Source organism: Burkholderia reimsis (assembly GCF_003294055.1).
Classification (GTDB): Bacteria; Pseudomonadota; Gammaproteobacteria; order Burkholderiales; family Burkholderiaceae; genus Burkholderia; species Burkholderia cepacia.
In genome coordinates, this window is sequence record NZ_QMFZ01000040.1 from 1 (window position 1) to 56212 (window position 56212).

Annotated in this window: 51 protein-coding genes and 1 other RNA gene (1 of these 52 cut by a window edge); 33 read left to right on the plus strand and 19 right to left on the minus strand. The window is 67.2% G+C overall.

The features are described 5' to 3' along the window. Positions 1 to 127 precede the first annotated feature (127 nt). The 3 genes from DPV79_RS33220 to DPV79_RS33230 all read left to right on the plus strand — a co-directional run bounded on the left by DPV79_RS33220 (position 128) and on the right by DPV79_RS33230 (position 3103). Complete coding sequence (locus DPV79_RS33220; protein ID WP_060157109.1) at positions 128 to 1450, plus strand: C4-dicarboxylate transporter DctA; 1323 nt, start codon at positions 128 to 130, stop codon at positions 1448 to 1450. Positions 1451 to 1556: 106 nt separating this feature from the next. Beyond that, entirely contained in the window at positions 1557 to 2564 is a 1008-nt protein-coding gene (gene alc / locus DPV79_RS33225; RefSeq protein ID WP_113047437.1) for an allantoicase, read from the plus strand. Between the two features lie 14 nt (positions 2565 to 2578). Beyond that, complete coding sequence (locus tag DPV79_RS33230) at positions 2579 to 3103, plus strand: ureidoglycolate lyase (RefSeq protein WP_021159284.1); 525 nt, start codon at positions 2579 to 2581, stop codon at positions 3101 to 3103. A gap of 220 nt (positions 3104 to 3323) precedes the next feature. On the opposite strand, the gene fur is transcribed toward DPV79_RS33230, so the two are convergent. Continuing rightward, complete coding sequence (gene fur, locus DPV79_RS33235) at positions 3324 to 3752, minus strand: ferric iron uptake transcriptional regulator (RefSeq protein WP_006400349.1); 429 nt, start codon at positions 3750 to 3752, stop codon at positions 3324 to 3326. A 142-nt stretch (positions 3753 to 3894) separates the two neighbouring features. Between fur and DPV79_RS33240 the strand changes: the two genes are divergently transcribed. The 9 genes from DPV79_RS33240 (at position 3895) to DPV79_RS33280 (ending at position 13182) form a co-directional block, all read left to right on the plus strand. Then, positions 3895 to 4710 (plus strand): outer membrane protein assembly factor BamE, encoded by an 816-nt coding sequence (locus DPV79_RS33240; RefSeq protein WP_027788389.1) that lies wholly within the window; start codon positions 3895 to 3897, stop codon positions 4708 to 4710. Between the two features lie 62 nt (positions 4711 to 4772). Further along, on the plus strand, positions 4773 to 5570 hold the full coding sequence (gene dapB / locus DPV79_RS33245; RefSeq protein ID WP_021159286.1) for a 4-hydroxy-tetrahydrodipicolinate reductase: 798 nt from the start codon (positions 4773 to 4775) through the stop codon (positions 5568 to 5570). A gap of 18 nt (positions 5571 to 5588) precedes the next feature. Beyond that, positions 5589 to 6257 carry a MotA/TolQ/ExbB proton channel family protein gene (locus DPV79_RS33250; protein ID WP_111941391.1) on the plus strand — a complete coding sequence of 223 codons (669 nt, stop codon included), beginning with the start codon at positions 5589 to 5591 and terminating at the stop codon, positions 6255 to 6257. Between the two features lie 24 nt (positions 6258 to 6281). Next, on the plus strand, positions 6282 to 6743 hold the full coding sequence (locus tag DPV79_RS33255; protein WP_059484611.1) for an ExbD/TolR family protein: 462 nt from the start codon (positions 6282 to 6284) through the stop codon (positions 6741 to 6743). A 289-nt stretch (positions 6744 to 7032) separates the two neighbouring features. Further along, complete coding sequence (leuS, locus tag DPV79_RS33260; protein ID WP_113047438.1) at positions 7033 to 9627, plus strand: leucine--tRNA ligase; 2595 nt, start codon at positions 7033 to 7035, stop codon at positions 9625 to 9627. Positions 9628 to 9665: 38 nt separating this feature from the next. Continuing rightward, on the plus strand, positions 9666 to 10220 hold the full coding sequence (locus DPV79_RS33265; protein WP_021158794.1) for an LPS-assembly lipoprotein LptE: 555 nt from the start codon (positions 9666 to 9668) through the stop codon (positions 10218 to 10220). 18 nt (positions 10221 to 10238) lie between these two features. Further along, positions 10239 to 11333 carry a DNA polymerase III subunit delta gene (gene holA / locus DPV79_RS33270; RefSeq protein ID WP_113047439.1) on the plus strand — a complete coding sequence of 365 codons (1095 nt, stop codon included), beginning with the start codon at positions 10239 to 10241 and terminating at the stop codon, positions 11331 to 11333. Positions 11334 to 11468: 135 nt separating this feature from the next. After that, the gene (locus tag DPV79_RS33275; protein WP_059484648.1) at positions 11469 to 12740 is read left to right on the plus strand and encodes a glutamate-5-semialdehyde dehydrogenase; all 1272 of its coding nucleotides are present in this window, start codon (positions 11469 to 11471) and stop codon (positions 12738 to 12740) included. Positions 12741 to 12759: 19 nt separating this feature from the next. Then, positions 12760 to 13182, plus strand: a complete 423-nt coding sequence (locus tag DPV79_RS33280; RefSeq protein WP_011350935.1) for a CopD family protein — start codon at positions 12760 to 12762, stop codon at positions 13180 to 13182. Between the two features lie 96 nt (positions 13183 to 13278). Here DPV79_RS33280 and DPV79_RS33285 read toward each other — a convergent pair whose 3' ends face one another. Next, complete coding sequence (locus DPV79_RS33285) at positions 13279 to 14127, minus strand: MurR/RpiR family transcriptional regulator (RefSeq protein WP_021158790.1); 849 nt, start codon at positions 14125 to 14127, stop codon at positions 13279 to 13281. Positions 14128 to 14421: 294 nt separating this feature from the next. On the opposite strand from DPV79_RS33285, the gene edd reads away from it, so the two are divergent. The 4 genes from edd to DPV79_RS33310 all read left to right on the plus strand — a co-directional run bounded on the left by edd (position 14422) and on the right by DPV79_RS33310 (position 19022). Further along, positions 14422 to 16278, plus strand: a complete 1857-nt coding sequence (gene edd, locus DPV79_RS33290; RefSeq protein ID WP_113047440.1) for a phosphogluconate dehydratase — start codon at positions 14422 to 14424, stop codon at positions 16276 to 16278. Between the two features lie 19 nt (positions 16279 to 16297). After that, entirely contained in the window at positions 16298 to 16924 is a 627-nt protein-coding gene (eda, locus tag DPV79_RS33295; protein WP_011350938.1) for a bifunctional 4-hydroxy-2-oxoglutarate aldolase/2-dehydro-3-deoxy-phosphogluconate aldolase, read from the plus strand. Between the two features lie 219 nt (positions 16925 to 17143). After that, positions 17144 to 18505 (plus strand): GntP family permease, encoded by a 1362-nt coding sequence (locus DPV79_RS33305; protein ID WP_113047441.1) that lies wholly within the window; start codon positions 17144 to 17146, stop codon positions 18503 to 18505. 13 nt (positions 18506 to 18518) lie between these two features. Further along, complete coding sequence (locus tag DPV79_RS33310) at positions 18519 to 19022, plus strand: gluconokinase (protein WP_042974301.1); 504 nt, start codon at positions 18519 to 18521, stop codon at positions 19020 to 19022. A gap of 73 nt (positions 19023 to 19095) precedes the next feature. On the opposite strand, the gene DPV79_RS33315 is transcribed toward DPV79_RS33310, so the two are convergent. Then, entirely contained in the window at positions 19096 to 19743 is a 648-nt protein-coding gene (locus tag DPV79_RS33315; RefSeq protein WP_113047442.1) for a TetR/AcrR family transcriptional regulator, read from the minus strand. Between the two features lie 274 nt (positions 19744 to 20017). On the opposite strand from DPV79_RS33315, the gene DPV79_RS33320 reads away from it, so the two are divergent. Then, positions 20018 to 21439: an NAD(P)/FAD-dependent oxidoreductase gene (locus DPV79_RS33320; protein WP_113047443.1), complete on the plus strand. Its 1422-nt coding sequence runs from the start codon at positions 20018 to 20020 to the stop codon at positions 21437 to 21439. A 74-nt stretch (positions 21440 to 21513) separates the two neighbouring features. Here the strand turns inward: DPV79_RS33320 and purB are convergent, their stop codons facing one another. Further along, complete coding sequence (gene purB, locus DPV79_RS33325) at positions 21514 to 22902, minus strand: adenylosuccinate lyase (protein WP_027788377.1); 1389 nt, start codon at positions 22900 to 22902, stop codon at positions 21514 to 21516. A gap of 230 nt (positions 22903 to 23132) precedes the next feature. On the opposite strand from purB, the gene DPV79_RS33335 reads away from it, so the two are divergent. The 6 genes from DPV79_RS33335 (at position 23133) to DPV79_RS33365 (ending at position 28988) form a co-directional block, all read left to right on the plus strand. Further along, a complete protein-coding gene (locus DPV79_RS33335) occupies positions 23133 to 24086 on the plus strand; it encodes a LysR substrate-binding domain-containing protein (protein WP_113047445.1) in 954 nt (317 codons plus the stop codon). A 279-nt stretch (positions 24087 to 24365) separates the two neighbouring features. After that, entirely contained in the window at positions 24366 to 25652 is a 1287-nt protein-coding gene (locus DPV79_RS33345; protein WP_021163078.1) for a Glu/Leu/Phe/Val family dehydrogenase, read from the plus strand. A gap of 218 nt (positions 25653 to 25870) precedes the next feature. Beyond that, entirely contained in the window at positions 25871 to 26764 is an 894-nt protein-coding gene (locus DPV79_RS33350) for a glutamate/aspartate ABC transporter substrate-binding protein (protein WP_059687209.1), read from the plus strand. An 84-nt stretch (positions 26765 to 26848) separates the two neighbouring features. After that, on the plus strand, positions 26849 to 27589 hold the full coding sequence (locus DPV79_RS33355; protein WP_027788374.1) for an amino acid ABC transporter permease: 741 nt from the start codon (positions 26849 to 26851) through the stop codon (positions 27587 to 27589). Further along, positions 27589 to 28266: a glutamate/aspartate ABC transporter permease GltK gene (gene gltK, locus DPV79_RS33360; protein ID WP_042977589.1), complete on the plus strand. Its 678-nt coding sequence runs from the start codon at positions 27589 to 27591 to the stop codon at positions 28264 to 28266. The genes DPV79_RS33355 and gltK overlap by 1 nt, the downstream gene beginning before the upstream one ends. After that, positions 28263 to 28988, plus strand: a complete 726-nt coding sequence (locus DPV79_RS33365; protein WP_027788372.1) for an amino acid ABC transporter ATP-binding protein — start codon at positions 28263 to 28265, stop codon at positions 28986 to 28988. The genes gltK and DPV79_RS33365 overlap by 4 nt, the downstream gene beginning before the upstream one ends. 100 nt (positions 28989 to 29088) lie before the next feature. Here DPV79_RS33365 and DPV79_RS33370 read toward each other — a convergent pair whose 3' ends face one another. Both DPV79_RS33370 and DPV79_RS33375 read right to left on the minus strand, forming a co-directional pair. Further along, positions 29089 to 34356 (minus strand): autotransporter outer membrane beta-barrel domain-containing protein, encoded by a 5268-nt coding sequence (locus tag DPV79_RS33370; protein WP_113047447.1) that lies wholly within the window; start codon positions 34354 to 34356, stop codon positions 29089 to 29091. Between the two features lie 581 nt (positions 34357 to 34937). Next, entirely contained in the window at positions 34938 to 35849 is a 912-nt protein-coding gene (locus DPV79_RS33375; RefSeq protein ID WP_081052699.1) for a class II glutamine amidotransferase, read from the minus strand. Positions 35850 to 36054: 205 nt separating this feature from the next. On the opposite strand from DPV79_RS33375, the gene pyrC reads away from it, so the two are divergent. The 3 genes from pyrC to rnpB all read left to right on the plus strand — a co-directional run bounded on the left by pyrC (position 36055) and on the right by rnpB (position 38430). After that, positions 36055 to 37119 (plus strand): dihydroorotase, encoded by a 1065-nt coding sequence (pyrC, locus tag DPV79_RS33380; protein WP_027788369.1) that lies wholly within the window; start codon positions 36055 to 36057, stop codon positions 37117 to 37119. Continuing rightward, positions 37116 to 38006 carry a DUF3025 domain-containing protein gene (locus tag DPV79_RS33385; protein ID WP_113047448.1) on the plus strand — a complete coding sequence of 297 codons (891 nt, stop codon included), beginning with the start codon at positions 37116 to 37118 and terminating at the stop codon, positions 38004 to 38006. Before pyrC ends, DPV79_RS33385 begins: the two co-directional genes overlap by 4 nt. Positions 38007 to 38018: 12 nt before the next feature. Further along, an RNA gene (gene rnpB, locus DPV79_RS33390) (RNase P RNA component class A) lies at positions 38019 to 38430 on the plus strand. Between the two features lie 70 nt (positions 38431 to 38500). Here the strand turns inward: rnpB and DPV79_RS33395 are convergent. Together DPV79_RS33395 and DPV79_RS33400 are read right to left on the minus strand one after the other, a co-directional pair. Next, a complete protein-coding gene (locus DPV79_RS33395; protein WP_027788367.1) occupies positions 38501 to 38965 on the minus strand; it encodes an OsmC family protein in 465 nt (154 codons plus the stop codon). Between the two features lie 410 nt (positions 38966 to 39375). Beyond that, on the minus strand, positions 39376 to 39681 hold the full coding sequence (locus DPV79_RS33400) for a DUF1090 family protein (RefSeq protein ID WP_113047449.1): 306 nt from the start codon (positions 39679 to 39681) through the stop codon (positions 39376 to 39378). 311 nt (positions 39682 to 39992) lie between these two features. Between DPV79_RS33400 and rplM the strand changes: the two genes are divergently transcribed. The 3 genes from rplM (at position 39993) to erpA (ending at position 41414) form a co-directional block, all read left to right on the plus strand. Beyond that, positions 39993 to 40421, plus strand: coding sequence for a 50S ribosomal protein L13 (gene rplM, locus DPV79_RS33405; protein ID WP_009687896.1), 429 nt, complete (start codon positions 39993 to 39995; stop codon positions 40419 to 40421). Positions 40422 to 40431: 10 nt separating this feature from the next. Next, positions 40432 to 40824, plus strand: coding sequence for a 30S ribosomal protein S9 (gene rpsI, locus DPV79_RS33410; RefSeq protein ID WP_011883283.1), 393 nt, complete (start codon positions 40432 to 40434; stop codon positions 40822 to 40824). 218 nt (positions 40825 to 41042) lie between these two features. Then, positions 41043 to 41414, plus strand: a complete 372-nt coding sequence (gene erpA, locus DPV79_RS33415) for an iron-sulfur cluster insertion protein ErpA (RefSeq protein ID WP_006751888.1) — start codon at positions 41043 to 41045, stop codon at positions 41412 to 41414. 106 nt (positions 41415 to 41520) lie between these two features. On the opposite strand, the gene DPV79_RS33420 is transcribed toward erpA, so the two are convergent. After that, positions 41521 to 42669 carry an anhydro-N-acetylmuramic acid kinase gene (locus DPV79_RS33420; RefSeq protein WP_113047450.1) on the minus strand — a complete coding sequence of 383 codons (1149 nt, stop codon included), beginning with the start codon at positions 42667 to 42669 and terminating at the stop codon, positions 41521 to 41523. 142 nt (positions 42670 to 42811) lie between these two features. Between DPV79_RS33420 and tyrS the strand changes: the two genes are divergently transcribed. From tyrS to DPV79_RS33435, 3 genes are read left to right on the plus strand one after another with little or no spacing between them, the layout of a single operon-like run. Next, a complete protein-coding gene (gene tyrS, locus DPV79_RS33425; RefSeq protein WP_021163702.1) occupies positions 42812 to 44053 on the plus strand; it encodes a tyrosine--tRNA ligase in 1242 nt (413 codons plus the stop codon). Further along, complete coding sequence (gene dtd / locus DPV79_RS33430) at positions 44050 to 44508, plus strand: D-aminoacyl-tRNA deacylase (RefSeq protein WP_048024143.1); 459 nt, start codon at positions 44050 to 44052, stop codon at positions 44506 to 44508. Before tyrS ends, dtd begins: the two co-directional genes overlap by 4 nt. 23 nt (positions 44509 to 44531) lie before the next feature. Beyond that, the gene (locus tag DPV79_RS33435) at positions 44532 to 45194 is read left to right on the plus strand and encodes a histidine phosphatase family protein (protein ID WP_060054693.1); all 663 of its coding nucleotides are present in this window, start codon (positions 44532 to 44534) and stop codon (positions 45192 to 45194) included. 60 nt (positions 45195 to 45254) lie between these two features. Here the strand turns inward: DPV79_RS33435 and DPV79_RS33440 are convergent, their stop codons facing one another. From DPV79_RS33440 to DPV79_RS33485, 10 genes are all read right to left on the minus strand, one after another. Further along, positions 45255 to 46382, minus strand: coding sequence for a ParB/Srx family N-terminal domain-containing protein (locus DPV79_RS33440; protein WP_048024171.1), 1128 nt, complete (start codon positions 46380 to 46382; stop codon positions 45255 to 45257). Between the two features lie 152 nt (positions 46383 to 46534). Next, positions 46535 to 47488, minus strand: coding sequence for an oxygenase MpaB family protein (locus tag DPV79_RS33445; RefSeq protein ID WP_113047451.1), 954 nt, complete (start codon positions 47486 to 47488; stop codon positions 46535 to 46537). 24 nt (positions 47489 to 47512) lie between these two features. Continuing rightward, positions 47513 to 48583 carry a Holliday junction branch migration DNA helicase RuvB gene (gene ruvB, locus DPV79_RS33450; protein ID WP_021162489.1) on the minus strand — a complete coding sequence of 357 codons (1071 nt, stop codon included), beginning with the start codon at positions 48581 to 48583 and terminating at the stop codon, positions 47513 to 47515. A 108-nt stretch (positions 48584 to 48691) separates the two neighbouring features. Further along, positions 48692 to 49273, minus strand: a complete 582-nt coding sequence (ruvA, locus tag DPV79_RS33455) for a Holliday junction branch migration protein RuvA (protein ID WP_113047452.1) — start codon at positions 49271 to 49273, stop codon at positions 48692 to 48694. Positions 49274 to 49446: 173 nt separating this feature from the next. Further along, on the minus strand, positions 49447 to 49989 hold the full coding sequence (gene ruvC, locus DPV79_RS33460) for a crossover junction endodeoxyribonuclease RuvC (RefSeq protein ID WP_027788361.1): 543 nt from the start codon (positions 49987 to 49989) through the stop codon (positions 49447 to 49449). A 154-nt stretch (positions 49990 to 50143) separates the two neighbouring features. Further along, positions 50144 to 51709: a bifunctional phosphoribosylaminoimidazolecarboxamide formyltransferase/IMP cyclohydrolase gene (purH, locus tag DPV79_RS33465; RefSeq protein ID WP_113047453.1), complete on the minus strand. Its 1566-nt coding sequence runs from the start codon at positions 51707 to 51709 to the stop codon at positions 50144 to 50146. Positions 51710 to 51753: 44 nt separating this feature from the next. Then, positions 51754 to 51987 carry a Fis family transcriptional regulator gene (locus DPV79_RS33470; RefSeq protein ID WP_006476892.1) on the minus strand — a complete coding sequence of 78 codons (234 nt, stop codon included), beginning with the start codon at positions 51985 to 51987 and terminating at the stop codon, positions 51754 to 51756. Continuing rightward, entirely contained in the window at positions 51984 to 53051 is a 1068-nt protein-coding gene (gene dusB, locus DPV79_RS33475) for a tRNA dihydrouridine synthase DusB (protein WP_042977079.1), read from the minus strand. The genes DPV79_RS33470 and dusB overlap by 4 nt, the downstream gene beginning before the upstream one ends. A 124-nt stretch (positions 53052 to 53175) precedes the next feature. Then, complete coding sequence (locus DPV79_RS33480) at positions 53176 to 54363, minus strand: UbiH/UbiF/VisC/COQ6 family ubiquinone biosynthesis hydroxylase (RefSeq protein WP_113047454.1); 1188 nt, start codon at positions 54361 to 54363, stop codon at positions 53176 to 53178. Between the two features lie 40 nt (positions 54364 to 54403). Continuing rightward, positions 54404 to 55789 carry an aminopeptidase P N-terminal domain-containing protein gene (locus tag DPV79_RS33485; protein WP_048024155.1) on the minus strand — a complete coding sequence of 462 codons (1386 nt, stop codon included), beginning with the start codon at positions 55787 to 55789 and terminating at the stop codon, positions 54404 to 54406. Positions 55790 to 55976: 187 nt separating this feature from the next. Between DPV79_RS33485 and DPV79_RS33490 the strand changes: the two genes are divergently transcribed. Then, on the plus strand, positions 55977 to 56212 hold the beginning of the coding sequence (locus DPV79_RS33490; protein ID WP_021162497.1) for a glutathione S-transferase family protein. 376 nt of this gene lie beyond the right edge of the window; the window shows 236 of its 612 coding nt (coding positions 1-236); its start codon is at positions 55977 to 55979; its stop codon lies beyond the right edge, outside the window.

Sequence of the window (56212 nt, forward strand, 5' to 3'; positions counted from 1 at the left end):
GGGGTGGGAAATCCCTATTTTGTCCGTCCTTGACGCCACTATATCGGCTTCCTACTATCCACCATAACATCACTGGTCTTACCAGTATGAACAGACGAAACTGCAACCGTTGGATCGGGAGAGCGCCGTGTCGAAATTCCTTAATTCGCTGTTTGGCCGGGTAGTCGTCGCACTTATCCTGGGGATCGCGCTGGGCGCGTTCTTCCCGCATTTCGCCGAGTCGTTGCGACCGCTCGGCGACGGCTTCCTGAAGCTCATCAAGATGGTGATCGGGCCGATCGTGTTCTGCGTCGTGGTCAGCGGGATGGCGAACGCGGGCGACCTGAAGAAGGTCGGCCGGGTCGGCCTGAAGGCCGTCATCTACTTCGAGGTGATGACGACGCTCGCGCTCGGCATCGGCCTCGTGCTCGCGTGGGTCACGCGCCCGGGCGTCGGGATGAACATCGACCTGCGCTCGCTCGACGCGTCGTCGCTCGCGTCGTACGCGAAGAACGCCGAGAGCCTGAAGGACACGGCCGGCTACCTGATGAAGATCATCCCCGAGACCGCGATCGACGCGTTCGCGAAGGGCGACATCCTGCAGATCCTCGTGTTCGCGGTGCTGTTCGGTTCCGCGCTGTCGCTGCTCGGCGACAAGGCGCAACGCGTCAACTCGCTGATCGAGGAACTGTCGCACGTGTTCTTCCGGATCATCGGCTTCATCATCAAGCTCGCGCCGCTCGGCGTGCTCGGCGCGATCGCGTTCACGACCGGCAAGTACGGCGTCGCGTCGCTCAAGCAGCTCGGCTACCTGGTCGCGGTGTTCTACCTGAGCTGCTTCGTGTTCGTCACGGTCGTGCTCGGCGTGGTGATGCGGCTCGCGGGTTTCTCGGTGTTCAAGCTGATCCGCTACCTGCGCGAGGAACTGTCGATCGTGCTCGGCACGGCGTCGTCGGACGCGGTGCTGCCGCAGGTGATGCGCAAGCTCGAATACATGGGCGTGAAGGATTCGACGGTCGGCCTCGTGATCCCGACCGGCTATTCGTTCAACCTCGACGGCTTCTCGATCTACCTGACGCTCGCCGTGCTGTTCATCGCACAGGCCACCAACACGCCGCTGTCGACGCACGACCTGATCGTCGTGCTGCTCGTGTCGCTCGTCACGTCGAAGGGCGCGCACGGGATCCCGGGCTCGGCGATCGTGATCCTCGCGGCGACGCTGTCGGCGATCCCCGCGATTCCCGTGCTCGGCCTCGTGCTGATCCTGCCGGTCGACTGGTTCGTCGGCATCGCCCGTGCGCTGACCAACCTGATCGGCAACTGCGTCGCGACGGTGGTCGTCGCGGTGTGGGAGAACGACATCGACCGGGCCCGCGCGAAGCGCGTGCTGAACCGCGAGCTGCGCTACGTGCCGGCCGAAGAGGAAGACCGCGCGGCACCGGTTGCCGGCGACCAGGCTCACGCGCTCTGAGCGCGACCCCGCGCGGGCGGCTTTGCCCCAGGCCGCCCCGCGCACTTGGCATTCATGTGGCCGGCGCCTCGATGCGCCGGCCCTTCATCAAACTACAGGAGACGACATGGCAGCCCCCATCCTCGATCCGGATGCGCCGGTGTTTACGCGGCGCTACATGAACCTCGCCGACCCGCGCCTCGGGGCGCAGGCGCTCTTTGCCAGCGACGAGTTCTTCGCGCCGAAGGAGCGCATGCTGAATCCCGAGCCGGCCGTGTTCATCCCCGGCAAGTACGACGACCACGGCAAGTGGATGGACGGCTGGGAAACGCGCCGCAAGCGCACGACCGGCCACGACTTCTGCGTGGTGCGGCTCGCGCGGCCGGGCGTGATCCACGGCGTCGACCTCGACACGAGCCATTTCACCGGCAACTTTCCGCCGGCCGCGTCGATCGACGCGTGCGTCGCCGAAGGCGACACGCCGTCCGACAACGCCGAGTGGCGCACGATCGTCCCGGCGACGACGCTGCAGGGCAATTCGCATCACTACGTGAGCGTCGACGATGCGCAACCGTATACGCACCTGCGCGTGAACCTGTACCCGGACGGCGGCCTCGCGCGGTTGCGCGTGTACGGCCAGCCGCAGCGCGACTGGCGCCAGGTGCCGGCCGGCGAGCTCGTCGACCTCGCGGCGATCGAGAACGGCGGTTACCTGGTGGCCGCAAACAACCAGCACTTCGGCCCGGCATCGCAGATGCTGATGCCGGGGCGCGGCGCGAACATGGGCGACGGCTGGGAAACGCGGCGCCGCCGCGAGCCCGGCAACGACTGGGCGATCGTCGCGCTCGCGCGGCCGGGCATCATCCGGCGCGTCGAGGTCGATACCGCGTTCTTCAAGGGCAATTTCCCCGACCGCTGCTCGCTGCAGGCCGCGAGGGTGGCGGGCGGCACCGACGACTCGCTCGTCACGCAGGCGATGTTCTGGGCCGAACTGCTCGGCGAGCAGAAGCTGTCGATGGACCACGTCCACACGTTCGACCAGCTTGCGGCGCTCGGCCCCGTCACGCACGTGCGTTTCAACATCTTCCCGGACGGCGGCGTGTCGCGCCTGCGTCTGTGGGGCGAGCCGGCTTGAAGGAGGGCAACGGCATGAGCGGATCCCGTATCCTGCGCGTCGAGCGCCTGACCCGCGAAGCGTTCGCGCCGTTCGGCGACGTGATCGCGCTCGAAGGCGCGCGCCATTTCCCGATCAACGGCGGCACGACCGAGCGCTTCCACGATCTCGCGACGATCGACGTGTGCGCGGACGGCGGCCGCCCGCTCGTCAGCGTATTCCGCGCGCAGCCGCGTGCGCTGCCGGTTGCGGTCACGCTGATGGAGCGCCATCCGCATGGCAGCCAGGCGTTCATCCCGCTCGCGGCGGTGTCGCGTTACGCGATCGTCGTCGCGCCGGCCGGCGAGTTCCGGCCCGACGCGATGCGCGCGTTCCTCGCGGAAGGCTGGCAGGGCGTGAACTATGCGAAGGGCGTCTGGCACCATCCGCTGCTCGCGCTGGATGCGGTCAGCGATTTCGTGATCGTCGATCGCGGCGGCCCGCAGCCGAACTGCGATGAAATCCCGCTCGAGCACGCATGGGCGCTCGAGTTCGAGCCGGCCTGCGCGGGCGCGGCATGACGAAGGCGGGCAGGCGGGCCCCTCCGGCGGCCTGATGTCACCCGGGGCCGGCCGGGCAGGCAGCGCGAAGGGTGTGCGAAAGCCTGGGCGGGCCCGCCCTTGGAGCGTCGGCGCACCGCCGGTTTCCCCGGGGCGCCTCTTGCGTATCCCGAAAAGAAGACGGCCCGGAAGGCGAATCGCCGTCCGGGCCGTGTTGCATGCGCCGCGTGCGCGGTGGATCTCAGTGCTTGCGGTGCGGGCAGTTCTCGGTCGTGCAGGAACCGTACATCGCCAGCGAGTGCTCCTGGAGCCGGAAGCCGCGCTCCTTCGCGATCGCCTGCTGGCGGCTTTCGATCTCGGCGTCGAAGAATTCCTCGACCCGGCCGCAATCGAGGCACACGAGGTGGTCGTGGTGCGAGCCTTCGTTCAGTTCGAACACGGCCTTGCCGGATTCGAAGTTGCTGCGCGACAGCAGGCCGGCCTGCTCGAACTGCGTCAGCACGCGGTAGACGGTGGCAAGCCCGATGTCGAGCTGCTCGTTGAGCAGGTTCCGGTAGACGTCTTCTGCGGTCAGGTGGCGCACCGGGCTTTGCTGGAAGATCTCGAGAATCTTGAGGCGCGGTAGGGTGGCCTTTAGCCCGATATTCTTGAGATCCGTCGGATTGGTCATGGCTAGGCATCCCTAGAGTACAATGCAGGGCTTCAATGTTACCGGCTTTTCGCCGTTCCAGAAACACGCGCGGCCTGCGACGCGGGCCTGCACGGTGAGGGAAATGATTCCAGAATCTCTTTCGCACTTTCAGAGGAGCCGCATGCGGAGTGTCATCATCGCTGCCGCCGCCGTTGCCGCGCTGGCTGGTTGTTCGTCGTACGACAGCGTGACGCAGCGCATCGCGCAGAGCATCACCCCCTACCGGATCACCGTCGTGCAAGGCAACTTCGTGTCGCAGGAGAAAGCCTCGCAGCTGCAGGTCGGCATGTCGCGCGAGCAGGTACGCGCGCTGCTCGGCACCCCGCTGCTGGCGGACATGTTCCACGCCGACCGCTGGGATTACCTCTTCTACTTCAAGCGCGGCTCGACGGCGGTCGTCCAGCAGCGCGATCTCGTCGTGACGTTCTCGGGCGATCGCGTCGCGGGCTGGACGGGGGCGGACAACCTGCCTTCGGAACTCGACCTGCTGGCCGACATCGACGGCGACCGTGGCGGCAAGAAGGCGAAGGCGGCCGCAGCGGCGAAGAAGGCCGCCGAGGCTGCCGCCGCCGCGAGCGCCGCGCAGGCGGCGAGCGCGCCGGCGCCGGAGACGGTCGCGAGCCCGTCCACCGTGCCGGCGTCCGGTGCGGTGGTCGACCAGGATGCGAACGCGCAGGCCGCCCGCGCGGCGAACCGCGCGACCAACCAGGTGTCGGGCCAGGGCTCGGCCGCGCGGCGGTTCACGCCGTCCACGCAGGCTTCCGGCGGTGCGCCGGTGCCGGGCGGCCAGCCGCCGGGCGCGGTTCCGGCGATCCAGCCGCAGTTCCAGTTCCATCGTCCGCCGCCGCCGAACGCGTCGAACGAGGCGTCGCCGCCGGTCGGCCCGCAAGGTTCCGACACGCTGCAGAACCAGCCGCTCACCGCGCCGGCGCAATAAGCCCGCGCGCGGAAACAGGGCGGCATGCGCCGCCCGCCTTTAGACCTGTCGTGTAGAAAGCCATGAAGATTGCGATTGCCGGCGCATCGGGCCGTATGGGCCGGATGCTGATCGAAGCCGTTCTCAACGATTCCGACGCGCAGCTCGTCGGCGCGCTCGACCGCGCCGATTCGCCGTTCCTCGGCCAGGACGCCGGCGCGTTCCTCGGCAAGGAAACCGGGGTCAGGCTGACCGCCGATCTCGACGCCGTGTTCGCGCAGGCCGACTACCTGATCGACTTCACGCGTCCGGAAGGCACGATGGCCCATATCGAGGCCGCGCTGCGCCACGACGTGAAGCTCGTGATCGGCACGACCGGCTTCACCGCCGAGCAGAAGGCCGGGCTGCAGGCCGCGGCGGGCAAGATCGGCATCGTGTTCGCGGCGAACATGAGCGTCGGCGTGAACGTCACGCTGAAGCTGCTCGAATTCGCGGCGAAGCACTTCTCGCACGGCTACGACATCGAGATCATCGAGGCGCATCACCGCCACAAGGTCGACGCGCCGTCGGGCACCGCGCTGATGATGGGCGAAGCGGTCGCCGGCGCGCTCGGGCGCTCGCTCGACGATTGCGCGGTGTACGGCCGCCACGGCGTGACGGGCGAACGCGATCCGTCGTCGATCGGCTTCGCGGCGGTGCGCGGCGGCGACATCGTCGGCGATCACACCGTGCTGTTCGCCGGGATCGGCGAGCGCATCGAGATCACGCACAAGTCGTCGAGCCGCGTGTCGTATGCGCAGGGCGCGCTGCGCGCGGTCCGCTTCCTGTCGGCGCGCGGCGCCGGCCTGTTCGACATGCAGGACGTGCTCGGCCTGCGCTGACCCCACGGGGAAACTCCGATGGCGATACCCACCGGCGTTGTCCACTACCTCGAAAGCGGCGATGCGATCACGCATGCCGTCGCCTATGTACTGCTGGCGATGTCCGTCGCCAGCTGGTGCTTCCTCCTCATGAAAGCCTGGCTGCTGGTCCGCGCGAAGCGGCAGGGGCCGCGCGCGCTCGCCGCGTTCTGGCGCGCGCCGTCGCTCGACGCGGGCATCACCGCGCTCGCCGGCGCCGATCGCGAGCGCGTGTTCGTGCCGCTCGCCGAAGCCGCGCGCGATGCGGCCGACGACCACGACCCGGCCGCGCTGGCCGCGCGCGTCGAGCGCGGCGAACGCGTGCTGCGTGCGTTGCGGCACGCGATGCTGCGCTCGCAGCGGCGCCTCGAGTTCGGCCAGGTGCTGCTCGCGTCGATCGGCAGCACCGCGCCGTTCGTCGGGCTGCTCGGCACCGTGTGGGGTATCTATCACGCGCTCGGCAGCATCGCCGCGAGCGGGCAGGCGCAGATCGAGAACGTCGCGGGGCCGGTCGGCGAGGCGCTGATCATGACCGCGTTCGGGCTCGTGGTCGCGATTCCCGCGGTACTGGCCTACAACATCCTCGGGCGGCTCGTGCGGCAGCTCGCCGAGGAACTCGACGGTTTCGCGCGCGACCTGCACGTGTTCGTGTGCGCGCAGGAAGCCTGACGCGTCCATTCCGGAGGAGCGACCATGGCATTCGGCGGACTCGAGCACCACAAGACGTCCGCGCCGATGGCGGAGATCAACATGACGCCGCTGATCGACGTGATGCTGGTGCTGCTCGTCATTTTCATCATCACCGCGCCGCTGATGACGCATGCGATCCGGCTCGACCTGCCGAAGGTCGCGGCCAGCGTCGCGCGCGACACGCCGCAATCCGTCACCTTGTCGATCGACGACGCGGGCAAGCTGTACTGGGACGACGCGCCGGTGGCGCTCGACGCGCTGCCCGCGCGCTTCCGGGCCGCCGCCGCGGGCGGTGCGCCGCCCGAGCTGCGGCTGCGCGCGTCGCGCGCGACCCGCTACGACGTGATTGCGCAGGTGATGGGCGCCGCGCAGGCCGCCGGCCTCACGCGGATCGGCTTCGTGACCGACGTGCCGCCGCAGGCGGGCGGTGCCGCGGCAGCGCCTGCCGTGCCGGCCAACCGCTGAGCGGAGCGGCGGGCCCGTCCCTGGCACGGGATCGGGCCGCACGCAGCAAGACCGGTCGAATGGGCCGGCGCGGGCGGTATAATCAACGTTTTTCCCGGTTGGCAGGCTCTTTTCAGGTAACCCGGAATTTTCCAGGCTACCCGGGCATGCCGCGGGTTGCCCGGAAAATTCCCGGAAACCGTGAACAGGTCCGGCAACAGCGAACCTGCAGGTCCGCCGGGCAAGCACGATTTTCGATCCACTCCTGCGCGCGCCGTCGCGCCGCTTAAAGCCTAGTCCGAACCACACCATGCACGAGAGATACGTACCCGCCGACGTCGAAGCCGCCGCCCAGGGCGACTGGCGCGCAGCCGATGCCTACAAGACGCAGGAAGATTCGCAGAAGCCGAAGTTCTACTGCGTGTCGATGCTGCCGTACCCGTCCGGCAAGCTGCACATGGGTCACGTGCGCAACTACACGATCAACGACGTGATGTATCGCTATCTGCGGATGAACGGCTACAACACGCTGATGCCGATGGGCTGGGACGCGTTCGGGATGCCGGCCGAGAACGCCGCGATGGCGAACGGCGTGCCGCCCGCGAAGTGGACCTACGACAACATCGACTACATGAAGGGCCAGATGCAGTCGATGGGCCTCGCGATCGACTGGTCGCGCGAGATCGCGACGTGCAAGCCGGACTACTACAAGTGGAACCAGTGGCTGTTCCTGAAGATGCTCGAGAAGGGCATCGCGTACAAGAAGACGGGCACCGTGAACTGGGACCCGGTCGACCAGACCGTGCTCGCGAACGAGCAGGTGATCGACGGCCGCGGCTGGCGCTCGGGCGCGCTCGTCGAGAAGCGCGAGATCCCGATGTACTACCTGCGCATCACGCAGTACGCGGATGAGCTGCTGAACGACCTCGACGGCCTCGGCTGGCCCGAGCGCGTGAAGATCATGCAGCAGAACTGGATCGGCAAGAGCTTCGGCGTGAACTTCGGCTTCCCGTACGAACTCGACGGCGAGAAGAAGCTGCTGCGCGTGTTCACGACCCGCGCCGATACCATCATGGGCGTCACGTTCTGCGCGATCGCGGCCGAGCATCCGCTGGCCACGCGCCTCGCGCAGGACAAGCCCGAGCTGCTCGCGTTCATCGACGAATGCAAGCGCGGCGGGGTCGCCGAGGCCGACGTCGCGACGATGGAGAAGAAGGGCGTCGCGACGGGCTTCTCGGTCAAGCACCCGCTGACCGGCGAGCCGGTCGAGGTGTGGATCGGCAACTACGTGCTGATGAGCTATGGCGAAGGCGCGGTGATGGGCGTGCCGGGCCACGACGAGCGCGATTTCGCGTTCGCGAAGAAATACGACCTGCCGATCCGGCAGGTGATCTCGGCCGAAGGCCAGCAGTACTCGCTCGACGCATGGCAGGAGTGGTACGGCGACAAGGAAACCGCGGTCTGCGTGAACAGCGGCAAGTACGACGGCCTGCGCTACACGGAAGCCGTCGACGCGGTCGCGGCCGACCTGAACGCCGGCGGTTTCGGCGACAAGCAGGTCACGTGGCGCCTGCGCGACTGGGGCGTGTCGCGCCAGCGCTACTGGGGCACGCCGATCCCGATCATCCACTGCCCGTCGTGCGGCGACGTGCCGGTGCCCGAGCAGGATCTGCCCGTCGTGCTGCCGGAAGACCTCGTGCCGGACGGCTCGGGCAACCCGCTCGCGAAGTCGGAAGCGTTCCTGAACTGTTCGTGCCCGAAGTGCGGCGCGGCCGCGAAGCGCGAAACCGACACGATGGACACCTTCGTCGATTCGTCGTGGTACTTCTCGCGCTACACGGCGCCGGACGCCGATACGATGGTCGACGCGCGCACCGACTACTGGATGCCGATGGATCAGTACATCGGCGGCATCGAGCACGCGATCCTGCACCTGCTGTATTCGCGCTTCTGGACCAAGGTGATGCGCGACCTCGGCCTCGTGAAGTTCGGCGAGCCGGCGAAGAACCTGCTCACGCAGGGGATGGTGCTGAACGAGACGTTCTACCGTGAAGACGCTTCCGGCAAGAAGACGTGGTACAACCCGGCCGACGTGACGGTCACGCACGACGACAAGGGCCGCCCGGTCGGCGCGACGCTGAACACGGACGGCCAGCCGGTCGTGCTCGGCGGCATCGAGAAGATGTCGAAGTCGAAGAACAACGGTGTCGATCCGCAGGTGCTGATCGACCAGTACGGCGCCGACACCGCGCGCCTGTTCACGATGTTCGCCGCGCCGCCCGAGCAGCAGCTCGAGTGGTCGGGTGCGGGCGTCGAGGGCGCGAGCCGCTTCCTGCGTCGCGTGTGGAGCTTCGGTGCGACGAACCGTGAAGCGCTCGCCGCGCGCGCGGGCTTCGATGCGGCCGCGCTCGGCGAAGCCGACAAGGCGCTGCGCCGCGAAATCTACAGCGTGCTGAAGCAGGCCGATTTCGATTACCAGCGCCTGCAGTACAACACGGTCGTGTCGGCCGCGATGAAGATGCTGAACGCGATCGACGGCGCGAAGGGCGCGACGCCCGGCGTGCTGCGCGAAACGTACGGCGTGCTGCTGCGCGTGCTGTACCCGGTCGTGCCGCACGTCACGTTCGAGCTGTGGAAGGCGCTCGGCTATGCGGACGAATTCGGCCCGCTGCTCGACGCACCGTGGCCGAAGGTCGACGAGGCCGCGCTCGAGCAGGCCGAGATCGAACTCGTGCTGCAAGTGAACGGCAAGGTGCGCGGCGCGCTGAAGGTCGCGAAGGACGCGAGCCGCGAGGCGATCGAAGCTGCGGCGGTGGCCGACGAAGCGTTCGCGAAGTTCAGCGACGGCAAGCCGGCGAAGAAGATCGTCGTCGTGCCGGGCCGCCTCGTGAACATCGTCGTCTGACGGCCGCCGGCCGTCGGGCGCACACAGAAGGAGCGAAGGTGATCCGCAGATCGTTTTTGATGCTCGCCGTCGGCAGCGCGGTCGCGCTGTCGGCATGCGGCTTCCAGTTGCGCGGCCAGCAGGACTACGCGTTCAAGCACCTGCTGATCGTCGGCGCGCCGGCGCCGGTCGAGGCGCGCTTCGTGCGCCTCGTCGAGGCCGGCAGCGACACGAAGATCGTCAAGTCGGCGGACGACGCCGACGCCGTGCTGCGCATGTCGGAGTCGCGCGGGCAGAATACGCTGACGCTCAACAAGTACGGCTCGGCGCAGGAATACGCACTGTTCTATACGCTGACCTACACGCTCACGAGCAAGGACGGCACCGTGCTGATCCCGCCGAGCGCGATCGCGCTGAATCGCGCGATGACGTACAGCGACCAGTACACGAACGCGAAGGCGCAGGAAGCCGACATCCTGTACGGCGACATGCAGAACGACGCGGTCGACCAGCTGATGCGGCGTCTCGCGATCGTCCACTCGCTGACACCGGCGCCGGAAGACGTGGTGCCGGGCGTCGCGCCGCGCGCGCCGTTGCCGCCGCCGCCGCTCTGATCGACGGCATACGCACCGATGCAATTGCGACTTGATGCACTGGAGCCGCACCTCGCGAAGGGGTTGGCCGGGCTCTATACCGTGTACGGCGACGAGCCGCTGCTCGCGCAGGAGGCGTGCGACCGCATTCGTGCGGCCGCACGCGCGGCCGGCTTCACCGAGCGTTCGGTGCATACGGTCGAGCGCGGTTTCGACTGGAGCGTGCTGCTCGGCGCGACCCAGGCGATGTCGCTGTTCGGCGAGCGCCAGCTGATCGAGCTGCGCATTCCGTCGGGCAAGCCCGGCAAGGAAGGCGCCGACGCACTGAAGACGCTCGCGGCCACGCCCAACCCCGACGCGCTGATGCTCGTCACGTTGCCGCGCCTCGACGCGGCCACGCAGAAATCCGCCTGGTTTACCGCGCTGCAGAACGGCGGCGTCGCGCTGAAGATCGATCCGGTCGACCGCGCGCAACTGCCGAACTGGATCGGCCAGCGTCTCGCGATGCAGGGCCAGCGCGCCGCGCCCGGCGAGGACGGGCGGCGCGCGCTGCAGTTCATCGCCGAGCGCGTCGAAGGCAACCTGCTCGCCGCGCACCAGGAAATCCAGAAGCTCGGGCTGCTGTATCCGCAGGGCGCGCTGTCGTTCGAACAGGTGCACGACGCGGTGCTGAACGTCGCGCGTTACGACGTCTTCAAGCTGAACGAAGCGATGCTCGCCGGCGACGCCGCGCGGCTCGCGCGGATGATCGACGGGCTGAAGGGCGAGGGCGAGGCGATCGTGCTGGTGATGTGGGCCGTCGTCGAGGAACTGCGCACGCTGCTGCGGATCAAGCGCGGCACGACGGCCGGCAAGCCGCTGGCAACGTTGCTGCGCGAGAACCGCGTATGGGGGCCGCGCGAGCGGCTGATCGGCCCCGCGCTGAACCGCGTGTCGGAAGCCGTGCTCGAGAAGGCACTCGCGTTTGCCGCGAAGCTCGACCGGCAGGTCAAGGGGCTCACGGCCGTCGTGCCGGGCCGCCGCACGCAGGACGAACCGCCGCCCGATCCGTGGGACGGGCTGTTCCAGCTCGCGATGACGGTGGCCGGTGCCCGCGGCGAGCGACCGCTGACCGCGGGTCGCGTGCGACGCTAAGTCCCGTCCGGGCCTTCAGCGCGCGCTGCGCAACCCGCATACAATGTTTCGATCACGGGCGCGGCTCTCCGGCCGCCGTCCACGCTTCCCCACGAATTCATGCCGCCCAGCGCGGCGCGCTTCTCGAGTCACACGATGGATATCGATCAGTACATGACCGACCTGGGCCGTCGCGCCCGGCACGCTTCCCGCGCGATGGCGCGCGCCAGCACGGCCGCGAAGAACGCGGCACTCGACGCCGTGGCGCGCGCGATCGAACGCGACGCGCAGGCACTGAAGGACGCAAATGCCCGCGATGTCGCCCGTGCCCGTGAAAAGGGGCTCGATGCAGCGTTCGTCGATCGCCTGACGCTGTCGGACAAGGCGCTGAAGACGATGGTCGAGGGCTTGCGCCAGGTGGCGTCGCTGGCCGATCCGATCGGCGAGATCGGCAACCTCAAGTACCGCCCGAGCGGAATCCAGGTGGGCCAAATGCGGGTGCCGCTTGGCGTGATCGGCATCATCTACGAGTCGCGCCCGAACGTGACGATCGACGCAGCCGCGCTTTGCCTGAAGTCGGGCAACGCGACGATCCTGCGCGGCGGCTCCGAAGCGCTCGAATCGAACGCGGCGCTCGCGAAGCTGATCGGCGAAGGGCTCGAAGCCGCCGGCCTGCCGCAGGACGCGGTGCAGGTCGTCGCGACGGCCGATCGCGCGGCGGTCGGCAAGCTGATCACGATGACCGAATACGTCGACGTGATCGTGCCGCGCGGCGGCAAGAGCCTGATCGAGCGCCTGATCAACGAGGCGCGCGTGCCGATGATCAAGCACCTCGACGGCATTTGCCACGTGTACGTCGACGATCGCGCCGACCTCGGCAAGGCGCTGACCGTCTGCGACAACGCGAAGACGCACCGCTACGGCACCTGCAACACGATGGAGACGCTGCTCGTCGCGAGCGGTGTCGCGGCGAAGCTGCTGCCGCCGCTCGGCAAGCTGTATCGCGACAAGCAGGTCGAGCTGCGCGTCGATGCGGCCGCGCGCGCGGTGCTCGCCGATGCGGGCGTCGGCCCGCTCGTCGATGCCACCGAGGAAGACTGGCACACCGAGTATCTCGCGCCGGTGCTCGCGATCAAGGTCGTCGACGGCCTCGATGCCGCGATCGAGCACATCAACCATTACGGCTCGCATCACACGGATGCGATCGTCACCGAGGATCACGACCGCGCGATGCGGTTCCTGCGCGAAGTCGATTCGGCGAGCGTGATGGTCAACGCGTCGACGCGTTTCGCGGACGGTTTCGAATTCGGCCTCGGCGCGGAAATCGGCATCTCGAACGACAAGCTGCACGCACGCGGCCCCGTCGGCCTGGAAGGGCTGACGTCGCTGAAGTACGTCGTGCTCGGGCACGGCGAAGGCCGCCAATAACAAGCGAGGCACACAACCGATGGCGATGCTCTGGGTCAAGACGTTCCATATCGTACTGATCGCCGCGTGGTTCGCGGGGCTCTTCTACCTGCCGCGCATCTACGTGAACCTGGCGATGGAAACCGATCCGGCCGCCGTGCGGCGCCTGTTGCTGATGGCGCGCAAGCTGTTCCGCTTCATGACGATGATCGCGGTGCCGGCGCTGGCCTGCGGGCTGTGGCTGTGGCTTTCGATCGGCATCGGGCAGGGGCAGGGCTGGATCCACGCGAAGGTGACGGTCGTGCTGCTGCTCATCGTCTATCACGCCTATTGCGGGCACCTGCTGCGGGTGTTCGAGCGTGGCGAGAACCGTCGCACCGACAAGTGGTATCGCGTGTTCAACGAGCTGCCGGTGCTCGGCATGCTCGCGGCGGTCGCGCTGGTCGTGATCAAGCCGTTTTGAGCGGCGCGGCCGGCGCGGTTGCCGGTGCGGAACCCTGCGCAACGGCGCCCCTCGGGGCGCCGTTCGTCGTTTACGTGCGCTCTGCCTGCCGCCTGCTCAATCCTTCGTGCCGTCGTCGATCCGGCGGCGCGTGATCGCCTCCTTCGCGCGGCCGACCCGTTCCATGAGCGCGGGGCCGCGCGACAGCGCGACGCCGACCGCGAGGATGTCGCCGATCGCGAGATGCGACATCCGCGACGTCATCGGCGAGAACACGTCCGTTTCCTCCGCGACGTTCGACGCGAGGCTCACCGTCGCGAGCTTCGCGAGCGGCGAATGGCTCTGCGTGATCGCGACGACTTTCGCGCCGCACGCGAGTGCGGAGCGCGCGGCGTCGACGATGTCGCGCGTGCGGCCGGTGTTCGAGATCGCGACGACGACGTCGTGGGGCCCGAGCAGCGCCGACGACATCGAGAACGTGTGCGGGTCCGAATACGCGACGCTCGGCACGCCGAGCCGGAAGAACTTGTGCTGGATGTCCTGCGCGGCGATGCCGGAGCCGCCGGCGCCGTAGAACTCGATCCGCGATGCGTTCGACAGCAGCGCGATCGCTTCGGCGACGCTGCCGGCCGACAGGCTGTTGCGCACCTCGATCAGCGCGCCGATCGTGCGGTCGAACACCTTGCCGATGATGCCGGGCGCCGGTTCGTCGGGCTCGACGTCGCGATAGACCGACGACACGCCCGGCGCGACGCTCTGCGCGAGCCGGATCTTGAATTCGCGGAAACCGCTGCAGCCGAGCGCCTGGCAGAACCGCGCGATCGTCGGCTGGCTGACGCCCGCGCGCGTCGACAGCTCGGTCATCGCGAGGTCGAGCACCTCGCGCGGCGCGGCGAGGATGTAGTCGGCGAGCTTGCGCTCGGACGGGCGCAACTCGGCGCGGATCGCTTCAATGCGGGGCAGCATGGGACGGGCGGGCAGAAATCGGGTTCGGATGAGCGAGTGTATCGCAATCGAATTGTAGAAAATCTACATGAAATTGCTAGCTGATTCGTCGGTGTTTCACCGCGTACGGGATACCCGAGATTAGGGTTTTCACTAGATAAAGCCTTGCTGGTGGCGGGAATAAGGGTTGCGTGCATGCGGATCGACGTTGCGTGCTTGTAGTTTTTCTACTAGACTGGCTTCGTTCGTTCGATGCACTCGATCGTCCCCACGATTCCAACCGCCGGTGTCGGCCGGCATACAGGAGCGCCCAGCATGACATCGCTGCACCCCACTCTGGCGAAGGTCACCGAACGCGTGATCGCCCGCAGCCAATCGACCCGTTCCGCCTATCTGCAGCGCATCGACGGCGCGCAGGGCAAGTTCCCGGCACGCGGCGCGCTGTCGTGCGCGAACCTCGCGCACGGCTTCGCGGGCCTCGAGGGCAACGACAAGTTCTCGATCAAGGCGATCCGCGAGCCGAACATCGGTATCGTGTCCTCGTACAACGAGATGCTGTCCGCGCACGCGCCGTACAAGGATTTCCCCGAGATCATCAAGGCGGCCGCGCGCGAGAACGGCGGCGTCGCGCAGTTCGCGGGCGGCGTGCCGGCGATGTGCGACGGCGTCACGCAGGGCAACCCGGGGATGGAGCTGTCGCTGTTCTCGCGCGAGGCAATCGCGATGGGCACGGCGATCGCGCTTACGCACAACATGTTCGACGCGGCGCTCTGCCTCGGCATCTGCGACAAGATCGTGCCGGGCCTGCTGATCGGCGCGCTGCAGTTCGGCCACCTGCCGACGATCTTCGTGCCGGCCGGCCCGATGACGAGCGGCCTGTCGAACGACGACAAGGCGAAGATCCGCCAGCAGTTCGCGACCGGCCAGGTCGGCCGCGACGCACTGCTCGAAGCCGAATCGGCCGCGTATCACGGCCACGGCACCTGCACGTTCTACGGCACCGCGAACAGCAACCAGATGCTGATGGAGCTGATGGGGCTGCACCTGCCGGGCTCGGCATTCGTTCATCCGCACACGCCGCTGCGCACCGCGCTGACGGCCGAGGCCGCGCGCCGCGTGCTCGACCTGACCGTCGGACGCGGCCACTACACGCCGATCGGCCATGTGATCGACGAGAAGGCGATCGTCAACGGGATCGTCGCGCTGCTCGCGACGGGCGGCTCGACCAACCACACGCTGCACCTCGTCGCGATCGCGCGCGCGGCCGGCATCCTGATCGACTGGAACGACTTCGACGAACTGTCGGCCGTCGTGCCGCTGCTCGCGAAGATCTACCCGAACGGCAAGGCCGACGTGAACCACTTCCACGCGGCGGGCGGCGTGGCCTTCCTGGTGCGCAACCTGCTCGAAGGCGGGCTGCTGCATGAAGACGTGACGACCGTCGCGGGCAAGGGCCTGTCGCACTACACGAAGGAGCCGAAGCTGATCGACGGCAAGCTGACGTGGGTCGACGGCGCGGCCGAGAGCCACGACACGAAGGTGCTGCGCGGCATCCGCGACCCGTTCCAGCCGGACGGCGGCCTGCGCCTGATGCAGGGCCGGCTCGGCCGCGGCGTGATCAAGATTTCGGCGGTCGCGCCCGAGCACCGCAAGGTGACGGCGCCCGCGATCGTGTTCGATTCGCAGGAAGCCGTGCAGGAGGCCTTCGATCGCGGCGAGCTGAAACGCGATTTCGTCGCGGTCGTGCGCTTCCAGGGCGCGCGCGCGAACGGGATGCCCGAGCTGCACCGTTTGACGCCGCTGCTCGGCGTGCTGCAGGATCAGGGCTTCCACGTCGCGCTCGTCACCGACGGCCGCATGTCGGGCGCGTCGGGCAAGGTGCCGGCCGTGATCCACGTGTCGCCGGAAGCGCTGCTGGCCGGCCCGCTCGGCAAGGTGAAGACGGGCGATACGCTCGTGATCGACGCCGAAGCCGGCGTGCTGGACATCGAGGTCGACGCCGCCGAGTGGCAGGCGCGCCCGGTCGCGCAGCCGCTGCACCAGGCCGAGAACGAGGTCGGTTTCGGGCGTGAACTGTTCGGCGTGTTCCGCGCGGCCGCCGCGCCGGCCGAGCAGGGCGCATCGGTTTTCGGCGCGCTGGTCGGCGAATCGGCCGCCCACGTCGCCGCATGAATTTCAAGGAGCCAATTCAATGAAGACGATTGCTGAAATCGTGAAGCTGGGCCCGGTCATCCCGGTGCTCGCATTCGACTCGGTCGAGCAGGGTGAACACGTGTCGCGCGCGTTGCACGCGGGCGGCGTGAAGGTACTCGAGATCACGCTGCGCACGCCGGCTGGCCTGGAAGCGATCCAGCGCGCGAGCCAGCTCGCGGACGACATCGTCGTCGGCGTCGGCACGATCACGAAGCCCGAACATTGCGAGCAGGCGAAGCGTGCGGGCGCGAAGTTCGGCGTGTCGCCGGGCCTGACGAAAGAGCTGCACCTCGCGTCGCTCGACGCGGGCCTGCCGCTGCTGCCGGGCGTGATGACGCCGAGCGACATCATCCAGGCACTCGAATTCGGCTACGAGATCGTGAAGTTCTTCCCCGCTCAACAAGCGGGCGGCGTGCCGATGCTGCAGGCGTTCCACGGCCCGTTCCCGGCACTGAAGTTCTGCCCGACCGGCGGCATCACGGTCGAAACCGCGCCGAATTTCCTGAAGCTGCCGAACGTGGTGTGCGTCGGCGGCTCGTGGCTCACGCCGAAGGCCGCGCTCGCCGCGCAGGACTGGGCCGAAGTCACGCGCCTCGCGCAAGCCGCGAGCCAGCTTCCCCGTTAAGACTTGTACGAGATGACGGTTTGACCCTCGGAAGACAAGCGCTTAGTGCTTGTTTTACCGAGGGTTTTTGCTGATGGAACCGGTTCTATCCGCGGACCGTAAAGATAAGTAAAATTCAGCGTCCTGACGGGGTGGGTACCCCCCGTGTTCCGGAGACCTGCATAGCCGGGCATACTCGCAACAACGCGCCCGGTTCGAACAATTCTAGGAGGAGTCCACATGGGGGCTGTCCAAGGCAGCATGCTGCTCGTATTCACGCTGATCGCGATTGCCGCGCTGATCCTGATGATCGCGCGCTACAAGATCTACCCGTTCCTGGTGCTGATCATCGTCTCGCTCGGCCTCGGCCTCGTCGTCGGCATGCCGATGGACAAGATCGTCAAGTCGTTCGAAACGGGTACCGGCGGCACGCTCGGCCACATCGCGATCGTCGTCGGCCTCGGCACGATGCTCGGCAAGATGATGGCCGAATCGGGCGGCGCCGAACGGATCGCGACCACGCTGATCGACTGGTTCGGTGAAAAGAACATCCACTGGGCGATGATGTTCGTCGCGATCATCGTCGGCTTGCCGGTGTTCTTCGAAGTCGGCTTCGTGCTGCTGATCCCGATCGCGTTCAACGTCGCGAAGCGCACCGGCAAGTCGCTGCTCGTCGTCGGCCTGCCGATGGTGGCCGGCCTGTCCGTCGTGCACGGCCTGATCCCGCCGCACCCGGCCGCGCTGCTGGCCGTCCAGCAATACGGCGCCGATATCGGCAAGACGATCGCGTTCGGCCTGATCGTCGGCGTGCCGACCGCGATCATCGCGGGCCCGCTGTTCGCGCTGACGATCTCGAAGTTCGTGAAGCTGCCGGAAAACAACCCGCTCGCGTCGCAGTTCGTCGACTCGCATGCGGACGGCCGCAAGCGCGAACTGCCGAGCTTCGGCATCACGCTGTTCACGATCCTGCTGCCCGTCGTGCTGATGCTCGTCGGCAGCTGGGCCGACCTGCTGTTCACGCCGAAATCGCTGCCGAACAACCTGCTGCGCTTTGCCGGCAACTCGGACGTCGCGCTGCTGATCGCCGTGCTCGTGAGCTTCTTCACGTTCGGCAAGCTGCAGGGCTTCAACCGCGACCAGATCCAGAAGTTCTGCGGCGAGTGTCTCGCACCGATCGCCGGGATCACGCTGATCGTCGGCGCGGGCGGCGGCTTCGGCGGCGTCCTGCGCGACAGCGGGATCTCGCAGCAGATCGTCGAGACCGCGAAGCATGCGCACCTGTCGCCGCTGCTGCTCGGCTGGTTCGTCGCGGCGCTGATGCGTCTCGCGACGGGGTCGGCGACGGTCGCGATGACGACGGCCTGCGGCATCGTCGCGCCGATCGCGGCGGCAGCCGGCACGACGGTCAGCCCGGAGCTGCTGGTGCTCGCCACGGGCTCGGGCTCGCTGATCTTCTCGCACGTGAACGACGGCGGCTTCTGGCTGATCAAGGAATACTTCGGGATGACGGTCGGTCAGACGTTCAAGACCTGGTCGTTGCTCGAAACGATCATCTCGGTGCTCGGCCTCGGCTTTACACTGCTGCTGAGCATGGTTCTGTAACAAGGGGTAGTCAATGATTCTGATCGCAATGGGCGTGTCGGGCGCGGGCAAGTCGCGAATCGGCGAAATGCTGGCGGAACGCCTGTCGTGCAGCTATACCGACGGCGACGCGTTTCACAGCGCGGCGAACAAGGAAAAGATGCATCACGGCATTCCGCTGACCGACGACGACCGCTGGCCGTGGCTGCGCACGATTCGCGCGGCCATCGAGGAAAAGCAGCGCGCGGGCGAGACGGCCGTGTTCACGTGCTCGTCGCTGAAGCGGTCGTACCGCGACGTGCTGCGCGGCACCGACACCGACGTGCGGTTCGTGTATCTGAAGGGTTCGTTCGAGGTGTTGCACGAGCGCCTGAAGAGCCGCACCGGCCATTTCTTCGATCCGTCGCTGCTGAAGAGCCAGCTCGACACGCTCGAGGAACCGGGCCCGGACGAAGCGATCCAGGTCAGCATCGAGCTGACGCCCGAACAGATCGTCGACCAGGTCATGCTGAAGATCGGCATCGCGCAGCAGCACTGAGCGCGGTTCGCGGCAATCATCACGCAAAAGGCGCCCCTCGGGGCGCCTTTTGCGTTGGTGGCCGGCGGCCCGGTCAGGTGGCGGGCGCCTGTTTCGCGATGCCGTCGAGCAGCACGTCGAGCATCGTGTCGTGCACGGCTGCCGGATCGAGCTGCGCATAGAGCGGGGCGGCCGCCTTGACGAGCGGATGCGCGGCGTCCGACAGCGCCGCCATTTCCGCGAGCTCGACGTCGTTCGCGGCGCGCGTGAGGCCGCCGGCTTCGGCCGCGGCAAGCCCGATCACGCTCGCATACCAGCCGACGCAAACCGATGGCAGCGCCGCGCGCGGGATGCCGGCGTCGGCCAGCGCGCGATGCACGGCCTCGATGTGCGCGAGATCGGCCGGCCCGGTACTCATGTGCCGCTGCAGCAGTGCGAACGCGGCCGGGTAGCGCAGCGCGAGCGCGCGGTACTGGCGCGCGAGGTCTCGCAGCCGTTCGCGCCACGGCAGCGTGGCGTCGACCGGCACGAGCGAGCGCGACAGCGCGTTCGCGATCGCGCGACTCAGGCCTTCCTTCGACTTGAAGTGGTACAGCACGCTCATCGGGTCGCAGCCGACCGATTGCGCGAGCTTGCGCACGCTGAACGCGGCTTCGCCGACGTCTTCGAGCAGCGCGAGCGCGGCCGCGACGATCGCATCCTTGTCGAGGCCGCGCGGGCCCTGGGTGGGTTTGTCTTTCATCGATACGGGCCGGTGTGCCGGTGCGGCACCGGCTGTAAACTTGACGAAAGCTGATTCTACACTGTAGAATTATTTCTGCGGTGTAGAAATTGGGTGTCCCGGCACCTTTCAATACGTGCTTTCGCACAGTCCGGGATCCAGGCGGCACGAGCGTGCCCGCCGTCAACACGGGCTATCGCGCCCCTTTTCTCGTTGACACCCATGTGGAACCGGCTGCCCCACCCGCGAAGCCAGAAGGCTCTTCGACAGGCGGCCCTACCATGTAAGTGCAATCATGACTTTCAATAACCAACCCCTGATCCAGGGCGAATCGCGTTTCGAGCAAACGCAACTGAACATCGAAAAAGACAACTGGAACTGGTGCGATCCGGCCCGCTACGACGGCGAGCGCCCGGCGAACTGGTACGAGGCGTCGTTGTCGCGCCATGAAAACACCGTGCCGCTCGCGCACGACGCGGTATGCGACGTGCTCGTGATCGGCGCGGGTCTGCTCGGCGCATCGGCCGCATTGCATCTCGCCGAAGCGGGTGTCGACACGATCCTCGTCGACAAGCACCACGTCGGCTCGGCTGCATCGGGTCGAAACGGTGGGCAACTGACGCCCGGCCTCGCGCGCTGGGAAGCGGCCGACATGATCGACCACCTGTCGCACGACGACGCGAAGCGGCTGTGGCGCTTCGCGTCGGCCGAATCGATGGACCTGATCCATACGATCGGTGCGCGTTACGCACTCGAACTCGACCGCAAACGCGGGCACATCACGGCCGCTGTCCACCCCGGCCACATGAGTGCGCTGCTGGACGGTGCGGATGCGCGCCGTCATCTCGGCGACGCGGGCGTGACGCTCGTCGGCCGCCATCAGCTGCACGACGAATACGTGCGTTCAGGGCTGTACCACGGCGCGGCGATCGATGCGATCGGCGGCCAGATCCATCCGCTCGCACTGGTGCGCGGGCTCGTTCATGGTTTCCGGCTTAACGGCGGCACGCTGTACGAAGGCACCGAGGTAGTCGAGCTCGACGAGACGCCCGCGGGCGTCGTCGCGACGACGCCGGGCGGCACGATCACCGCCCGCAAGGGCGTCGTGCTCGCGCTGCACAACACGACGTTCCGGCTGCTCGACGACGGCGCCGCGACGACCGTGCCGTTCTTTACCTATGTAAGCGTGACGGCACCGCTCGACGTCGACGTCGCGACGCTGATGCCGGCCGGCATGCCCGTGTACGACACGCAGTTCCAGATCGACTACTACCGGCCGGTACGCGGCAACCGCCTGCTGTTCGGCGGGCAGGGCACCGGCACGTGCTGGGCGCAGCCCGACGTCAACGCGTATCTGCTGACGCGGCTGAACACGGTGTTCCCGCAGGTCGACGGCCAGTTTGCGCTCGATTACTGCTGGAGCGGCGTCAGCGACTTCACGCTGAACGGCGCGACCGACAGCCGCAAGACCGACGGCCGCGTGCCGATGTACATGGTACAGGGCTGGAGCGGCCACGGCGTCGCGCAGACGGTGCGGATCGGCAAGGCGATCTGCGACGATTTCGTCGGACGCAACGACGATTTCTCGATGCTGACCGGCATCGACCATCGCGCGATTCCGCTCGGCCGCCAGTTGTCGCCGATCGCGATTCCGGCGGCGAAGGCGGCGATGAGCGTGATGAGCGCGCTCAATCCGGGGCGGATGATTTCGTTCTGAGCGGACGCGGCACGCAATGAAAAAGCCCGATGCGATTGCTCGCATCGGGCTTTTTTACGTACGGAGACGGGCGCTTACGCGATCCGCTTCGCGAGTTCGACGGCCTTGCCGATGTACGACGCAGGCGTCATCGCGAGCAGGCGATCCTTCGCATCCTGCGGGATCGCGAGCGTGCCGACGAATTCCTGCAGCGCTTCGCGCGTGATGCCCTTGCCGCGCGTCAGTTCCTTCAGCTGCTCGTACGGGTTCTCGATGCCATAGCGGCGCATCACCGTCTGCACCGGCTCGGCGAGCACTTCCCAGCAGTTGTCGAGATCTTCGTTCAGGCGCTGCGGGTTCACTTCGAGTTTGTCGAGTCCGCGGATCAGCGAGTCGTATGCGAGCAGCGAATAGCCGAGCGCGACGCCCATGTTGCGCAGCACCGTCGAGTCGGTCAGGTCGCGCTGCCAGCGCGACACCGGCAGCTTGTCGGCGAGGTGGCGCAGCGTCGCGTTCGCGAGGCCGAGGTTGCCTTCCGAGTTCTCGAAGTCGATCGGGTTGACCTTGTGCGGCATCGTCGACGAGCCGATCTCGCCGGCCTTCGTCTTCTGCTTGAAGTAGCCGACCGAGATGTAGCCCCACACGTCGCGGTCGAGGTCGAGCAGGATCGTGTTCGCGCGTGCGACCGCGTCGAACAGCTCGGCCATGTAGTCGTGCGGCTCGATCTGGATCGTGTACGGGTTGAACGTGAGCTTCAGGCGGTTCTCGATCACGTCGCGCGAGAACGCTTCCCAGTCGAATTCCGGATACGCGGACAGGTGCGCGTTGAAGTTGCCGACCGCGCCGTTCATCTTCCCGAGGATCTCGACCTTCTCGATGCGCGCGATCGCGCGGTCGAGACGGGCCGCGACGTTCGCGAGCTCCTTGCCGAGCGTCGTCGGGCTGGCCGGCTGGCCGTGCGTGCGCGACAGCATCGGCTGGTCGGCCAGCGCGTGCGCGAGCGCGACGAGGCGCTGGTGGACCGTGCGCAGCGCCGGCACGATCACGTGCGTGCGCGCACCGGCGAGCATCATCCCGTGCGACGTGTTGTTGATGTCCTCGGACGTGCACGCGAAGTGGATGAATTCGCTGGCCTTCTCGAGTTCTTCCTGGCCCTTCACCGATTCCTTCAGCCAGTATTCGACGGCCTTCACGTCGTGGTTCGTCACGCGCTCGATTTCCTTGATGCGCGCGGCGTCGTGGGCGGTGAAGCGCTCGGCGAGCTGCAGCAGGAACTGCTCGGAAGCTTCCGAGAAGCGCGGGACTTCCGCGAAGCCGGCGCGCGACAGCGCGATCAGCCAGTGCACCTCGACGGTGACACGGTGGCGCATGAAGGCGGCTTCGGAGAGCCAGTCGCGCAGCGCTTCGGTCTTGCTGGCGTAGCGGCCGTCGATGGGCGAGAGCGCGGTGAGGGCGAAAAGCGTATCGGGACGAGTGTCGGACATGATCGGGCGGGCTTTGAGGGCCGGGTCGAGCGAGGAGGGAGAATCCGGCATTTTACCATCGGCGCGGGACGATTCCGGCCGCGCCCGGCGAGCCGCCGCCGCCGCGCGCCGACGCCATGCCGGCGCCCGCATCCGGCCGCGCGCCGGGCCGCTTGCGTAGCCGCCGGCCGGCCCCGCCCGCCGGTAGAATGCAGGCTTCTTCCCGACCGCCGCCCGCCGCGCCCGCCTGCATGGAACTGAAATGGCTCGAAGACTTCGTTTCGCTCGCGGAAACGCGCAGCTTTAGCCGGTCCGCCGAGCTGCGGCACGTGTCGCAGCCGGCGTTTTCGCGGCGCATCCAGGCGCTCGAGGCATGGCTCGCGACCGAACTGATCGATCGTTCGGTCTATCCGACGCGGCTGACGCAGGCCGGGCAGATCTTCTACGAGCAGGCGCTGACGATGCTGTCGCAGGCGCACGAGGCGCGCACGCTGCTGCGCGGTCACGTCGGCGCACCGGTGCCGACGATCGAGTTCGCGGTGCCGCACACGCTGTCGCTCACGTATTTCCCGCGCTGGCTGCAGCGGATCGAGGCGAAGATGGGCCAGGTCCACACGCGGCTGCGCGCGCTGAACGTGCACGACGCGGTGCTGTCGCTCGTCGAGGGCGGCTGCGATCTCGTGATGGGCTACCACCACCCGAGCCACCCCGTCGCGCTCGACCCGGCGCGCTACGACATGCTGATCCTCGGCAGCGAGCCGATCAGCCCGTTCTCGGCGCCGGGCCGCGCGGGGCGGCCGCGCTATACGCTGCCCGGCACGGCCGATGCGCGCGTGCCGTACCTGTCATATACGCCGAACGCGTATCTCGGCCGGATGACGGAGGTCATCGTCGCGAATGCGTCGACGCCGCTGTTCCTCGATCGAGTCTATGAAACCGACATGGCCGAAGGGTTGAAGGCGATGGCGCTCGCGGGCCACGGCATCGCGTTCCTGCCGCACAGCGCGGTCGAGGATGCGGTGGCGGGCGGCCGCCTGATCCGGCTCGACCGGTCGGTGCGCGGCGGCGCGCATCCGTTCACGCTGACGATGGAGATCCGGCTGTACTGCGACAAGCTCGCGCTGCAGGGCGACGATCCGCGACAGAAGCTCGTGCGTGCGCTGTGGGACGTCGTGCGCGACGAACTGCGCGAATCCGAGGGTTAACCGTGGGCGGTTAACCGTCGATCGTCCGGCCCGGCCGGCTGACGTCGGGCCTGCGGTGCCCGTCGGGCACCTTGCCCGGCCGCCGGCCCGCGCCCGCGCAACACGATTTTTCAAGCACGCGATGCACGGCCGATCGCGGGCGTTCTTGCGCAAATCGACCGCGGATTTGCGAAAAATCGCGATCATGCAAGAAACGCATAATCGAATAAGCAAACGGCATTGGATAAAAAAAACGGGTTTTTCGACAATGTGCGCACTTCGTTGAACGTTGGAGCATCCATGTCTTCGCAACAGCAGTCCATCCCGTCCTACCTGCACGCCGACGATCTCGGCCCGTGGGGCAACTACCTTCAGCAGGTCGATCGCGTCGCGCCGTACCTCGGCTCGCTGTCGCGCTGGCTCGAAACGCTGAAGCGTCCGAAGCGTATCCTGATCGTCGACTGCCCCATCGAGCTCGACAACGGTACCGTCGCGCACTTCGAAGGCTATCGCGTGCAGCACAACGTGTCGCGCGGCCCGGGCAAGGGCGGCGTGCGCTACCACCAGGACGTGACGCTGTCGGAAGTGATGGCGCTGTCGGCATGGATGTCCGTGAAGAACGCAGCAGTGAACGTGCCGTACGGCGGCGCGAAGGGCGGCATCCGCGTCGACCCGCGCAAGCTGTCGCGTGGTGAGCTCGAGCGCGTCACGCGCCGCTACACCAGCGAAATCGGCATCATCATCGGCCCGAACACCGACATTCCGGCACCGGACGTCAACACCAACGAACAGGTGATGGCGTGGATGATGGACACGTACTCGATGAACCAGGGCCAGACGTCGACCGGCGTCGTGACCGGCAAGCCGATCGCGCTCGGCGGTTCGCTCGGCCGCAAGGAAGCAACGGGCCGCGGCGTGTTCGTCGTCGGCTCCGAAGCGGCGAAGAAGAAGGGCCTGGAAATCGAAGGCGCGCGCATCGCGGTGCAGGGCTTCGGCAACGTCGGCGGCATCGCGGCGAAGCTGTTCCAGGAAGCGGGTTCGAAGGTGATCGCGGTGCAGGATCACACGGGCACGATCTACCAGCCGGCCGGCCTCGATTCGAACAAGCTGCTCGACCACGTTGCCCGCACGGGCGGCGTCGCGGGCTTCGAAGGCGCGGAGCCGATGCCGAACGACGAGTTCTGGACGGTCGAAACCGACATCCTGATCCCGGCGGCACTGGAAAACCAGATCACCGAGAAGAACGCAGCGAAGATCCGCACGAAGATCATCGTCGAAGGCGCGAACGGCCCGACGACGACGGCGGCGGACGACATCCTGACCGCGAACGGCGTGCTCGTGATCCCGGACGTGATCGCGAACGCGGGCGGCGTGACCGTTTCGTACTTCGAGTGGGTGCAGGATTTCTCGAGCTTCTTCTGGACGGAAGACGAGATCAACCACCGTCTCGAGCGCGTGATGCGCGAAGCGTTCTCCGGCGTGTGGGCGGTCGCGGAAGAGCACAAGGTGTCGGTGCGTACGGCGGCGTTCATCGTGGCGTGCAAGCGCATCCTGATGGCGCGCGAAATGCGTGGCCTCTACCCCTGATCATTGACTATGATCCATTCATGACGCAATCCACCCGGTTGCGGATATGAACCCTCGCGGGCGGTGCCGAATCCGGCATCGCCCGCGCGCGCATTCGGGGCGCCTGGAGCCGGGAGGAAGGCTTTGCCAGGGGCGCTGCGACGTGCGGTAAACAACAGTACTTTCAAAAATATTACTTTGATACACTGGCGCGGGTTTTAGCCAAGGAGATGACCAAAATGAAATACCAAAAGGCAGTCCTGATGGTCGCGGCGCTTTGCGCGTTCGCAAGCGGCGCGCACGCTCAGGAGACGGGCACGCTGAAGAAGATCAAGGACACGGGCGTGATCGCGCTGGGCCATCGCGAATCGTCGATTCCGTTCTCCTACTACGACCAGAACCAGCAGGTGGTCGGCTATTCGCGCGAATTCCAGCTGAAGGTGGTCGACGCGGTGAAGAAGAAGCTGAACCTGCCGAACCTGCAGGTGAAGAACATCCCGGTCACGTCGCAGAACCGCATCCCGCTCGTGCAGAACGGCACGGTGGACATCGAGTGCGGCTCGACGACCAACAACACCGAACGCCAGCAGCAGGCTGCGTTCTCCGACACGATCTTCGTGATCGGCACGCGCCTGATGACGAAGAAGGATTCGGGCGTCAAGGATTTCGCCGACCTGAAGGGCAAGACGGTCGTGACGACTGCCGGCACGACGTCGGAGCGCCTGCTGCGCAAGATGAACAACGACAAGCAACTCGGCATGAACATCATCAGCGCGAAGGATCACGGCGATTCCTTCAACACGCTGGAATCGGGCCGCGCGGTCGCGTTCATGATGGATGACGCGCTGCTCGCGGGCGAGCGCGCGAAGGCGAAGCAGCCGGGCGAGTGGGTGATCGTCGGCACGCCGCAATCGGAAGAAGCGTACGGCTGCATGATGCGCAAGGGCGATGCGGACTTCAAGAAGGTCGTCGACGACGCGATCTCGCAAGTCGAGAAGTCGGGCGAAGCCGCGAAGATCTACGCGAAGTGGTTCGAGAACCCGATCCCGCCGAAGGGGCTGAACCTGAACTTCCCGCTGTCCGATTCGATGAAGAAGCTGTACGCGAACCCGAACGACAAGGCACTCGACTGACCGCAGGGCCGTTGATGCAGAAATGACGCTAATGAGACGGAAGAGGCCACGCTTCTTCCGTCTCTTTTTGCTGGAGTCTTGCCCATGTCTTACCACTGGAACTGGGGCATCTTCCTGAGCCCCGTGTCGACCGGCGAGCCGACGACTTATTTCGGATGGCTGATGTCCGGCTTCTGGGTGACGATCGAAGTGTCGCTCGTCGCCTGGGTCATCGCGCTGATCGTCGGATCGCTGTTCGGCGTGCTGCGCACCGTGCCGAACAAATGGCTGTCCGCGATCGGCACCGTGTACGTGTCGATCTTCCGGAACATTCCGCTGATCGTGCAGTTCTTCGTCTGGTATCTCGTGATACCAGAGCTGCTGCCTGCGTCGATCGGCACCTGGATCAAGCAGTTGCCGCCCACCACGCAGTTCTTCACCGCGTCGATCATCTGTCTCGGCCTGTTCACGGGCGCGCGCGTATGCGAACAGGTGCGCTCGGGGATCAACGCGCTGCCGAAGGGCCAGCGCGCCGCCGGCCTCGCGATGGGCTTCACGCAATGGCAGACGTACCGCTATGTGCTGCTGCCCGTTGCGTACCGGATCATCGTGCCGCCGCTCACGTCGGAGTTCCTGAACATCTTCAAGAACTCCGCGGTCGCGTCGACGATCGGCCTGCTCGACCTGTCCGCGCAAGCGCGCCAGCTCGTCGACTACACCGCGCAGACGTATGAATCCTTCATCGCGGTGACGCTCGCCTACGTGATCATCAACCTCGTCGTGATGGCGTTCATGCGCTGGATCGAAGGCCGCACGCGGCTGCCCGGCTATATCGGAGGCAAGTGATGCATCAGTTCGACTGGAGTAGTATTCCCGGCGCGATACCGACGCTGTGGACGGGCGCGATCGTCACGTTCAAGATCACGCTGATCGCGATCGTTGTCGGCATCGTCTGGGGCACGCTGCTGGCGCTGCTGCGGCTGTCCGGCGTGAAGCCGCTCGCGTGGTTCGCGAAGGCGTACGTGACGGTGTTCCGCTCGATCCCGCTCGTGATGGTGCTGCTGTGGTTCTTCCTGATCGTGCCGCAGGTGCTGCAGGGCGTGCTCGGGCTGTCGCCGACGATCGACATCCGGCTTGCATCGGCGATGGTCGCGTTCTCGCTGTTCGAAGCCGCGTATTATTCCGAGATCATCCGCGCCGGTATCCAGGCGGTGCCGCGCGGGCAGGTGAACGCCGCGTTTGCGCTCGGCATGAACTACGCGCAGGCGATGCGCCTCGTGATCCTGCCGCAGGCGTTCCGCGCGATGGTGCCGCTGCTGCTCACGCAGGCGATCGTCCTGTTCCAGGATACGTCGCTCGTATACGTGATCAGCCTCGCGGACTTCTTCCGCACGGCCGCCAACGTCGGCGATCGCGACGGCACGACCGTCGAGATGGTCCTGTTCGCCGGCGCATGCTATTTCGTGATTTGCTCGTTGGCGTCTGCTCTCGTCAAGGGTCTCCAGAAAAAGGTCACAAGATGATTTCCATCAAGAACGTTTCGAAGTGGTACGGCCAGTTTCAGGTCCTCACCGACTGCACGACCGAGGTCAAGAAAGGCGAAGTGGTCGTCGTGTGCGGCCCGTCGGGCTCGGGCAAGTCGACGCTGATCAAGACCGTCAACGGCCTCGAGCCGTTCCAGCAGGGCGAGATCCTCGTGAACGGCCAGTCGGTCGGCGACAAGAAGACGAACCTGTCGAAGCTGCGCTCGAAGGTCGGGATGGTGTTCCAGCATTTCGAGCTGTTCCCGCACCTGTCGATCACCGAGAACCTGACGCTCGCGCAGATCAAGGTGCTCGGCCGCGGCAAGGACGAGGCGAACGAGAAGGGCCTGAAGCTGCTCGACCGCGTCGGCCTGAAGGCGCACGCGCACAAGTTCCCGGGCCAGCTGTCGGGCGGCCAGCAGCAGCGTGTCGCGATCGCGCGCGCGCTGTCGATGGACCCGATCGCGATGCTGTTCGACGAGCCGACGTCCGCGCTCGACCCCGAGATGATCAACGAAGTGCTCGACGTGATGGTCGAACTCGCGCAGGAAGGGATGACGATGATGGTCGTCACGCACGAGATGGGCTTCGCGAAGAAGGTCGCGCATCGCGTGATCTTCATGGACAAGGGCGCGATCGTCGAGGACGACCGCAAGGACGATTTCTTCTCGAATCCGAAATCGGAACGCGCGAAGGACTTCCTCGCGAAGATCCTGCACTGAGCGTTCACGCGGGTCACGCGCTTCACGCGCGTCGATGCGGACACCGCCCGGCCGAGCGCCGGGCGGTTTTTTTTCGTCCGCTGTCCGCCGCTCGCGGGCGTTACCAGCTGTAGCGGTAGCCGACCTGCCCGACGATGCCGCGCCGATAGTCGCCGCCGATGTTGCGCGCGATCTTCGCGTTCGCGTACAGCTCGCCTGACTTGCCGAAGCTCGCGGTCACGCCGACGCCGAGCTCGTACCACGTGCGGCCGAGATGCGTCGCGAACGGCGTGCCGCCGACGACGGTCTGGCCCGGCGACAGGAAGTCGTGCAGCACGTCGGCCGTGAAGTACGGCGTGGCAGCGCTGCCGCCCGAACCGGACTGCAGGTTCGGCCGGAAGATGCGCACCCCGACGCGGCCGCGCAGCGCGTTCGTCGTCGTACCCGATACCGCCGATACGTTGTCGTTGAACCCGTTCAGCTTCAGGTACTGGTACATCAGCTGCGCCTGCGGCTCGACCGCGACCGGCAGGCCGCCGATCGCGAAGGGTTTGCCGACTTCCTGCGACAGCGCGACGCCGAAGCCGTTTTGCGACGCCTCGTTGCCGTAGCTGTCGCGATAGCGGTTGCCGTAGTGCGTGACCTGCCCGACGCTGTCGAAGTACGTGCCGTCGGACAGGTACTTCGTCCAGTAGCCGCCGACGCTCTGCGCGTGCATCTCGACCGAGCCCGTCGACGTCGACAGGTTGGCCGTATCGGCGCGTGCCATGTCGCTGAAGCTCGCGTTCGACACGCCGATGCTGGCCGTCACGCCCGCATGCGTGCTGGCGCCGCCGTTCGGCGCCTGGTCGAGCGTCCAGTCCTTGCCGAACTGCGCGAAGAAGGTGCGCTCGTCGGCCGAGAAGCGGCCCGCGTTCGCGTCGAGGCTCTGGCCGCCGATGCGCCCCCACACGCCGTCGTGATTGCCGGGCTGCTGCTTGTCGAGGTTGGCGATGTCGCCGACGCGCTCGTGCAGCTTGCCGAGTGTCGAGAAGCCGTAGTCGGCGTTCAGCAGCGGCGTGAGCGCGTAGCCGGCGACACCGGGGCGATACGCGAGCGTGCCGCCGCTGCCGTTGCCGTTCCCGCCGCCGTCGCCGCCACCGGACGGGTGGATCGGGTCGCCCGGGTCCGACGGATCGAGTTGCGAGCGCAGGTACCAGCCGTTCGCATCGCCTTGCCCGCCGCGATAGAGCCGGTATTCGTACGCGCCCGCCTGCACGGGCCCGGCGAGCTGGAATGCCGATGCGGTGGTCGTGCCGCCGTTGGTCGTGACGACCACCGGAATCCCGTCGCCCTTCGTCTGCGCGCCGGTGCCGGCCGTGTTGGCGATCTTCAGGCCCGTCGTGCCGCTCGCCGTGCCGCCGTTCACGATCACCCGGTCGGTCGGCGATGCGTCGGCGCCGAGGAACGTGTTGAGCGCGATCGTGCCGCCGTTGCCGACGTAGCTGCCGGTCGTGAGCGTCTTGTAGCTGCCCGCGAGCGTCGGCGAACCGGTCGGCGCGGCGAATGCGACCAGGCCCGCGTTGTTCAGGCTGCTCAGCACGGAGCTGCCCGTCATGCGCCACGTGCTGGTGGGGTCGACGGTCAGTGCGACCGGGTCGATCTTGCCGGTCAGTGTCGTGCCGTTCGCGAGGAGCACGTTGCCGGTGCTCGAGGCGTCCGAGACGATGTCGCCGGCCAGGTTCACGGCCGAGGCGGTGAAGGTGGCGTTGCTGCCGTTCGACAGGTCGAGCAGCGTACCGTTGCCGGCCGTCACGACCGTGCCGTTGCGCACCGCGATGTCGGCCGTGCCGCCGCGCGCGGCGAAGGCCGGGCCGGTCGCGGACGTCACGCTGCCGCCGTCGACGAGCACCGAACTCGTCGCGCCGTTTGCGAGCGTATCGGACGTCAGCACGCCGGCCGTCGCGCCCTTGAGCGTCGTGCCGGTCAGTGCGAGCACGCCGCCGCTGTCGGCGGTTGCGCCGTTGCCGGCGGCGCTGGCGATCGTCGAGCCCGTATCGCCGATGCGGCCGCCGCTGCGTGCGACGATTCCGTCGGCCAGGCTGCCCGATGCGGCGATCTTCGCGGCCGACAGCAGGGCCGTCGCGCCGGCATCCATGACGATCGCGTGTGCGCCGGCACCCGTCGTCGCGACGGTCGTGCCGGTTGCCGCGAGCGTCGAATCCGCGCCCGTCACGTGGATGCCGAGCGCGTTGCTGCCGGCGGTGCGCACGACCGTCGCCGCATCGGCCGCGATGCGCGCGCCGCCGCCCGTCGACACGATGCCGTTCGCGCCGCCGCCGGTCGTCGTGACCTGTGTGCCGGACAGCGCGATCGTCGTATTCGTGCCGAGGTTGTGAATCCCGCTGCCCGAACCGCCGGCCGCGATCGACGTCGCACCGGCCGCGATCCCGCCGCCCGATACGGTCGAGTCGATCAGCACGCCGTCGGCGCTGCCGTTCGCGATCACGGTGCCGGTGCCCGACAGCGCGACCGATGCGCCGGCACCCGTCAGACGTACGCCCGCGACGCCGTCGTCGGCTTCGATCGAACCCGCGTTGGCCAGCGTGGCCGACGCGCCCTGCACGAGCGCACCGGTGCCGTTCGAGACGCGGATCGTCGACGCGTTGTTCACCGTGCCGAGCGTGCCGACCACGACGCCCGTCGAGCCGGCGCCCGTCAGCAGCACCGAGTCGCGGTTCTCGAGCGTGCCGAGGTTCTGCGCGACGAAGCCCGTCACGCCCGCGGTCGACGACGTAACGGCCGCGTCGTTGGTCAGCGTCGTCGCGACCGGCGCGCCGGCATTGGCGCCGGCGAGGTCGTGCGCCTGGCCGTCGACGACGCCTGCGATCGCGCCTGCGGCATTCAGGTTGATCGTCGCGCCCGCGTCGATCGTGCCTTGCGCGCCGCCCTCGACCCCGATCGCGATCCCGTTCGCGCCGTTGACGTTGTAGATCGCGTTACCGGTCGACAGCACGGTGCCGGCGTCGGTCGCGAGCACGCCGTGCGCGCGCTGGCCGTTGACGTCGGTCGTCAGCGTTCCGGCTGCCGACGCACCCGTGTAGGCAGCGCCGCCCGCGACTCGGAACAGCGTCGAATCGTCGGTGTCGACGCTCAGGTGCTGCGCGGCGACGTTGATCTTCGAGCCGGCGCCATACGCATAGAAGCCGATCTGGCTGGTGCCCGACATGAACGCCGGCACCGCGTTGGCGCCGACGTCGATCGTTGCGCCCGAGCGCGCGTGCACGCCGATCGCGCCGGTGCCCGTCAGGTTGAGTGCGCCGTCGAGCGTGGCTTTCGCGTGCGGCCCCTCGGCCCACACGCCGTAGTTTCGTGTGCCCGATGCGGGATCGAGGCTGCCGGCCACGTTGATCGTGCCGGTCGAGGTCACGGCCGTCGCGTTCGTGCCGGTCCCGACGACCATGATGCCGATGCCGTTTACGCCGTTCAGCGTGATGGTGCCGGTGTTGGTCACGGTCGCCGCCGTGTTGGCCGCGAGCATGCCGACGTCGGCGAGCGGCGTGCCGGGTGCGGCACCGTTGACGACGATCGAGCCCGCGTTGGTCAGCGTGCCCGACGACGAGTTGATGCTTGCCATGGCGGCGCCGTTCTGCGTCTGCGATCCGATCACGATCGTGCCGAGGTTGTTCGCGGTGCCCGACGGGCCGAGCAGGATGCCGTATGCGTGCGCGGACAGCGCGACGTCGTTCGCGGCCTCCGGCGTGCCGGCATCGTACTGGGCCGCGCGGCCGAGATAGATCGTGCCGCCGGCTTCGTTCGTGAAGCTGCCGCCGGCGACGAGGCCGCCGATCACCTGGCTGTCGAGCGTCGTCGCGTTGACGCCGACGTTGATCGTGCCGGCGTTCGATGCGCTCGCACCGTCGGTCGCGGCGATCGCGTAGTTCTGCAGGTCGAGCCGGTTGTGGTCGAGATTCCACGCACCGACGTTCATCACGCCGTTGTTGACGAACGTGGTGCCCGTGCCGTTGGCATACACGCCGCTGCCTTCGACGTACGTATTGAGGCCGAAATTGTCGGGCGATGCGGTGCCGCCCGTGCCGAAATTGTCGCCCGCCGTGTAACCGGACGAAATCACGCCGTTGTTGACGCCGCTTGCGCCGCTCAACAGGCGCACCAGGGTGAAGTCGCCCGACAGGCGCCCGTCGTTGACGAAGTGCGCGCCGTTTTCCGCGACGACGGCCGCGCTCGCGTCGATCGTATTGGCGCCCCGGAAGTCGATCTGCCCGTCCTTGCCGATGTGCAGCGTCGCGTTCGCGCCCGTGCCGTGCATCACCGACGGATAGTTTCTGGGGAGCGCGTTCTTGTCGTCGGGCGACACGTTGTTCGCATACTCGAAGGTTTGCGTGGCGAACGTCACGGCCTGGCCGAACGCATTGTCGTAGGCTGCCTGCGAGCCGAGTGCGCCGCTCTGGACCGAACGCACGAGAAAGTTGTTGTACGCGGCGAGCGACGCGGCGTCGGTGACGGTCCACTTGCTGCCGTCGAACGCGGTGAAGGTGCCCGCGTAGGTCGGCACGTCGAGCTCGACGCGGCCGACGGGGCCGCCGCTTGCCAGATAGTCGCCGGTGATGAACCAGACCTGGTTCCGCGAATTCCAGTTGATGACGCTCGGTGTCGAGCCGGTGCCGTCCGCGTAGGTCAGGTCGGTCTGCTTGGCCGCGATCGTGATCGCGTTGCCGGGCGCCGCGGGCGCGTTCGCGGGATTGCCGATCGATACGTCGAGCGTGCCGCCCGAATTCGCGACCGTGCCGATTCGCGTGTTCACGTACTGGTCGCCGTTCACGTCGTGATAGACCTGCACGACGGTCGAGCCCGCGTTCGACGCGACGAACGCGGCCGAGTCGTAAGTGGCGACGGACGTATGGCCGCCCGTGATCGAGTCGGGGGTGCCGACGCTCTGCGTCTTGCCGCCGAGCGACACCAGCGGCTGATCCGGATTACCTGAAATGATGGGCGTGTTGGCGAACGGCATCGGCGTGTAGCCCATGTCGCCGGTTGCGCCGGTCCATGCGCCCGTCAGGCCGACGCGGTCGCCACCCGAGACGGTCGTGGCGCCGGCGAGGTCGTCATTGACGGTCGGGCTGAAGCTGCCGAGCGCGCAGGTACCGCCGCTCGCGACGGCCGCGCCGCTGCCGCACGTCGATGCGTACGCGGAGCTTGCCGACAGCATGGCCAGCACGGCACCGAGTGCCGCGGCGCGAAGCGGCGTCCGGCGCGCTGCCGTGTGGGCGGCGCGCAGGCTTGCGCCGGATGGGCTGCCCGACCGCTTGCCGCGCGCCCGCGCCGTTTCCGCAACCGCGACCCAGCAGCCGGTGGTCTCGCTCCATATCGATCGAAATGAGTGATTCACGACAAGCCCCTCTCTCTTCTTTTGATGTGGTTTTCACCGCGGTGCGGTGAAATCGCAATCCGCGGTGAAGAATGGCGTGAATGGATGCGCGGCGGCCGTGGCCGTATCTCCGCCATTCGCGATTCGTTACACCGAGGATGAGCGGACTCTACTGATCGGGAAGGAGGTGAATTGTCGGAAAGCTAACAAATGCGGCAATAGTGCTGTTTTTATTCTGTATTTCTTGATTGTGTGACGAATCGAACTGAAAGCCTTGTGGGGTAAGGATTCTGCCGATTATTTACGTGCGGGTTCGTGATCGCCGGATCAGTGGGGTGGCGCACGGTTTGCATCAGGTTGGTGCGTTAAAATGCGGTTTCCGGATTGTCTGCATTCCGACTGAGTGATTTATTATTTTCCCGCCTGGATCGTTTTATATTGAAATGAATCGAATCGGGCGAATGTCGTGTTGCTTCGCTTCGATATACGGGAATTTGGCCCGGATGAACCGGAATCGGCACCCGGCGAGCGATATGACCCGGCGGCGAGCCGTCGACTTGCCGGACAGTGGCTGACAGGGGAGGGGCGCCAGCGCGCCGGGCTCAGAAGTCGATCGCGTCGTCGGAATCGACGTCGGCGGCGGTGGCGAGCGCCTCGCGTGTGTCACGCGGCGCCGACGCCGATGCGTCGAGCGCCGGATTGCGCAGCTTCTCGAGCACGCGTTCGGGCACCGGGATCCGCATCCGCGCGGCGACGTCGCCGCACTGGAACATGATCAGTTCGCCCGGCTCGAACGCGGTCCAGACTTCGTTGTCGGTGAGCGGCTGCGTCGCGATCACCGCGACGCGATCCTCGGGCGTCGTGTATTTCGCGAAATCGATCGACAGGTCTTCGTCGACGAGATGCGCGGTCGAGAACGGCCAGCGCCGCACGAGGTAGTGCAGCCGCGTCGAGCAGTGCGCGAACAGCGCCTGGCCGTTCGACATCAGGAAATTGAACACGCCGTGATCGGTGATGCCGCGTGTCAGTTCGCCGACGCGCTCGAACAGTTCGGGCAGCGGCGGCTGCGCGCCGGGAAACGTTTCGCGCAGCCCCTGCATCAGCACGCAGAACGCCTGTTCGCTGTCGGTCGTGCCGACCGGATGATAGACGCTGCCGTCCATGTCCGGTGCGTAGTCCTGGAGGTCGCCGTTATGCGCGAAGATCCAGTGCCGGCCCCACAGCTCGCGCATGAACGGATGGCTGTTCTCGAGCAGGATGTGGCCCTGCGTCGCCTTGCGGATGTGCGCGATGGTGTTCTTGGACTTGATCGGGTAGCGCTTCACCATTTCGGCGATCGGCGACGTGGCCGATGCCTGGTGATCGATGAACAGGCGGCAGGCCTTGTCCTCGAAGAACGCGATGCCCCAGCCGTCGGCATGGTGATCGGTGAGCCCGCCCCGGGCCGCGAAACCTGTGAAGGAGAATGTGACGTCCGTCGGCGCGGCGCAGTTCATTCCTAAGAGTTGGCACATTTTACTTGGGGCAGCAGGCTCAGGCGGGGGGTAACGAACCGGGCGAACCCCGGTACAATGCGGCTTCTAGCATATCACCGAGCCCTGAGCGGTAAAAAGCGGATTCCGCTGGCCAAAGGCCCCGTGTTGCGGTTTGCCGTCAGTCGGCCCGCGCACGCGCGTTCCGGCCCCGCCGATGGCCCGGCCGTTCCTCACGACGCCTCCTATGACTGCCTCGAACGCTTCCTCCCCGGCGACGCTCTCGCTCGCCCGTCCCGACGACTGGCACCTGCACCTGCGAGACGGCGACATGCTGGCCGCCGTGCTGCCGCACACCGCGCGCCAGTTCGGCCGCGCGATCGTCATGCCGAACCTGAAGCCGCCGGTGACGACCACCGCGCAGGCGCAGGCCTATCGCGAGCGCATCCTCGCCGCGCTGCCGGCCGGGATGACGTTCGAGCCGCTGATGACGCTGTACCTGACCGACAACACGCCGCCCGACGAGATCCGCCGCGCGCGCGAAAGCGGCTTCGTGCACGGCGTGAAGCTGTATCCGGCCGGTGCGACGACGAATTCCGACCACGGCGTCACCGATCTGGCGAAATGCGCGAAGACGCTCGAGGCGATGCAGGAAACCGGCATGCCGCTGCTCGTGCACGGCGAGGTGACCGATGCATCGATCGACCTGTTCGACCGCGAGAAGGTCTTCATCGACCGCGTGATGACGCCGCTGCGCCGCGATTTCCCGGGCCTGAAGGTCGTGTTCGAGCACATCACGACGAAGGACGCGGCCGACTACGTGCGCGACGCCGATGCGGCGCCCGGCCTGCTCGGCGCGACGATCACCGCGCATCACCTGCTGTACAACCGCAATGCGCTGTTCGTCGGCGGGATTCGCCCGCATTACTACTGCCTGCCGGTGCTGAAGCGCGAGACGCATCGCGTCGCGCTGGTCGAGGCCGCGACGTCGGGCAACCCGCGCTTCTTCCTCGGTACCGACAGTGCGCCGCATGCGCGCGACGCGAAGGAAACCGCGTGCGGCTGCGCGGGCTGCTATACGGCACTGCATGCGCTCGAACTGTATGCGGAAGCGTTCGACCACGCCGGTGCGCTCGACAAGCTGGAAGGTTTCGCGAGCTTCTTCGGCGCCGATTTCTACGGGCTGCCGCGCAGCGCCGAGACGGTCACGCTGCGTCGCGAGGCATGGGAGTTGCCGCGCGAGATCTTCGCGGGCGATACGCCCGTCGTGCCGCTGCGCGGCGGCGAGACGATCGGCTGGAAACTGGCGTGACCTTCGCGCCGCCGCGCGAACCTGGCCAGGCGGCCGGTAGCGGGGCGGCGGATTTTGCGCGGATCGACTGGTCCGTGCCGTGGCTCGCGCCTTACGCGGGCCCCGGCCGCGTTGTACAGGCGGCCGCAAGGGCGGGCGAGGCCGCGTTGCTCGACGCGCTGAATGGCGCCCTGAGCGATACCGGGCCCGACGGCCCGCGCATCAGCGGCCGTGGCCGGTCGCTGCGGTTCGTGCCGCAGGCAGCATTGCCGCCCGGCGTCGCATACGAGACCCATATCGCGGAGACGGGCGGTGTCCCGACCCGCCGCAATCTGCACGACTTCTTCAATGCGCTCGTCTGGTTCGCATACCCGCGCATCAAGGCCGCACTGAACGCGCGCCAGGCCGCGGCGATCGACGCGGCGGGCGGGGTCGGCCCCGTGCGCGGCACGTTGCGCGACGCGCTCACGCTGTTCGACGAGAACGCCGCGTTGTTCGTGACGGCCGACCGTGCGCTCGCCGACGCGCTGCGCGGGTTCGACTGGCTGCGGCTGCTGGTCGCCGCGCGCGATGCGTGGGGCACGCGCTGCGAGGCGCGGCTGGTCGGCCATGCGCTGCTCGAGAAACTCGTCGCACCTTACAAATCCTGCACCGCGCACACATGGATCGTCGAAGTGGGCGCCGACTATTTTTCGTGGCCCGACGCGCAACGCATCGCGCATGTCGACGCCCGTGTCGCCGCGGAACTCGCGACGCGCGCGCTGACGAGCCGCGATTTCGCGCCGCTCCCGGTGCTCGGCGTGCCGGGCTGGTGCGATGCGAATGCCGAGCCCGCGTTCTACGACGATCCGGCCGTGTTTCGCAGCGGCCGCCGCTCGCGCACTGCCGGCGGCGGCGCGCAGTGCTAGAATGCGCGTCGCAAAGCAGGCCAGGCAGTCGCGGCCTCGCCGCCTTCGGGCGCGCGGGGGCGAGGAAAGTCCGGACTCCACAGGGCAGGGTGATGGCTAACGGCCATCCGTGGCGACACGCGGAACAGGGCAACAGAAAGCAAACCGCCGATGGCCCGGCGCAAGCCGGGATCAGGTAAGGGTGAAACGGTGCGGTAAGAGCGCACCGCGGCGACGGCGACGTTCGCCGGCACGGTAACCTCCACCCGGAGCAATTCCAAGTAGGCAGGCGCGCATCTTCGGATGCAGGACGGGGCCCCCGTCTCGTCTGCGGGTAGGAAGCTTGAGCGCGTCAGCAATGGCGCGCCTAGAGGAATGGCTGCCACGCGTTGCGTGCTTCGGCGCGCAGCGTGCACAGAATCCGGCTTATCGGCCTGCTTTGCCGTTCGAATGCGAAAGGGCCGGCGTCTCCCAACGGAGCGGCGGCCCTTTTTTCATGTGCGCTCGCCGTGCGTTCAGCCGGCGACGATGTCGAACGAATGCGTGAGTTCGGCCGTCTTCGCGATCATGATCGACGCGGAGCAATACTTGTCGTGCGACAGGTTGATCGCGCGCTCGACCGTGGCCGGGTTCAGGTTGCGGCCGGTGACCGTGAAGTGGAAGTGCACTTTCGTGAACACCTTCGGGTCTTCGCTCGCGCGTTCGGCCTTCAGCGTGACCGAGCAGCCGCTGACTTCCTGGCGGCTCTTCTTCAGGATCAGCACGACGTCATAGGCCGTGCAGCCGCCGGTGCCGAGCAGCACCATCTCCATCGGGCGCGGCGCGAGGTTGTGACCGCCGCCTTCGGGCGCGCCGTCCATCGCGACGAGGTGGCCGCTGCCGGTCTCGGCGGAAAACGCCATGCCGTCCTGGCCCATCCAGCTTACTTTGCATTCCATGCTTGCACTCCAGCGTTGCCTGATTCGGATTCGATCCGGCATTGTAGCCCGCGGCGCAACGGTCGGCTGATGCGGTGCACGACGCGCAACGCGGGCGCCGCCTGAGCGGCGCCCCGGACATTCAATTCCCCACCGGACTTAGGGGTTTTGCTCTAGACGAGGGCGGCTCCTGATCGTGCCTCCCGGAATCAGGCCATTGATTTCAAAGAGAAAAGCGGTGATTCAAACGCGCCGCATTAAATTTCATATTGTGGCGTTTGATTTCGCAATGCAAATTTTCTTGTGGAGTCGACGACGCGTTCGTATAATGAGCCTCATTGGTTGTCGCGCTGCGGCAACCTCCGAATGTCTCCTCCACCCTCCTCCTATGGTGGATTAAGCCCGAACCAGCCGTTCGGGCTTTTTTTCGTCCCATGCAAACATCGGCGCGCGGTTTGCGCGCTCCGACAAGGTTACGCGGGCTGCCTGGCGGCAGGCTGCGAGGTCGCGTCGGGCGGCGTGCCGCGCGGGCGCGCATCGGGCGCCGGCGCGTGGACGGCCGACGCATGGCCGTGCCCGCGTGCGCAGAAGTGGCGGACGCGTTCGCGCACCGCGCGCAGGCGGGCGACGCGATCCTCGGCATGCGCGGCACGGGCTTCGGCAACGCGTGTATCGAGGGCTTCGAGCTTGGCTTCGCAGTCGGCGCGGGCGGCGACGGCAGGTGCCGCGGCGGCCAGCATCACGGCCGCGAGGAAGGGTGTAAGTCGTTGATTCATCATGCTTGTTTGTTGTTTTCCGTGTTCGGCCGGTCTGGCGCGGCAAGGTCATGTGCCGCGCTTCGCTGGGTGCCTCCCCGGGCGCTCGGTTCGCCTGGCGTGTCGGGGCACGACCGGATTTTGGCCCATTTCGGCCGCCGTGGACACGGGGAGCGGATTCCCTTTGACCGCGTTGCGGTATTTCCTTTATAATTCAGGGCTTTTCCGCATTCATGCCCACGGAAAAAGAACAGGGAGAGCCTGCACCGCGCCTCGAAGCGCACACAGACAAGCAGGAAGAACACATCGGGCAAAGCAATTTTTTTGGATCGATCATGAAGACGTTTTCCGCAAAAGCCCATGAGGTGACGCGCGAATGGTACGTGATTGACGCGACGGATAAGGTTCTCGGCCGTGTTGCCAGCGAAGTGGCACGCCGTCTGCGCGGCAAGCACAAGCCTGAGTTCACCCCGCACGTCGACACTGGTGATTTCATCATCATCATCAACGCGAGCAAGTTGAAGGTCACGGGCAACAAGACTCTGGACAAGAAGTACTACCGTCACTCGGGCTACCCGGGCGGTATCTATGAAACGACGTTCGGCAAGATGCAGGAACGCTTCCCGGGCCGCGCGCTCGAGAAGGCGGTCAAGGGCATGCTGCCGAAGGGCCCGCTCGGTTACGCGATGATCAAGAAGCTGAAGGTCTACGCAGAAGCGACGCATCCGCACTCGGCTCAACAGCCGAAGGCGCTCGAGATCTAAGGGGACCCACATGATCGGTAACTGGAACTACGGTACGGGCCGCCGCAAGAGCGCAGTCGCACGTGTCTTCATCAAGGCTGGCAAGGGCGACATCATCGTCAACGGCAAGCCCATCGCTGACTACTTCTCGCGCGAAACGTCGCTGATGATCGTGCGTCAACCGCTGGAACTCACGAACCACGGCCAGACGTTCGACATCAAGGTGAACGTGAACGGCGGCGGCGAAACGGGTCAGGCAGGTGCAGTGCGCCACGGCATCACCCGTGCACTGATCGACTACGATGCGACGCTGAAGCCGTCGCTGTCGAACGCAGGCTTCGTCACGCGCGATGCACGTGAAGTCGAGCGTAAGAAGGTCGGTCTGCGCAAGGCACGCCGCGCCAAGCAGTTCTCGAAGCGTTAATTCCGCTTCATGGCCGCGCCGCTCCCGGGCGGCGTCCGCCGGAAAAACCGCCAGCTTTCGCGCTGGCGGTTTTTTTATGTCCGTTTCCAGGCGCGTGCTGCCGCGGCCTGCGCATGCGTGTTTGATGAAATCGACAAGAACCTATTGATTTCATGGACATCAGCACGATCTTCTGATCGGCCCTACAATAGCGGCTAAAGCTTTTTGGAGAGTTCGCAATGAACGCTGTTACCGAATCCGCAGCAACGACGGCCGAAATGCCGGTTCCGTTCGTCTTCACCGACGCCGCAGCCGACAAGGTCAAGCAACTGATCGACGAAGAGGGCAATCCCGACCTGAAGCTGCGCGTGTTCGTGCAGGGCGGCGGCTGTTCCGGCTTCCAGTATGGCTTCACGTTCGACGAGGAAGTCAACGAGGACGACACCGTGATGAACAAGAACGGCGTCCAGCTCCTGATCGACTCGATGAGCTACCAGTACCTGGTCGGCGCCGAGATCGACTACAAGGACGACCTCAACGGCGCCCAGTTCGTGATCAAGAACCCGAACGCGACCACCACCTGCGGGTGCGGCTCGTCGTTCTCGGTCTGAGCGCACGACAGATCCGCACCGGTTCGCCGGAATGAAAAACGGGGCATCATGCCCCGTTTTTTGTGCCCGTTTTCCATGCGGCGCTCGCCGCGCGGGCGGCATCGCGTCAGCGCGGATAGAGCGCGCCGAGCACGCGGTTGCCGGCCGCACCGGTAACCGTCGCGAGATTGCCGGGCTGGCGCGCGGTGAAACGGTACGCGAGCCACGCGAACGCGAGTGCCTCGACCTGCTGAGGCGGCACGCCGAGTGCCGCTGTCGTATCGACCGTGGCCGGCACGCCGGCCTCGCGCAGCGCGTGCCGGAGCGCATCGAGCAGCACCGGATTGCGTGCGCCGCCGCCGCATACGAACACGGCCTTGCAGCCCGCTGCATGCTGTGCGATCTCGCGCGCCACCGAAACGGCCGTGAGCGCGGTGAGGGTGGCCTGCACGTCCTGCGGCGCGACGTGTGAGAACGCGGCGAGCTTCGCGTCGAGCCACGCGGGATTGAACAGGTCGCGCCCGGTGCTTTTCGGCGGCGGCGCGGCGAAATAGGGCTCGTCGAGCAGCGCGTCGAGCAGCGCTGCATGGACGGTGCCGCGCGCCGCGAACTTGCCGCCGTCATCGTACGGCTTGCCGAGATGGCGGGTCGCCCATTCGTCGAGCAGCGCATTCGCGGGGCCGCAGTCGAAACCGCGCACGTCGCCGCCTTCGCCGGGCAGGATCGTGATGTTGCTGATTCCGCCGAGATTGCAGACGACGCGCGCCTCGCCCGCTGCGCCGAACACCGTTGCATGGAAGCCCGGCGCGAGCGGCGCCCCGTGGCCGCCTGCCGCGACGTCGCGGCTGCGGAAATCGGCGATCACGTCGACCTGGGTCAGCTCGGCGAGCAGTGCCGGGTTGTTGATCTGCCGCGTATAACCGCGCTCGGGGCGATGGCGCACGGTCTGGCCGTGCACGCCGATCGCGCGGATCTCGTCGCGCGACAGCCCGGCCGTGCGCTGCAATTCGTGGCAGCACACCGCATAGCGCGCGACCAGCGCGTTCGCGGCGAGCGATTCGCGGTCGATCTCGTCGTCGCCGGGCTGCTGCAGCGCGAACAGCGCGTCGCGCAGCGATTGCGCGAAGCCGACGAACGCTTCCGCGAGCACGACCGGCGCCTTGCCGGCCTCGAAACGCACGGCGACGCCATCGACGCCGTCCATGCTGGTTCCCGACATCAGCCCGAAGTAGATGCCGTCGGCCGGATGGGCGTTTTGCGGCTGTCGTTGCGGCACGTTGGGTTCTCCTGGATCGTGCGGCGCGGGCCGATGCCGCGCGCCTTGCGCCCGATTATCCGCGCAACGCGGCGCGCCGTTAAGCGATGGGCGCGCAAGTTATGGGAAAATCCCTGTTTTTGCGACATTCTTCCTGGCACCGATGAGCACCGAACCCAGTTCCAAGCCTGTTTTCCCGATCACCGACGAAGTCCGGCATGCGCTCGCCGTCACGAAGCGCGGCGTCGACGAGCTGCTGATCGAGGAAGAGTTCGCGCAGAAGCTCGCGCGCAGCGCGGCCACGGGCACGCCGCTTCGCATCAAGCTCGGCCTCGACCCGACCGCACCCGACATCCACATCGGCCACACCGTCGTGCTGAACAAGATGCGTCAGCTGCAGGACCTCGGCCACACGGTGATCTTCCTGATCGGCGATTTCACGTCGCTGATCGGCGATCCGTCGGGCCGCAACGCGACGCGCCCGCCGCTTACGCGCGAGCAGATCGAGTCGAACGCGAAGACCTATTTCGAGCAGGCCGCGCTCGTGCTCGATCGCGCGAAGACCGAGATCCGCTACAACAGCGAATGGTCGATGCCGCTCGGCGCGGACGGGATGATCAAGCTCGCGTCGCGCTACACGGTTGCGCGGATCCTCGAACGCGAGGATTTCACGAAGCGCTTCCAGGGCGGCGTGCCGATCTCGATCCACGAATTCCTGTATCCGCTGATGCAGGGCTACGATTCGGTCGCGCTGAACGCCGATCTCGAGCTGGGCGGCACCGACCAGAAGTTCAACCTGCTGGTCGGCCGCGAGCTGCAGAAGCAGTACGGCCAGGAACAGCAGTGCATTCTCACGATGCCGCTGCTCGAAGGGCTCGACGGCGTCGAGAAGATGTCGAAGTCGAAGGGCAACTACGTCGGCATCAGCGAGAAGCCGACCGACATGTTCGGCAAGCTGATGAGCATCTCGGACACGCTGATGTGGCGTTACTTCGAACTGCTGTCGTTCCGCGGCCTCGACGAGATCGCCGGCTTCAAGCGCGAGGCCGAAGGCGGCCGCAACCCGCGCGACTTCAAGGTGCTGCTCGCGCAGGAAATCGTCGCGCGGTTCCACTCGCAGGCCGACGCCGAACGTGCGCTCGAGGATTTCAACCACCGCGCGAAGGGCGGCGTGCCGGACGACATCCCGTCGGTCACGCTCGCGGGCGCACCGCTCGCGATCGGCCAGCTGCTGAAGCAGGCGGGCCTCGTGCCGTCGACGAGCGAAGCGCTGCGCAATATCGAGCAGGGCGGCGTGAAGATCGATGGCGCGACCGTGTCGGACAAGGGCCTGAAGGTCGAAGCCGGCGAGTTCGTCGTCCAGGTCGGCAAGCGCCGCTTCGCGCGCGTCACGCTGACCGCATGATCGCGCTGATCCAGCGCGTGAAGCGCGCCGACGTGCGCGTCGGCGACCGCACGACGGGCGAGATCGGCGCGGGCCTGCTCGCGCTCGTCTGCGCGGAGCGCGGCGATACCGAGGCGGCGGCCGACAAGCTGCTCGCGAAGCTGCTCGGCTACCGCGTGTTCAGCGACGCAGCCGGCAAGATGAACCTGCCGGTATCGAACATCGACGGCGAAGGCCGTGCCGGCGGCCTGCTGCTCGTGTCGCAGTTCACGCTCGCGGCCGATACCAACAGCGGGCTGCGTCCGAGCTTCACGCCGGCCGCGCCGCCCGACGAAGGCGCGCGGCTGTTCGACTATTTCGTCGCGGCCGCGCGTGCGCGCCATCCGGTCGTCGAGACGGGCGAGTTCGGCGCCGACATGCAGGTGTCGCTCGTCAACGACGGCCCCGTGACATTCTGGCTGCAAGTGCGGCCCTGATTCTTCCCCGGAGACGCCCCGCGATGGCCACCACGCAGATTCTTTTCATCCGCCATGGCGAGACGGCCTGGAATCGCATCAAGCGCATCCAGGGTCATATCGACATCCCGCTGGCCGACACGGGGCTCGCGCAGGCCCAAAAGCTGGCCGCGCGGCTCGCACGCGACGCGCGTGACGGTGCACGGATCGACGCGGTTTATTCGAGCGACCTGATGCGCGCGCAACAGACCGCGCAGCCCTTCGCCGATGCGCTCGGGTTGCCGCTGCTGCTGCGGGAAGGGCTGCGGGAACGCTCGTACGGCGCATTCCAGGGGCACGACAGTACCGAGATCGAGGCGTTGTTTCCGGACGCATACGCGGCGTGGCAGACGCGCGATCCGGGCTTCGCGCCGGAAGGCGGCGAGTCGCAGCGTGAGTTCTATCACCGCGTGCTGCACGCGCTCGAGCCGATCGTGGCCGCGCACCCGGGCGGTCGGATCGCGTGTGTCGCGCACGGCGGCGTGCTCGACAGCGTGTACCGGTTCGCGAACGGCATCGAACTGTCGGCGCCGCGCAGTTATCAGCTGCTCAACACGAGCATCAACGTCGTCGATTACGTGGATGGCCGTGCGCAGGTCGTGCAGTGGGCCGACGTGTCGCACCTCGACGTCGCAAGCGACGACGACGGGTACCGCAAGGTGCTCTGAACCGGCAGGCCCCGTCCGCCATGGCCGGCCGGGGCTTCCTTCCCGCGTGGCGCTCGCCGCTTACTGCGGCAGTGCGTGGCGGGTCTTGTAGTCGAGCGCGTACGCGACCTTGCCGGGCTTGTCCGCCGCGATCGGCTGGCGCAGCTTGTCGAATTCCCCCTTGTTGTATTTCTTCCCGCCGTTGATCGCGTCCGCGCGCCCGAGGTCGGCGCCCGTCTTGCCGTCGATCACCGGATCCGTGGCCGCGACCATGCGCGCCGACGCATTCCAGACCGCGTTCAGGTACCCCGTGTCGGCCTTTGCCGGATCGGGGTCGGTTGCGCCGGCGCGCGTCAGGTCGTAGCCGGCGAGCGAGAACGTGCCCGGTTGCGCGCGCAGCCAGTCGGCCCAGTAGAACTCGAGGTAGTCGGTGGCTTGTGCGGGCTTGCTGTAGGCGATGTCGCGCGTGAAATAGACGAGCGAGCGGTAGCGGTCGTTCGTCATCCCGAGTTTCAGGCCGAGCCCGGTCGGCAGTTGGGCGGTCGTGATCGGCTTGCCTTCCCCGTTCTTGAGGCGCAGATAACCGCGGCTCTGCATCTGCTGCCAGAACGCGTCGCCCGAGTAGTCGCTGAGGTTGTCCTTGACGACGACGTGCACGTGCAGCGCCGGGCCGCCGTCGGGCGTCTCGTAGTAGGTCGACAGGCCGTGGTGGCCGTCGGTCAGGTACAGCGCATCGCCGTTCGGGCCGATCACAACCGGGTTCAGCACCGACCGGTCGCGGGCGTTCGCGTCGGTCGTCGTGCATGCGTAGCTGGCGGGATCGCGCAGCACCGACCTGGCCGTGTAGCCCGCCGAAGCGACACCGCCGAGGCCTTCGTCCGCACAGAAGTCGTCGAATTTCTTGTCGGGCTGCAGTTCGTAGCGGCCGAGCTTGTAGTAGATCTGGTCGTAACCGATTGCACCCTGCGTCGGATGGAGGTCGCCGAGCGTCACGTCGATCAGGTCGCCCGCACGGGCGGCCTTCCACTTGCCCGGTTGCGGCGTGACGGTGGCGGGCGGCGCCGGGGCAGGCGCGGTCGGGGTGCCGCCGGACGGCGTTTGCGCGTCCGAACGCGCGACGGCGGCGACATCGTCGCCTCCACAGGCGCCGAGGGCGAGGACGGCGGACAGGCTGGCGGCGAGGGCGAAACGGATCGGCAGGTGTGGCATCGCGGGCATCGGGTGTCGGTCGGGTTGGCGGAGCACCGCGCGGGTCACGGACAGGCGGGACGGACGGCGCGTGCGACCGTGCGCGGGTGCAAGCCCGTCAGCTTGTCACAGGTATTTGACAGCAAATTGAAATGAAAGGAAGAGGCGGATCGTCAGGCGGGCGGGGTGCCGTCGGGCGGTGCTGCCGTCGCGCGGCGGCGCGCACGCTTTGACGCGCCGTTCACGAGCGCCCAGCGCAGCACGGGCGCGACGACCCGTATGCCGGGCCGGACCACCGCGCGCCGCAGCGGCGCGAACGTCGACACGCCGAGCATGCGCTGCGCCCACGGCGGCAGCAGGTCGATTCCGGCATGCATCACCAGTGATGCGGCCGGCCGCAGCGCAGGCTTCGCGACCGGCACGTTCAGCAGGATGGACATCACGTCGAACGTACGCGGCCCGGCCTCGAGTTCGGGCTGCATGCGCGCGAGATACGCGGCCACCTCGGCACGCGAACGGGGAACCTCGTGTGCGCCGAGCAGTTCGGCGACCCGTGCCGTCTCGGCGTAGTAGCGATCCTGCAATTCGCTCGGCAGGGCCGGATTCACGTAGCGCAGATGCGCGGCGAGGAAACTCGATACTTCCGCGACGTGCACCCAGGTCAGCAACGCCGGATCGTCGGCGCGATACGGCCGTCCGTCCGGCGCGGTGCCCGATATGTGCGTGTGGATCGATTTCACGCGCTCGATCAGTGCGAGTGCGTCCGCGCGACTGCCGAAGGTCGTACCGGTGATGAACGTGGCGGTGCGCCGCAAGCGACCCAGGATGTCGGTGCGAAACGACGAGTGATCCCAGACGCCCGCGAGGGCGAGCGGATGGAGCGCCTGCAGCAGCAGTGCAGCGATGCCGCCCGTCATCATCGACGTGAAGTCGGCATGCACGCGCCAGCAGACGGCGTCGGGGCCGAACAGCCCCGGATCTCCGGGCGGGGAGGAGAGGTCGAGCGACGGGCCGCCGCCGCCCGCCGTCAGGTGCGTGACGCCGGCCACGAGCCGCTTGCGGATCGGCTCGGCCCAGCGCGGGCCCGGTGCGGGTGCGGCGGGGTGGCGGCTGGGCGGCGTCGTCATGGCGGGTGCGGCTCGGGCGACGGGTTACTTCCCGTCGGGGGTATCCCACTCGCCGCGTTCGGTGCGGCCGGCGTCGGGCACGGAAAGCCCGAAGTGGCGATACGTGAGCAGCGTCGCGACGCGCCCGCGCGGCGTGCGCTGCAGGAAGCCCTGCTGGATCAGGTAGGGCTCGAGTACGTCCTCGATCGTGTCGCGCTCTTCGCCGATCGCCGCCGCGAGGTTGTCGATACCGACCGGGCCGCCGTCGAACTTGTACAGGATCGCCTCGAGCAGCTTGCGGTCCATCAGGTCGAAGCCGACCGGATCGACGTCGAGCATCGCGAGCGCGGCATCGGCGACGGCCGCGGTGATCTGGCCGTCGGCCTTCACTTCCGCGAAGTCGCGCACGCGGCGCAGCAGCCGGTTCGCAATCCGCGGCGTGCCGCGCGAGCGCTTCGCGATTTCCAGCGCACCGTTCGGATCGATCTGCGCGTTCAGCAGCGATGCCGAGCGCCGCACGATGCGCGACAGTTGATCGGCGTCGTAGAACTCGAGGCGCGCGACGATCCCGAAACGGTCGCGCAGCGGGTTGGTCAGCATCCCGGCGCGGGTGGTGGCGCCGACCAGCGTGAACGGCTGCAGGTCGAGCTTCACGCTGCGCGCGGCCGGGCCTTCGCCGATCATGATGTCGATCTGGTAATCCTCGAGTGCCGGATACAGGATTTCCTCGACGACCGGCGACAGCCGGTGGATTTCGTCGATGAACAGCACGTCGTTCGCCTCGAGGTTCGTCAGCAGCGCGGCGAGATCGCCCGCGCGCTCGAGCACGGGGCCCGACGTCTGGCGGAGGTTCACGCCCATCTCCCGCGCGATGATGTGCGCGAGCGTCGTCTTGCCGAGGCCCGGCGGCCCGAACAGCAGCACGTGGTCGAGCGGCTCGGAGCGGCGCTTGGCGGCTTCGATGAAGATCTCGAGCTGGCCGCGCACCTTTTCCTGGCCGACGTAGTCGTCGAGCTGGCGCGGCCGCAGCGCACGTTCGAACACCTCCTCGTGCGACGAGGCGGGCGTGGCGGCGATGATCCGCTGCTCGGTGGCGAGTTTGTCGGTTTCAATCATGCGGCCATTGTACCGCGCGCCGCACTCGGGCCAACCTGGCCGAACGGCCGACTGGCGCGCAATGCCGCGCCGCGCGACACTGGTTTCGACGGCCGGATTGAACGCGCGTTACGCCTTCGACAGCGCCTTCAGTGCGAGCTTGATGCCTTCGGATACACCGGTGCCGGCCGGCACGTTCTTGATCGCGGCCAGGCCTTCCTTTTCGGAATAGCCGAGCGCAAGCAGCGCGTTGAGGATGTCGGTTGCGTGGTCGGACGGCGACGCGGCGCCGGCGAGCGCGCCGAGATCGGCGCCGAGCTTGCCCTTCAGTTCGAGCAGCAGGCGTTCGGCCGTCTTCTTGCCGATGCCGGGCAGGCGCGTGAGGCGTGCGGCGTCCTGCATCGTCACGGCCTGCGCGAGTTCCTGCACGCTCATGCCGGACAGCACGGCGAGCGCCATGCGCGCGCCGATGCCGGTGATCTTCAGCAGTTCGCGGAAGGTCGTGCGCTCTTGAGGCGTGAGGAAGCCGTACAGCAGGTGCGCGTCCTCGCGGACGATCTGCTGCGTGAGCAGCACGACGCGCTCGCCCGTTTGCGGCAGGTTGTAGAAGGTGCTCATCGGCACGTCGACTTCGTAGCCGACGCCGTTGCAGTCGACGAGCAGGTGAGGCGGGTTCTTTTCGAGCAGGATGCCGGCGATGCGACCGATCATGGAGGGCGGGATGCGAGGAATAAAGCGCGAGTGTAGCGCACGTGCGGCGCAATGCCGACGGGATCGGCCGTCAGGCCGGGGCAACGGGTGTCGTGGGTGTGCCGCGTGCGGTCGAAATGGTCGAAACGGTCGACACGGTCGATCCGGCAGGCCGCACGCTGGCACGCGCGATGTCAGCCGACCAGCCGCCCGCGCCGTACGCGCAGCCCTTTTTTCGCGAGCGCCGGCGCGAGGCCGCCGAGCGTGTTGAGCGTGTCGCCGCCGTGCGCGTGGCAGATCGCCATGCCGAGCGCGTCGGCCGCGTCGGAGCCCGGCTGTCCGGAGAGATTGAGCAGCCGCGTGACCATCTCCTGCATCTGCGTCTTGGTCGCGCGGCCGTAGCCGACCACGGCCTGCTTGAGTTGCAGCGCCGTGTATTCGGCGACGGGCAGGCCGCCCGCGACGAGGCCGCAGATCGCGGCGCCGCGCGCCTGGCCGAGCAACAGCGTCGACTGCGGGTTCACGTTGACGAACACCTTTTCGATCGCGGCCTGGTCGGGTGCGTGCTCGCGCACGATGGTCGAGACGCCCTGGAAGATCGTGCCGAGCCGGGTGGCCAGGTCGGCGGTCGGCGTGCGGATCACGCCGCTCGCGACATAAGCGAGCCGGTGGCCGCTGACGTCGATGATGCCGAAACCGGTGACGCGCAGGCCGGGGTCGATGCCGAGAATTCGCATGAGTGAGGAGAAAAACCTGATGCAGCGATACTACAACGAATGGTGCGCGGCGCCGGCCGCACGGTTGCGTGCGCCGGCGCAACGCAATAAAAAACCCGGCGGGTGCAATGCCGCCGGGTTGTCGTGCAGCGGCCGCGCGGGCCGCATGCCGCGATCAGTGACGGAAGTGACGCACGCCCGTCAGGATCATCGCGATGCCGTGCTCGTCGGCTGCCGCGATCACTTCGTCGTCGCGCATCGAGCCGCCCGGCTGGATCACGCAGGTCGCGCCGGCCGCCACGACGACGTCGAGGCCGTCGCGGAACGGGAAGAACGCATCCGACGCGACGGCCGAACCGGCCAGCGTCAGGCCCGCGTTCTGCGCCTTGATGCTCGCGATGCGCGCGGAATCGACGCGGCTCATCTGGCCGGCGCCGACGCCGAGCGTCATGCCGTTGCCGCAGAACACGATCGCGTTCGACTTCACGTACTTCGCGACGCGCCATGCGAACAGCAGGTCGTCCATTTCCTTCGCGGTCGGCTGGCGCTTCGTGACGACGCGCAACTCGCTCGGCTGCACGTTCTTCGAATCGAGCGACTGCACGAGCAGGCCGCCGCCCACGCGCTTCAGGTCGAATGCGTTGTGGCCGTCGCCCAGCGCGATCTCGAGCAGGCGCACGTTCTGCTTCGCGGCGAACACCTGCTTCGCGGCGTCGGAGAACGACGGGGCGATCAGCACTTCGACGAACTGCTTCGCGACGGCCTGGGCAGCCGCTTCGTCGACTTCGCGGTTGAACGCGATGATGCCGCCGAATGCGGAAGTCGGATCCGTCTGGAACGCCTTCGCGTACGCGTCGGCCGAATCGTTGCCCACTGCCACGCCGCACGGGTTCGCGTGCTTGATGATCACGCAGGCCGGTGCGTCGAACGTCTTCACGCATTCCCACGCCGCGTCCGAATCCGCGATGTTGTTGTACGACAGTTCCTTGCCCTGCAGCTGGTGGTAGTTCGCCAGCGCGCCGGCCGGCGTCGCGAGGTCGCGGTAGAACGCCGCGCTCTGGTGCGGGTTCTCGCCGTAGCGCAGGTCCTGCACCTTGTCGAACGCCAGGTTCAGCGTGGCCGGGTACGTGCTGCGCGACGCGTGCTTCAGCTCGTCGGTCAGGCTCGTCAGGTAGTTCGTGATCGCGCCGTCGTATTGCGCGGTGTGCGCGAACACCTTCGTCGCGAGGCGGAAGTTGGTCGCGTAGCCCACCGCGTTGCCGTTCGCCTTCATTTCATCGAGCACGACCGCGTAATCGGCCGGATCGACGACGACCGTCACGTCGCGATGGTTCTTCGCGGCCGAGCGCAGCATCGTCGGGCCGCCGATGTCGATGTTCTCGATCGCGTCGGCGAGCGTGCAGTCGTCCTTCGCGATCGTCGCGACGAACGGATACAGGTTCACGACGAGCAGGTCGATCGTCGGGATGCCGTGCTGTTCCAGCGCCTGCATGTGCTCGGGCAGGTCGCGGCGGGCCAGGATGCCGCCGTGCACCTTCGGGTGGAGCGTCTTCACGCGCCCATCGAGCATCTCCGGGAAGCCCGTGTAATCAGCCACTTCGGTCACGGGCAGGCCGGCGTCGGCGAGGAGTTTCGCGGTGCCGCCCGTCGACAGCAGCTTGACGCCGAGGTCGGACAGCGACTTCGCGAAGTCGACAATGCCGGTCTTGTCGGAAACGGAAATGAGCGCTTGCTTGATCATGATGGAACCACCAATAGCCAGGGAAACGGGGACGGGACGGCCGCCTACAGCAGGCCGTGCTGCTGCAGCTTCTTGCGCAGCGTATTGCGATTGATGCCGAGGTACTCCGCGGCGAGCGACTGGTTGCCGCCTGCCTGTACGAGCACGACCTCGAGCATCGGCTTTTCGACGCAGGACATCACCATTTCATAGACGTCGTGCGGATTGGAGCCGTCTAGATCCCGGAAATACACGTCCAGGCTCTCGCGGACACATTGTTCGATGTTGTGCTTGCTCATGCTGCTAACTGGTTATGGTCGTCCGACTCGCCCTGGCCGTTTTCCTCTTCGTCGTCGACGTAGACGAGGTGGTCCGACAGCGCCTTTTGCGCCTCGAAGAATGCATTGACGGCGGCGAGCTGCTCGCGGGTGGAATCGAGCGTGTTCATCCTGTGCCGGAACCCGTTGGCACCGGAAAGGCCGCGAGTGTACCAGCCGATGTGCTTGCGCGCAGTACGGACTCCCGTGAATTCACCATAGAACGCGTAGTGGTCTTCCAGGTGTTCGTTCATCACGTGCTGGATCTCGTCGATCCGCGGCGGGGGCAGCAGCTCGCCGGTTTGCAGGAAATGATCGATTTCGCGGAACAACCATGGCCGACCTTGCGCGGCGCGACCGATCATCAGGGCATCGGCGCCGGTCGCGTCGAGCACGGCCTTCGCCTTCGCGGGCGACGTGATGTCGCCGTTCGCGACCACCGGAATCCGCACCGCCGCCTTCACGGCCGCGATGGTGTCGTACTCGGCGTCGCCGCGGTACAGGTCGGCGCGCGTGCGGCCGTGCACGGTGAGCATCGAAATGCCGGCGGCTTCGGCCAGGCGCGCGACCGTGATCGCGTTCTTGTGCTCGCGATCCCAGCCGGTGCGGATCTTCAGCGTGACGGGCACCGCATCGGGCCCCGTGCCGACCGCCGCGACGACCGCCTCGACGATGCGCTGCACGAGCGGCTCGTTCTGCAGCAGCGCGGAGCCGGCCGCGACGTTGCAGACCTTCTTCGCCGGGCAGCCCATGTTGATGTCGATGATCTGCGCGCCGTTGTCGACGTTGTAGCGGGCCGCTTCGGCCATCATCGCCGGATCGGCGCCCGCGATCTGGACCGCGATCGGCTCCACCTCGCCTTCGTGGTTCGCGCGCCGCATCGTCTTCGCGCTTTTCCACAGCTGCGCGTTGGACGCGACCATCTCGGACACGGCGTAACCGGCCCCCATCCGCTTGCAGAGCTGGCGGAACGGACGATCCGTCACGCCGGCCATCGGGGCGACGAACAGGTTGTTACGCAATACGTGAGAGCCGATAACGGGCATCGCAATGGCACCGCCCGCGGCGGGCGCGGGCATGAAAAGGGCAGACGGAAACGCGCATTTTACCGTATTCCCATGCCCCGCCGATTTGACCCGGTTTGAGTGGCGCGACTGTGCGCGCCGGGTGTCAGTTGCGCTGGCCGAACATCATCTGGCGCGCGATCACCTTCTTGAGCGGCGGCACGAACTCGAGCGCGGTCAGCGCGGCACCGCGCAGCAGCGGGAGCGGGCCCGAGTCGATCGTGAACAGGCGTGCCAGCGTGTCGGTCGCGCCGATCGTGAAACGCCGGTCGAGTGCGCGGCGCGCGTTGAAGGTGGCGAGCGCGGTCGCTTCGAAGCCTTGCGTGGACAGCGTGTCGACGAGCGTATGCGCATCGCGCAGCCCGAGGTTGAGCCCCTGGCCCGCGACGGGGTGCAGGGTTTGCGCGGCATTGCCGACGATCGCGACGCGGCCGTTGACGAGCGTCTGCGCGGCGTTCAGGCCGAGCGGGAAAGACGCGCGGCCCGCGATCGCGACGAAGTCGCCCATGCGCGCGCCGAACGCGCTGCCGAGCTCGCGCAGGAACGCGTCGTCGGGCAGCGCGGCGCGGCGCGCCGCTTCGTCGGGCGTGCAGCACCACACGAGCGAATATTCGGCCTGGCGCGGGCCGCCGAGCGGCAGCAGCGCGAGCGGGCCTTCGTGCGTGAAGCGTTCCCATGCGACGTTCGGGCGCGGCGCCGATACCGTGACCGTGCCGACGATCGCGGTCTGGCCGTAGTCGCGGCGGTGCTTGCCGGTATCGGCCCGCTGTTCGTGGAACAGCCCGCCTTCGGCGTTGATGACGATGCGTGCGCGCAGCGTGCGCTCGCCTTGCGGGCCATCGAGCGTCAGCGTGACGCCGTCGGCATCCTGCTGCGGCGCGCGCGCGGTGGTCGACGTGAGCCAGTCGACGCGGGTGCCGCGCACGGCGCCCGCGAGCGCCTGCACGAGCGAGCCGAAGCGCACGACATAACCGAGCGCCGCGAGGTCGTGTTCGTCGCGGTCGATCAGCGTGCGGCCGAAATGGCCGCGCTGCGATACGTGGATGTGCTCGATCGGCGTCGCGTCGGCGGGCCACGCGAGCGTGTCGAGCAGCACGCGGCTGCCGTGCGACACGGCGATCGCGCGCGGATCGTTTGCGCTCGCGGCCGGTTCACGCGCATCGATCAGCGCGATCGATGCGTGCTGCGTGGCGCTGCGGCGCGCGAGCCAGCCGGCGAGCGCGAGCCCGACGGGGCCCGCGCCGACGATGGCGAGGTCGTAGTCCGGCGTGGCCGGGGAGGAGGCGGTCGTCATCTTGATTCGTGAAACGGAGGTAACGGTCGGCGGCAGCCGGTCATGCGAGTGCGCGCATCAGCGCTTCGATCTCGTCCGCCGCGACGGGCACGCCGCGCGTGATCAGCTCGCAGCCCTGCTCGCGCACGATCGCGTCGTCCTCGATGCGGATGCCGATGTTCCAGTACTCGGGCGGCACGTCGTCGGCGGCGCGCACATACAGGCCGGGTTCGACCGTCAGCGTCATGCCGGCCTTCAGCGTGCGCCATGGCAGCGCGCCGTTGCCGTCGCGCTCGGCGAGCCGCTCGCGGTAGTCGCCGCAATCGTGCACGTCCATGCCGATCCAGTGGCCGGTGCGGTGCATGTAGAAGCGCGTGTACGCACGCTCGGCGATCACGTCGTCGACGTTCGAGAAGCGCGTTTTCGGGATGATGCCGGTGTCGAGCAGCCCCTGCGCGAGCACGCGCACGGCGGCGTCGTGCGGTGCTTCGAACGGCACGCCGGCGCGCGTCGCGTCGATCGCGGCCTGCTGGGCGGCGAGCACGATGTCGTACAGCGTGCGTTGCGCGGGCGAGAAGCGCCCGTTGGCCGGGAACGTGCGCGTGATGTCCGACGCGTAGCCGTCGAGTTCGCACGCGGCGTCGATCAGGATCAGGTCGCCGTCCTTCGCGGCTGCATTGCCGGCCGGGTAGTGCAGCACGCACGCGTTCGCGCCGGCCGCGACGATCGAACCGTACGCGGGCGACTGCGCACCGTGCTTGCGGAACACATACAGCAGCTCGGCCTCGAGTTCGTATTCGCGGATGCCGGGGCGGCACGCCTGCATCGCGCGGCGGTGCGCGAGCGCGGAGATGTGCGCGGCGCGCATCATGATCGCGAGCTCGTGCTCGTCCTTCACGAGCCGCATGTCGTCGAGGAGCGGCGTGAGGTCGAGCATCGCGTCCGGTGCGGCGACGCCCGTGCGCGCCAGCGCGCGCACCGCGTCGATCCAGCCCGCGAGCCGGCGGTCGAAGTCGGCCGATGCGCCGAACCGGTAGTGCACGGTGCCGGAATCGGCGAGCAGGCGCGGCATCTCCGTATCGATCACGTCGACCGCGAACGCCGCGTCGAAGCCGAACGCATCGCGCGCGGCTTCGGGCCCGTAATGGAAGCCTTCCCAGATTTCGCGGTCGGCATTCTTGCCGCGGCAGAACAGGATCGACTCCGGCGCGCCGTGCGGCGCGGCCGCGTTCAGCACGAGCACGGCATCCGGCTCGGTGAAGCCCGTCAGGTAATGGAAGTAGCTGTCGTACCGGTACGGGTAGGCCGTATCGCGGTTGCGCAGCAGTTCCGGCGCGGTGGGGACGATGGCGACGCCGCCGCCGGCGGCACGCAGTGCGGCAAGCACGCGTTCACGGCGCTGGCGGTAGACGTCGACGGCGATGGCGGTATCGAGGGGCGCGTTCATTCGTGCGATTGTAGCGCCGCGTGACGCCGCGCGTGAGAGAGGGGGCGGGAAGCCGCGCCGGGCGGCCCGCGTGACGGTTGTTGCAAACCATCCACAGGCCGGTCGGGCGATTTTCTGTCGCGCGACGCCGGCCGGTTATGATCGGCGACAACGTATACTCTCGGCGGTTCCCTTAAAAAGGCAGATGATGAAATTAATCGGTTCGCTCAGCAGCCCGTACGTCCGCAAGGCGCGGATCGTGCTGGCTGAAAAGAAGATCGACTACAAGCTGGAGCTCGAGAACGTGTGGGCGCCGGAGACGGATATTCATGCTTCGAATCCGCTCGGCAAGGTCCCGTGCCTCGTGATGGAGGATGGTGCCGCGGTGTTCGATTCCCGCGTGATCTGCGAATACGTCGACACGCTGTCGCCGGTCGGCAAGCT

What these genes read in the sequence shown, in the direction of transcription:
- alc (WP_113047437.1), top strand. Translation starts at nt 1,557, where the DNA reads ATGGCAGCCCCCATCCTCGATCCGGATGCGCCGGTGTTTACGCGGCGC.
- DPV79_RS33230 (WP_021159284.1), top strand. Translation starts at nt 2,579, where the DNA reads ATGAGCGGATCCCGTATCCTGCGCGTCGAGCGCCTGACCCGCGAAGCG.
- fur (WP_006400349.1), bottom strand. Translation starts at nt 3,752, where the DNA reads ATGACCAATCCGACGGATCTCAAGAATATCGGGCTAAAGGCCACCCTA.
- DPV79_RS33240 (WP_027788389.1), top strand. Translation starts at nt 3,895, where the DNA reads ATGCGGAGTGTCATCATCGCTGCCGCCGCCGTTGCCGCGCTGGCTGGT.
- dapB (WP_021159286.1), top strand. Translation starts at nt 4,773, where the DNA reads ATGAAGATTGCGATTGCCGGCGCATCGGGCCGTATGGGCCGGATGCTG.
- DPV79_RS33250 (WP_111941391.1), top strand. Translation starts at nt 5,589, where the DNA reads ATGGCGATACCCACCGGCGTTGTCCACTACCTCGAAAGCGGCGATGCG.
- DPV79_RS33255 (WP_059484611.1), top strand. Translation starts at nt 6,282, where the DNA reads ATGGCATTCGGCGGACTCGAGCACCACAAGACGTCCGCGCCGATGGCG.
- leuS (WP_113047438.1), top strand. Translation starts at nt 7,033, where the DNA reads ATGCACGAGAGATACGTACCCGCCGACGTCGAAGCCGCCGCCCAGGGC.
- holA (WP_113047439.1), top strand. Translation starts at nt 10,239, where the DNA reads ATGCAATTGCGACTTGATGCACTGGAGCCGCACCTCGCGAAGGGGTTG.
- DPV79_RS33275 (WP_059484648.1), top strand. Translation starts at nt 11,469, where the DNA reads ATGGATATCGATCAGTACATGACCGACCTGGGCCGTCGCGCCCGGCAC.
- DPV79_RS33280 (WP_011350935.1), top strand. Translation starts at nt 12,760, where the DNA reads ATGGCGATGCTCTGGGTCAAGACGTTCCATATCGTACTGATCGCCGCG.
- DPV79_RS33285 (WP_021158790.1), bottom strand. Translation starts at nt 14,127, where the DNA reads ATGCTGCCCCGCATTGAAGCGATCCGCGCCGAGTTGCGCCCGTCCGAG.
- edd (WP_113047440.1), top strand. Translation starts at nt 14,422, where the DNA reads ATGACATCGCTGCACCCCACTCTGGCGAAGGTCACCGAACGCGTGATC.
- eda (WP_011350938.1), top strand. Translation starts at nt 16,298, where the DNA reads ATGAAGACGATTGCTGAAATCGTGAAGCTGGGCCCGGTCATCCCGGTG.
- DPV79_RS33305 (WP_113047441.1), top strand. Translation starts at nt 17,144, where the DNA reads ATGGGGGCTGTCCAAGGCAGCATGCTGCTCGTATTCACGCTGATCGCG.
- DPV79_RS33310 (WP_042974301.1), top strand. Translation starts at nt 18,519, where the DNA reads ATGATTCTGATCGCAATGGGCGTGTCGGGCGCGGGCAAGTCGCGAATC.
- DPV79_RS33315 (WP_113047442.1), bottom strand. Translation starts at nt 19,743, where the DNA reads ATGAAAGACAAACCCACCCAGGGCCCGCGCGGCCTCGACAAGGATGCG.
- DPV79_RS33320 (WP_113047443.1), top strand. Translation starts at nt 20,018, where the DNA reads ATGACTTTCAATAACCAACCCCTGATCCAGGGCGAATCGCGTTTCGAG.
- purB (WP_027788377.1), bottom strand. Translation starts at nt 22,902, where the DNA reads ATGTCCGACACTCGTCCCGATACGCTTTTCGCCCTCACCGCGCTCTCG.
- DPV79_RS33335 (WP_113047445.1), top strand. Translation starts at nt 23,133, where the DNA reads ATGGAACTGAAATGGCTCGAAGACTTCGTTTCGCTCGCGGAAACGCGC.
- DPV79_RS33345 (WP_021163078.1), top strand. Translation starts at nt 24,366, where the DNA reads ATGTCTTCGCAACAGCAGTCCATCCCGTCCTACCTGCACGCCGACGAT.
- DPV79_RS33350 (WP_059687209.1), top strand. Translation starts at nt 25,871, where the DNA reads ATGAAATACCAAAAGGCAGTCCTGATGGTCGCGGCGCTTTGCGCGTTC.
- DPV79_RS33355 (WP_027788374.1), top strand. Translation starts at nt 26,849, where the DNA reads ATGTCTTACCACTGGAACTGGGGCATCTTCCTGAGCCCCGTGTCGACC.
- gltK (WP_042977589.1), top strand. Translation starts at nt 27,589, where the DNA reads ATGCATCAGTTCGACTGGAGTAGTATTCCCGGCGCGATACCGACGCTG.
- DPV79_RS33365 (WP_027788372.1), top strand. Translation starts at nt 28,263, where the DNA reads ATGATTTCCATCAAGAACGTTTCGAAGTGGTACGGCCAGTTTCAGGTC.
- DPV79_RS33375 (WP_081052699.1), bottom strand. Translation starts at nt 35,849, where the DNA reads ATGTGCCAACTCTTAGGAATGAACTGCGCCGCGCCGACGGACGTCACA.
- pyrC (WP_027788369.1), top strand. Translation starts at nt 36,055, where the DNA reads ATGACTGCCTCGAACGCTTCCTCCCCGGCGACGCTCTCGCTCGCCCGT.
- DPV79_RS33395 (WP_027788367.1), bottom strand. Translation starts at nt 38,965, where the DNA reads ATGCCGGATCGAATCCGAATCAGGCAACGCTGGAGTGCAAGCATGGAA.
- DPV79_RS33400 (WP_113047449.1), bottom strand. Translation starts at nt 39,681, where the DNA reads ATGATGAATCAACGACTTACACCCTTCCTCGCGGCCGTGATGCTGGCC.
- rplM (WP_009687896.1), top strand. Translation starts at nt 39,993, where the DNA reads ATGAAGACGTTTTCCGCAAAAGCCCATGAGGTGACGCGCGAATGGTAC.
- rpsI (WP_011883283.1), top strand. Translation starts at nt 40,432, where the DNA reads ATGATCGGTAACTGGAACTACGGTACGGGCCGCCGCAAGAGCGCAGTC.
- erpA (WP_006751888.1), top strand. Translation starts at nt 41,043, where the DNA reads ATGAACGCTGTTACCGAATCCGCAGCAACGACGGCCGAAATGCCGGTT.
- tyrS (WP_021163702.1), top strand. Translation starts at nt 42,812, where the DNA reads ATGAGCACCGAACCCAGTTCCAAGCCTGTTTTCCCGATCACCGACGAA.
- dtd (WP_048024143.1), top strand. Translation starts at nt 44,050, where the DNA reads ATGATCGCGCTGATCCAGCGCGTGAAGCGCGCCGACGTGCGCGTCGGC.
- DPV79_RS33435 (WP_060054693.1), top strand. Translation starts at nt 44,532, where the DNA reads ATGGCCACCACGCAGATTCTTTTCATCCGCCATGGCGAGACGGCCTGG.
- DPV79_RS33440 (WP_048024171.1), bottom strand. Translation starts at nt 46,382, where the DNA reads ATGCCACACCTGCCGATCCGTTTCGCCCTCGCCGCCAGCCTGTCCGCC.
- DPV79_RS33445 (WP_113047451.1), bottom strand. Translation starts at nt 47,488, where the DNA reads ATGACGACGCCGCCCAGCCGCCACCCCGCCGCACCCGCACCGGGCCCG.
- ruvB (WP_021162489.1), bottom strand. Translation starts at nt 48,583, where the DNA reads ATGATTGAAACCGACAAACTCGCCACCGAGCAGCGGATCATCGCCGCC.
- ruvA (WP_113047452.1), bottom strand. Translation starts at nt 49,273, where the DNA reads ATGATCGGTCGCATCGCCGGCATCCTGCTCGAAAAGAACCCGCCTCAC.
- ruvC (WP_027788361.1), bottom strand. Translation starts at nt 49,989, where the DNA reads ATGCGAATTCTCGGCATCGACCCCGGCCTGCGCGTCACCGGTTTCGGC.
- purH (WP_113047453.1), bottom strand. Translation starts at nt 51,709, where the DNA reads ATGATCAAGCAAGCGCTCATTTCCGTTTCCGACAAGACCGGCATTGTC.
- DPV79_RS33470 (WP_006476892.1), bottom strand. Translation starts at nt 51,987, where the DNA reads ATGAGCAAGCACAACATCGAACAATGTGTCCGCGAGAGCCTGGACGTG.
- dusB (WP_042977079.1), bottom strand. Translation starts at nt 53,051, where the DNA reads ATGCCCGTTATCGGCTCTCACGTATTGCGTAACAACCTGTTCGTCGCC.
- DPV79_RS33480 (WP_113047454.1), bottom strand. Translation starts at nt 54,363, where the DNA reads ATGACGACCGCCTCCTCCCCGGCCACGCCGGACTACGACCTCGCCATC.
- DPV79_RS33485 (WP_048024155.1), bottom strand. Translation starts at nt 55,789, where the DNA reads ATGAACGCGCCCCTCGATACCGCCATCGCCGTCGACGTCTACCGCCAG.